Consider the following 56,782-nt stretch of genomic DNA (forward strand, 5'->3'; position numbering starts at 1 on the left):
ATGACCGACTTGGTGTTGGCCACGCCCGCGGCAACCGCGTTCTCGTAGTTGTTCATGTTCGCGGGGTAGGCGATGTAGACGGCGGCGTATGAGCCCGGATCGACGGCGCCGCCCGGTGCGTTGACCACCGGGTCGACCCAGCGGCTCGTGTAGTCACTCGAGAGGGCGGCCGGGAGTTCCTTGCCGTTGGGGTCGACGAGCATCTTCGTGGTTCCCGCGACCGGCGTGTCGTGGCGGCCGGCCACCGAGACGGTCACCATGTCGTGGCACTCGGTCGTCGATGCCGTGAGTTCGGTGTCGACGGTGCGTGGGGCCGGGGACAGTGCCCAGGTCAGCGTGACCACTGCCGTCACCCCCACGACGGCGGGCGCGATCAGGCCCGAGGCGATTCGATGGCGCGCGAAGAATCCGCGAAGTGTCATGCCCGCTCCCTACATCGACATCGGGCACACGGCGTCCTACCCCCGCGCGGTGTGTGCCCCATCTTCGGGATACATCGTCACACGGGGGGAGATCGCTACGTCGCAACCTCCCGGATTCGCCGAAACTCGAGTAGGGGGTGCGGCCCCGGTGCCGGACCCGCACGGTGGAGGTGTGCGGGACCGGCGGATGGCTCCGGTGACCTACGAGCCGGTGGCCGCGAGAAGGCCGAGGCCGATGATCGCACCGACTCCGCCGAGCAGTCCGGCGCCGATGCCTGCGAGGTTGGCGACGTTGCCGAGGGCAGCCATGTCAGCTTCGGAAGATCCCATGTGTGTGCTCCTTTTTCGGGGTTGTGTTGTACGTCTCAGTACCCCGCTATTGGTATCGCGGGTCACATGCCTCGAAAGAGGGCCGCGTCCGCTGAGCGGAAAAAGAGCCGATCGGTCTGTGCCGCACCGGCATGCTCCGCCGTGGTGCTACAACGTCAGCTGCATGAACGTCAGGTCCAGCCAGCGCCCGAACTTGATACCCACCTCCGGCATCTGGCCGACGATCCGGAAGCCGAACCGCTCGTGCAGGGCGATCGACGTGACGTTGCTGGACTCGATGCTGGCCACCATCGCGTGGATGCCCGCGGCCCGCGCCCGCTCGACGAGCTCGGTCATCAGGGCGCTGGCGATCCCCTTGCGGTGGTGGTCCACGTGCACGTACACCGAGTTCTCCACGGTGTGCCGGTAGCCGCTCTTCGCCCGCCACACCCCGTACGAGGCGTACCCGGCGACCCGGCCGGCCGAGCCGCTGTCGTCCGCGGAGGTGACCGCGACGAGCACGGGAAAACCGGCCCGCCGCCGGTCCTCGAGCCAGGTGCGACGGTCGTCGACGTCGACGGGCTCCTCGTCCCAGATCGCGGTGGTGTTGGCGACCGCCTCGTTGTGAATCGCCAGGATGCCGGGCAGGTCGTCGTGGTCGGCATCGCGGATCAGCATGGCAACCCCTCTATAGTGAACGAATGTCTCACATAGTAGACGATCCGACCGCTCGGATCGGCGCGCGGATCCGGCTCGAGCGCGAGGGCCGCGGGTGGTCGCTGAGCGAGCTCGCCGACCGATCCGGGGTCTCGCGGGCGATGATCAACAAGGTCGAGCGCGGGGAGTCCAGTCCGACGGCGACCCTGCTCGGCCGGCTCTCCGGCGCCTTCGCGCTGACGATCTCGCAGCTGATCTCGCGGGCCGAGCCGCAGGCGGGGCGGGTGAGCCGGGCCGACGATCAGCCCCGGTGGACCGATCCCGCGACCGGGTATGTGCGCCGGCAGGTCTCGCCGCGCGCGGGCGGTCCCACCGAGCTCACCGAGGTCGAGCTGCCGCCGGGCGTCGAGGTGGCATATCCGGCCGCCGCCTACGCGTTCAGTCGCCGGCTCATCTGGGTGATGGCGGGAGTCCTGACGTACATCGAGGGCGAGGCCGTACACGTGCTCGAGGCGGGGGATTGCCTCGAACTGGGTGAGCCGGTGGACGGCGCCTACCGCAACGACGGGCCGAATCCGGCGCGCTACGCCGTCGTGGTGCTCACGCCCGAGCGCTGACCGCGGCTCAGCGCTTCAGGGCGTCCGCCGGGAAGTGCACACCGGTCAGTTGCTCGGACGTGGTCCACAACTGCTTGGCCAGCTCGACGTCGGAGGCCTCGGGGGTGCGGCCGACCAGCGTCGGGTAGCCCCGGACCTCGTAGAACCCGTCGGGTCCGACGTAGCTTCCGCCCGGCAGGTCCTGGCTCGCCGCGAACAGGGTCGGACGGGCGCCCGCGTCGGCGTCCTGGGCGATCACCTTGTTGCCGACCGACATCACGGCGCCGGCGAAGCGGTTGCCCGAGTGGCTCTGCAGGTTCGTCGCTGCCCAGCCTGGATGCGCGTTCAGCGCTCGCACCGTCGATCCGGCCTCACGCAGCCGGCGCTGCAGCTCGAGGGAGAACAGTAGGTTGGCGAGCTTGGACTGGCCGTAGGCGCCGGTCCGGTCGTAGGTGCGCGACTCCCAGTTCAGGTCGCCGATGTCGATCGTGCCGCGGCGGTGCGCCTGCGAGGCGAGCGTCACCACTCGGTCGGTGATGTGGGGCAAGAGCAGATTGGTCAGCGCGAAGTGGCCGAGGTGATTGGTGCCGATCTGGCTTTCGAAGCCGTCCTTGGTTCGCGCCTCGGGGACCATCATGATCCCGGCGTTGTTCACCAGGACGTCGATGTCGCCGCTCCACTCGTCGGCGAAGCGCCGCACCGAGGAGAGGTCGGCGAGGTCGAGGGCGCGCACCTCGGTGGTGCCCCCGATGCCGCCGGCCACGTCGGTTCCGCGGGCGACATCGCGTACGGCCAGCACCACGCGGGCGCCGACGCGGGCGAGCTCGCGGGTGGTCGCCAGGCCGAGGCCGCTGTTGGCGCCCGTGACGACGACGGTGCGCCCCTCGAAGGAAGGCAGGTCTGCGGAGGTCCATTTGTGGGTTGTCATGGGGTCCAATGTAGGCACCGACTACAAAGTAGTCAACGACAACATTTGAGCTCGATGTCGGCTATCCTGCTCAGACCATGAACTTCACGCGCGCGCGTTCCTACCACCACGGCGACCTGCGCGGCGAGCTGATCCAGCGGGGAGAGGCGACGCTGCGCGAGGCAGGCGTCGACGGTCTGTCGCTGCGCCAGCTCGCCCGGGACATCGGGGTCAGCCACGGCGCGCCCAGCCGGCACTTCCGCGACAAGCAGGCGCTGCTCGACGCGATCGCGCTCTCGGGATTCGAGCGGCTCGGCGGGGTGTTCACCGCCTCGATCTCCGAGGGCACGTTCGAGGCCCGGCTGGGGGCCGTGGCGCGCGCCTACCTCCGATTCGCGACCGAGAACCCGGCGCTGCTGGAGCTGATGTTCGCCCGCAAGCACAGCCCCACCGGTGGAACCGAGCTCCCCGCGGCTGCCGAGCGGGCATTCCGCGTGCCGATCGCGCTCATCGCGGAGGGCCAGGCGAGCGGGGACGTGATCGAGGGCGACGCGGCGCAGATCGGACTCGCGGCGTTCGCGGCGATGCAGGGCCTGGTGACCTTCGTCAGCTCAGGTTTCGTGCCCGCGGAGTCGGCGGAGGGCCTCCTCGGCGATCTTGTCGCGCAAATGATGAACGGCCTGCGCCCCCGAACGTAGCGGGGCGCAAGCCGTCAGGAGTGGGATGCGGGGCGGTCAGCCGTCGAGGCCGCGGCGGGTCTTCTCCAGCGCGGCCAGCATGCGCAGGATCGAGGCCTTCTGGTTGCCGAGATCGGTGAGCCGGGCCCGGGCGGCCAGGCCCTGGCCCGCCTCGGCGACGGTGATCTGCTCGTCGACCGACGCGAGCTGGTCGAGCAGGCCGGTGACGCGGGCCTCGAGGGTTGCCATGTCGACGGACGTGGTCGGTGCCGAGGCCGCCGGTGCCGAGGCCGCGGGCGTCGACTTCGGTGCTGCCGCGCGACGAGGGGCGGGGGCGGTCTCCGCGACGACCGCGGCCGCCCGCGGGCGCAGGGCCTTGCGGACCATCGCCGGGTCCGGCGGGGTCTCGAGCTTGATCTGGTTCAGCACCGCGCGAGCGTCGCGGGCGGTGACGCGCCACTCGCGCTCTTCCTCGTCGTCGGACTGCAGCGTGCCGCCGAGCGGGCGCAGTCCGTACATGCCCAGGAACCGTCGGGCGCCGTCGATGATCTCTTCGTTCTCGCGGCACGTCGCACAGCGCGGCTCGTTGCGATAGGCCTCCACCGCGTCGGTGTCTCCGCACCAGACGCAGGCCCCGGGAACCCAACGCCTGGCCGTCCGCATCGTCGTCGTTCCGGCCTGGCCATCGAGTGTCTGCGCGTCAATCACGACGCATGACAATAGGGCAGAGCGAAGTGGCCCTCGACACCGGCTGGCAACCAACCTGCGGTTCTGCATTCCGGCGTGATCAATCTCATGTTCATGTCCCGGCGCGGCGCGCCGCGACCCGGTCAAACGCTTGCCGCGCAAGAGGTTCCGGCACCCGTCGGGCCGTCGATCGGAGTCGGTCGACGGGTCGCGGGTTACCGCTGCGGCGGGGGCGGAGGAGCGTCGCCCGGGGCGAGCTGGGCACCGATCTTCCGGAAGATCGATTCGGCCGCGTTCTTGTACAGGCCGGCGTCGTCGAAGGCCTCCTGGTCGTAGGTGACGGCGACGGCGATCGCGACCTTCTTCGACGGCAGGTAGGCCTCCGCGGCCGCGTACCCGGAGAACAACGGGTTCTGCATCAGCCAGTCGCCGGTGATGATGATCCCGAGCCCGTAGGTGTAGCTCTCCGACATCGTGGTGCAGGTCGGGCACCCGGGCAGGGTCGTCGTCTTACCGCGCAGGTCCGTCGACACCATCTTCTGGTACGACTCCGCGGACAGGAGCTTGCCGGTGCCGATCGCGACCGCGGTGTCGTGCATGTCGGAGATGTCGGTGGTCTGGACGGCCCCGCGGGTGATGGTCCAGGACGGGTTCCAGTAGGTGGATTCCTCGTAGAACGGGGCGCCGGCCGGGATCTTGAGGGCCTCGCGACGCTCGGAACTGAAGGCGTGCAGGGCGGGTTCGGCGATGGCGGCGGTGCCGGGGTCGGTGGTGTTGTCCAGCCCGAGCGGGCCGAGCACCCTGTCCTGCATCAGGTCCGTCATCCGCTTGCCGGTGATCTTCTCCAGCGCCAGCCCGAGGATGACGTAGTTGGTGTGCGCGTAGTTCCAGTTCGTCCCCGGCTCGTAGAGCAGCGGCTTGGCGGTCGCGGGCGCGATGAGTTCCTCGGGCGTCCACCTGCGGAAGGGGTCGGCGTAGATGGCCGCGTCGAACTCGGTGGCGCCCAGGACGTAGTCGGGGTAGCCCGAGGTCATCTGGGCCAGCTGGCCGAGCGTCACGAGGTCGCTGTGGGGGATGTAGGGCAGCCAGGTCGACACCTTGTCGTCGAGGCTCACCTTCCCCTCGTCGACGAGCTGGAGCAGCAGGGTGGAGACGTAGGAGATGGCCACGGCGCCGTTGCGGAAGTGCATGTCGGTGGTGGCGGGCACACCCGTCATCGATTCCCCGACGGCCTCGGTCAGGATCTCCCTACCGTCGACGGTGGCGCGCACGATCACCGCCTTCAGGTGGCTCTCGGCCATGGCCTCGCGGACGATCGTCTTGATGGCCTCGGTTTGCGCTGGATCGGCGGGTGATGGGGGTGGCGACGAGGTGTCCGTCGAGGTGCAGGCGGCCACAAGGGCGGCGAGGACCACGAGCACGAGCACGCGCCGAATCGGGGCCATAGCTGATCATGGCAGACCGGGCGGTTCTGCTGGGGGTTTTAGGCCGGGGCCCCGATCACGTCGGTCGCCCACTCGACCAGCGGCCGCAACGATTCCCACGCCTTGCGGACCTCGGTCGCCGTGCGCCTGGTGTCGAGCCACTTCGGTGAGGCGTAGAGGCGACTGGCCGTCAGCGACTTGTGACGGAGCAGCTCGATCCGCGGATGCTCGACGGTGAAGCCGCGCGGCGTCGTCTTGAGCCGGTCGCCGCCGATCTCGAATTTCGCGGCCTCGAGGTCCCGGGTGATCGTCTCGAGCTGTCCGCCGCGGAGGTCGCTGTCGACCGCGGCACGAAAGCGTGCGACCCGATCCGGGTCGGCCTGATAGAAGCCGCCCGCCACGAAGAGCCCGCGGGCGTCGAGCTGCACGTAGTAGCCCAGGGCGGGCCCCACCGCGCAGAAGCCGCCCTGATGCGTCTTGTACGGCGACTTGTCCTTGGCGAACCGGACGTCGCGATACGGGCGGAACACCTTGCCCGGCCCGAAGTCTGGCTCGAGCTCGGCGAGCAACGCAGCCATGGGTGCGTGCACGGACTCGTCGTAGACGGCCTTGTGCGCCGTCCACCAACTCTTGCTGTTGTCCGCCTCGAGGTCCTCGTAGAAGTCCAGCGCGGCGACAGGGAATCCGGAGAACGCGGCCATGCGAAAAGGCTAGCGCCTGTGCGCGGTTGACGGGTCCAGGGACTCGTCAACCGCGCACAGGCGCGAAGCGCCTACGCGCTGCCGTTGAAGAGCGAGGTCACCGATCCGTTCTCGAAGACCTCCTTGATGGTGCGCGCGAGGAGCGGCGCGATGGAGAGCACCGTCAGCGTCGGGAACTGCTTCTCCTCGGGGATCGGCAGCGTGTTGGTCGCGATGACCTCCTTGGCGCCGCAGCTCGCGAGCCGTTCGGCGGCGGGGTGCGAGAAGATGCCGTGGGTGGTGGCGATGATGACGTCACCGGCACCCGCGTCCTTGAGCACCTTGACCGCGCCCGCGATGGTGCCGCCGGTGTCGATCATGTCGTCGATCAGCACGCAGGTACGGCCGCTGACGTCACCGACCACGCGGTTGGACTTGACCTGGTTCGGGACGAGCGGGTCGCGGGTCTTGTGCACGAACGCCAGCGGCGCACCGTCGAGGGCGTCGGCCCACTTCTCGGCGACCTTGACGCGGCCGGCGTCGGGGGAGACGACGCAGATGTTGTCGGTGCCGTAGTTCTCCCGCACGTACTCGGCGAGCTGACCCTGGGCGTGCATGTGATCGACCGGGCCGTCGAAGAAGCCCTGGATCTGATCGGTGTGCAGGTCGACGGTGATGATCCGGTCGGCACCCGCGGTCTTGAGCAGGTCGGCGATCAGGCGGGCCGAAATGGGCTCGCGGCCGCGGTGCTTCTTGTCCTGGCGGGCGTACGGGTAGAACGGCAGCACCGCGGTGATGCGCTTGGCGGACCCGCGCTTGAGCGCATCGATCATGATCAGCTGCTCCATGACCCACTGGTTGAGCGGGGCCGGGTGGCTCTGCAGCACGAAGGCGTCGGAGCCACGCACCGACTCCTCGAACCGGACGAAGATCTCACCGTTGGCGAAGTCGCGGGCGGTCTGCGGGGTGACCTGGATGTCCAGTTCCTTCGCGACCTGCTCGGCCAGCTCGGGATGGGCGCGACCAGAGAAGAGCATCAGGTTCTTCTGGTTGTCGATCCAATTCGCGCTACTCACTGATCTTCGCCATCCTTGTTCGTGTTTTCGGCTTGTTGCTGCTGTGCCCGCGCCGCCGCCTCGGCCGCCGCGGTGCCGGGTCGGTTTCGCTCGACCCAACCCTCAATATTGCGCTGCTTTCCCCCGGACACGGCCAGCGCCCCCGGCGGAACGTCGAACCGCAGCACTGTGCCCGCACCCGTGTAGGCACCGTCGCCCACCTGGACCGGGGCGACGAACATCGTGTCGGACCCGGTGCGCACGTGCGACCCCACCACCGTACGGCTCTTGGTGACGCCGTCGTAGTTGACGAAGACACTGGAGGCCCCGATGTTGCTGTACTCACCGATGGTGGCGTCCCCGACATAGGTCAGGTGCGGCACCTTCGAGTGGGCGCCGATGTCGGAGTTCTTCACCTCGACGAAGGCGCCCAGCTTGCCGGCCTCACCGAGCACGGTGCCGGGCCGCAGGTAGGTGTACGGCCCTACCGTGGCGCCCGCGCCGATCGCCGCGCGATCGGCATGGGTGCGGATCACGGTGGCGCCTTCGCCGACCGTGACGTCGCTGAGGGTGGAGTCCGGGCCGATGACCGCGTCCTCGCCGATTCTGGTGCGGCCGAGTAGCTGGACGCCGGGCTTGATGGTCGCGTCATGGCCGATGGCCACGTCGACATCGATCCAGGTGCTGGCCGGGTCGATCACGGTGACGCCGGCGCGCATGTGGCCCTCCAGGATGCGGCGGTTCATCGCAGCGGCCAATTGGGACAGCTGAACCCGGTCGTTCGCGCCGGCGACCTTCTCCTCGTCCGCCAGCAGCGCCGCGTACACATCCCGCCCGGCCTCCCGCGCGATCTTCAACACATCGGTGAGGTACAGCTCCCGCTGCGCGTTGTGGGTGTCGAGGTGGCCGAGCGCGTCCCGGAGGACCACGGCGTCGAACGCATAGACGCCCGAGTTGACCTCGGTGATCGCAACTTGTTCCGGCGTGGCATCGGCATGCTCGACGATCTCCATGACGCCGCCGTCCGCGTCACGGACGATGCGACCATAACCATTGGCATCGGCGGGCACGAAGGTGAGCACGGTGACTGCGGCCGGGTTCGGCGCCGAGAGATGCTCGTCGATGAGGGCGTGCAGGGTGTGCCCGTCGAGCAGGGGGACGTCCGCGGAGGTCACCAGCACGGTCCCTTCGAAGTCGTCGGGCAGTGCCCGCAACCCGCAGGCGACCGCGTGGCCGGTCCCCAGCTGCTCCTCCTGCACTGCGGTGGCGACCTCACGCCCGAGTTCGGCGGCCGCGTCCTTGACTCCAGCACCCACGGCCTCGCGCTCGTGTCCGACCACGGTGACCAGGTAGGTGGGATCGAGCTCGGCGGCGGCGTACAGCGAATGGGCGAGCATCGTCCGACCCGCCAGCGAATGCAGCACCTTGGGGGTCTTGGACCGCATCCGAGTTCCTGCTCCTGCGGCGAGGACGACCACGGCGGTCTCGGCTGGCATGACGCTCCCTCGAAATCGAACCGGTGTGTACAGCTACTGGGTCATCCAGCACATCCGCCACTGAGCCAATGGACGCTCAGAAGTACTCGCTCCGCCGCCAGGACTCGAACCTGAACTATCTGAACCAAAATCAGAGGTGCTGCCATTACACTACGGCGGATTGCCGCACCTGCGGATTCGTGTCAGAAAGCCGGAGGCTCGACCCGGGCCCGCTGTGCGCCCACGATCCTCGCATGTGGGCGCGGATTTGGTCGAACCGCGTCGACTGAATCGATTCGCGCGCCCGATAGGCTGGCCGCATGTCCCGACCCCCGCAGGCCCCCGGCGAACGACCTCCGCGGACGCGGATGACCGGCACCCAGCGTCGTGAGCAGCTGATCGAGATCGCCCGCAGCCTGTTCGCCGAACGCGGGTACGAGGCCACCTCCATCGAGGAGATCTCCGCGCGCGCGAGCGTGTCCAAGCCCGTGGTCTACGAGCACTTCGGCGGCAAGGAGGGCCTCTACGCCGTGGTCGTGGACCGCGAGATGTCGACGCTGCTGAACATGATCACCGCCTCGCTGTCGCAGAACCGGTCCCGCGTCCGGGTCGAGCGGGTGGCATTGGCCCTGCTCACCTACGTCGAGGAGCGTACCGACGGGTTTCGCATCCTGGTGCGTGACTCCTCGGTCACGGCCGCCGACGGTACCTATTCGTCCCTGCTGAACGACGCGGTCAGTCAGGTCGGACACATCCTGGCCTCGGATTTCTCCAAACGCGGCTTCGATCCGGAGCTCGCGCCGCTCTACGCCCAGGCGTTGGTGGGGATGGTCTCGATGACCGCGCAGTGGTGGCTCGACGAACGGACGCCTCCCAAGGAGGTGGTGGCCGCGCACGTGGTGAACCTGTGCTGGAACGGCCTGACCAACCTGGAAGCCGACCCGAAGCTCGGCGGTGAATAGGCGCCCCTGACGGGGATCAGGGCGTAAGGCGACTCGCGGTCTCAATACGGGGAAGTTCACCCTCCCGGTGTAAAATTCTGCTTGGTTTGTTGTGGTGACAGGTCTGGTATCTGTGCAGGTGCACGCCGGTCAGCACCGGCCGGATGTCTCGGTCTCCGAAGGCGGTCGAATGGTCAGGCAGGAGCGCGCCGAGGCAACGAGGAATGCGGTTCTCGTTGCGGCGGCGAACGTGTTCGCGAAATTCGGGTATGCGAACGCGAACCTCAGCGAGATCATCGCCCAGTCGGGGGTCACGAAGGGGTCGCTGTACTTCCATTTCGCCTCCAAGGAAGAACTGGCCAGGGGCGTCATCGACGAGGGCAACAGCCGCGTGGTCGTGGCCTGCGCACCGCTGCAAGACCTGCGCGATCCCGCGTTGGAGACGATGATCGGGCTCTCGTTCCTGGTGACGGACGTGGCGGCGGCCGATCCGATCGTGGCGGCGATGCTGCGCCTGCAGCACGAGATCGGCGATCACCGCGGGACCGGCGAGAATCTCGTCGAGCTCTGGCAGCAGGGGAATTCGGATCTGGTCGAGCGGGCGATCGCCGAGGGTGACATCACCGCGGAGGCGGACACACAGGCGATCGCGACCTTCATCTTCGATGCGTTGTTCGGAGGCCGGGTCGCCGCCGATGCGACCGGGAGCGTGGACCAGTTGCCCGCCAGGATAGAAAGCACCTGGTATTTCCTTCTCTCGGCGTTGGTTCCCGCGGCGAAGGTCGGCTACTTCCGGGAGTTCACTCTCCGGCGTTCACGTCGTTGACCCCATCGGAGGACGTCGGTGCTCGCGCCTAGACTCTTCTGTGGTCGCCCCCACCGGCGGCTTCACCCGTTCGGCGAGCCCAGGAGCATCGACTTTGTCTTCCCGTTCTTCGAACCCGGTGGCCGTCGACCCCGCTGCGTTTCCCCTCGCCGGAGTGTTCGGGGTGGCGCTGGCCGACCCCGCGTTCACCGGGGTGCGCGAGGCCGTCGGCTCGGCCACGCTCGACATCGTCGCCCCCGGCCCGGCCCGGGCGTTCGTCGCCTCGGCCATCGCGGAGAAGGCGCAGCTGCTGCTCGTCACCGCCACCGGCCGGGAGGCCGACGACCTGACGACCGAGCTGCGGGAGGTGCTCGGCGATGCGGTCGCCCAGTTCCCGTCCTGGGAGACGCTGCCGCACGAGCGGCTCTCGCCCGGTGCGGACACGGTCGGCCGTCGGCTCGAGGTACTGCGCAGGTTGGCGCGCCCGGACGACGCCGACTACGGCTCGCCGCTGCGCGTCATCGTCACGACGGTCCGCTCCCTGGTGCAACCGATGGCCCCCGGGCTCGGCGAGATCGAACCGATCACGCTGCGGGTCGGTGCCGAGCACGACTTCGACGCGTTGACACACCGCCTCGTCGAGCTGGCCTATTCCCGGGTCGACATGGTCGGCAAGCGTGGGGAGTTCGCGGTGCGAGGCGGCATCCTCGACATCTTCTCGCCGACCGCCGACCATCCTGTGCGCGTGGAGTTCTGGGGCGACGAGGTCACCGAGTTGCGGGCCTTCTCGGTGGCCGACCAGCGGTCGCTACCTGAGGTGGAGGTCGCCACCCTGATCGCGCCGCCGTGCCGCGAGCTGCTGCTCACCGCGAAGGTGCGCGATCGGGCGGCGGCGCTGGCCGCGGACAACGAGGCCGACGCGGCGCTGGTGGAGATGCTGGACAAGCTGTCCGCGGGCATCCCGGTCGAGGGCATGGAGGCGCTGCTGCCCGTGCTGCAGAACGGCGAGCTGGTGCTGCTGACCGACGCGCTCCCCGCGGACACGCACGTGCTGCTGTGTGATCCGGAGAAGATCCGCACCCGCGCGACGGACCTGGTCCGCACCGGCCAGGAGTTCCTCGAGGCGTCGTGGACGGCGGCCTCGCTGGGCGGCGCGGCGCCGCTCGACGCCTCGGCGATCGACACCTCGAGTGTCGGCGGCAAGGGGCTCGACCTCGCGGCCTCCGCATACCGATCGCTCCGGCAGGTGCGGGAGAGCGTCGGGGCATCCGGCCGGCCCTGGTGGACGGTCAGCCCGCTCGCCTCGGGCAGCGGGGCGGAGCTGGCCCTCGACCTGCGCCCGGTGCCGGAGATCCGTGGCTCCGACGAGCTGCTGGCCGAGCTGTTCGTGACCCTGCGGGCGCACGTGAGCGCGGGTGGCCGGGCCGCGATCGTCGTGGCGGGCTCCGGCACCGCGCACCGGGTGCTCGAGCGGCTCGCCGAGGCGGAGGTCCCCGCGACCGAACTGGGGCCGGGCGTGGCGCCGGAGCCGGGCGTGGTCGGCGTGCTCTGCGGCAGTCTGCATGACGGCCTGATGTTCCCGGGCGACACCGATGCCGGCCTGGTCGTGATCACGGAGTCCGATCTCACCGGCAACCGTGTCGCGGCGGTCGGGGACGGCAAGCGGCTGCCCGCCAAGCGGCGTAACCAGGTCGATCCGCTCGCCCTGACCGCGGGTGACATGGTGGTGCACGACCAGCACGGCATCGGCAGGTTCGTCGAGATGGTCGAGCGGACCGTCGGCGGAGCCCGCCGCGAGTACCTGGTGATCGAGTACGCGGCCAGCAAGCGGGGCCACCCCGGTGACCGGCTGTTCGTGCCGATGGAGTCCCTCGACCAGCTCTCCCGCTATGTCGGCGGCGAGCTGCCCGCCCTGTCGAAGCTCGGCGGCTCCGACTGGACGAACACGAAGCGTAAGGCCCGCAAGGCGGTTCGTGAGATCGCGGGCGAGCTGGTGCAGCTGTACGCCGCCCGGCAGGCCGCGCCGGGGCACGCGTTCGGCCAGGACACCCCCTGGCAGAAGGAGATGGAGGACGCGTTCGCGTTCACCGAGACCCACGACCAGCTGACGGTCATCGACGAGGTCAAGGCCGACATGGAGAAGCCGGTCCCGATGGACCGCGTCGTGATCGGCGACGTCGGCTACGGCAAGACGGAGGTCGCGGTGCGGGCCGCCTTCAAGGCCGTCCAGGACGGCAAGCAGGTGGCGGTCCTGGTGCCGACCACCCTTCTCGCGCAACAGCATCTGCAGACCTTCACCGAGCGAATGGCGTCCTTCCCGGTCAAGGTCCGCGGCCTGTCCCGGTTCACCGACCCGGGGGAGTCCAGGGAGATCATCCAGGGCATGGCCGACGGCGAGGTCGACATCGTCGTCGGCACCCACCGGCTGTTGCAGACCGCGGTCCGCTGGAAGGACCTCGGCCTGGTCATCGTCGACGAGGAGCAGCGCTTCGGCGTCGAGCACAAGGAACACATCAAGGCGTTGCGTACCCACGTCGACGTGCTCACCATGTCCGCGACCCCGATCCCGCGCACGCTCGAGATGAGCATGGCGGGCATCCGCGAGATGTCGACGATCCTCACCCCGCCGGAGGAGCGGCACCCGGTGCTCACCTATGTCGGTGCGTACGCCGACAAGCAGGTGGCCGCCGCGATCCGGCGTGAGCTGCTGCGCGACGGCCAGGTGTTCTACGTGCACAACAGGGTCAGCTCGATCGACAAGGCCGCCAAGCGACTTCGCGACCTGGTGCCCGAGGCGCGGGTGGTGGTCGCGCACGGCCAGATGAACGAGGAGACCCTCGAGAAGACGGTGCAGGGGTTCTGGGAGCGCGAGTTCGACGTCCTCGTGTGCACCACCATCATCGAGACCGGCCTGGACATCTCCAACGCCAACACCCTGCTCGTGGAGCGGGCCGATTCGCTCGGCCTGTCCCAGCTGCACCAGCTCCGTGGGCGCGTCGGCCGCAGCCGCGAGCGCGGCTACGCGTACTTCCTGTACCCGCCGGAGAAGCCACTCACCGAGACCGCGTACGACCGCCTCGCCACGATCTCGCAGAACTCCGATCTCGGCGCGGGCATGGCCGTCGCGATGAAGGACCTCGAGATCCGTGGCGCGGGAAACGTGCTGGGGGCGGAGCAGTCCGGGCACGTCGCCGGCGTCGGGTTCGACCTGTACGTGCGGCTGGTCGGCGAGGCCGTGGAGGCCTTCCGCGCGGTCGCCGACGGCAGGCCGGTCACCACCGAGGAGGCGCAGAAGGAGGTCCGCATCGACCTGCCCGTGGACGCGCACATCCCGCCCGACTACGTGACCAGCGACCGGCTCCGGCTGGAGGCCTACCGGAAGCTGGCCGCCGCCACCGACTCCGAGGCCATCGCCGCGGTGATCGAGGAGCTCGTCGACCGGTACGGCCCGGTGCCCGAGGAGGTCGGCCGGCTGGTCTCGGTCGCGAAGCTGCGCCTGCTCTGCCGTGAGTTCGGCCTCGAGGAGGTCTCCGTGGCGGGCACCCAGCTCAAGATCGCACCGATGCAGCTCCCGGACTCGAAACAGCTCCGGCTCAAGCGCCTGTACCCGAGTGCGCAATACCGTGCGACGACCGGGCTGGTGCAGCTTCCGTTGCCGCGCACCGGTTCCGGTGGGGTGGGCGCGGACCGGGTGCGGGATGTCGAGCTGCTGCAGTACATCGCGGACTTCCTGCTCGCCCTCGACGGACGGGCGGCGGGGGCAGTGGACGTCAGGGTGCAGACGGGGGCGTGAGGCGATGACGGTGGTGTTGCTCTACCCGCACGGCCCCGCCCGGGTTCCGGCGGCGGCGGTGCGGCTGCTGCGTGGGCAGGTCGAATATGCCTCGGATGTGCCGGTCGCGGTGCGTGAGGAGCTGGGTCTGCCGCACGCACCGGGTGCCGCCGTGCTGGTGGCAGTAGACCCCGAGGGGGTGCAGGTGCGGCACCGGGTGTCCGCGGGCGAGGAGGTTGTCGCGGCGACGCCGGTGCCCGGGCAGCGGCTGCTGGCGGCCGTCGAGGTGATGGACCGGCTATGGCAGTTCGGCGGGTGGGAGGTCACGCAGACCCACGACTCGCTGCGCCGCTACCTGCTCGAGGAGACCTACGAACTGCTCGACGCGATCGAGGAGGGCGACCCGGAGGGCCTGCGGGAGGAGTTGGGCGACCTGCTGCTGCAGGTGCTGTTCCACTCGCGGATCGCGCAGGAGTCGGCGACAGATCCCTTCACGGTCGACGATGTGGCGCAAACCCTGGTCGCGAAGCTGGCGTTACGCAGCCCTCACCTCACCAACGGCCACACCGGGCCGATCGACGTTGCCGAGCAGGAGGCCGCGTGGGAGGTCGCGAAGGCCACGGAGAAGTCTCGGGCCTCCTGTATGGACGGCATCGCGATGGCGCAGCCGGCGCTCGCGTTGGCGGAGAAGGTGATCGAGCGGGCGAGCCGGGCGGGGTTGCCGGCGGAGTTCGTCCCGGAGGAGCTGCGCGTCGTGCGGATCGGCGGGCCCGACAACTCTGAGGATGCACTGCGCAAGGCGGTGCTGACCTTCGTGGCGCGGATCCGGGCCGCGGAGGCGGGAGCACGGGAGGCCGGGGTCGAGCCGGGCCGACTGACCGCGCAGGCGTGGACCCGCTGGTGGTGACGCCGGCCGACACCAGCACACCGGGCACGCCGAGGTCCGACTCAAAACCAACTTGAGGTTGGAATCTGGGCGAGTAACCTGGGCGTAGTCAGGTTTGCTGTCGCGTCCGCCTGTGAGGCGGCCGGGAATCAGCGCAGGCGTGATCGGTGCCGCTGGTGCGAGCGAGCCCGCGCCCGCCGCCCGATCGAGTAGTGCCCGCACAACCTGCCGCTCCGAGTGCAACCACGTCATGTGCACGGAAGGCCGTGATGTCAATGATGTCGCCCACTGCCCGCCGCGTGATCCCGCGGCGGCTCGTGGCCCTCGTCGTCGCGCTGGGCATGTGCGGCGCCTGCGGCGTCCAGAGCGGTGGTCTAGATCATGCGGCCACGCGGGTACCGACTCCGCCCGGTTCCGGAAAGGACTGGAGGATCGTCTTCGCGGAGGAGTTCGACGGCACCGACTACGACCACGGCAAACTCACCCCGTGCTTCGACTGGAACTACGGTGACTGCACCAGCAGCTTCAACGAGGGCAGGGAGACCTACCGGCCCGAGCAGGTGCGGGTGGATGCGGGTGCCGCCGCGCTCGTTGCGGAGCCGTTGTATCCGCCGAAACCCGACTACGCGTGCTTTCAGGGGGCCTGCACGTACAGGTCCGGATTGCTTTCTACGGCAAGGCCGAACGCGCTCGATGGTCGGTACCTCTTTCCCTTCACCTATGGCTACGTCGAGTCACGGATGAAGCTCCCGGGGCAGTCCGGGTTCTTCACCGCGTTCTGGATGCTGCCCACCGATCCGACCTATCGATACCGCTCTGAGATCGACATCGTCGAAGTCCTCGGGGGTGATCCGGACACCGTGTACATGACCTATGCGTACGACGACCGACGCAGGTCATACGAGGTCAACAGGGGTGGGTCCGGCAATGGTGACTGTGCGGTGCGGGACCATTCGCGCGACTGGGTCCGATTCGGGGTGGATTGGCAGCCCGATCACATCGCCTGGTACATCGACGGGGTCAAGTGTGGTGAGTTCACCGATGCCTCCCAGATCGAAGACGGCCCGATGCAGCTCATCGCCAACGTGATGGTCGACAACGAATGGGAACGTGAGGCGGGTTCGGTTCTGGCCGCCCCGACCCTGGTGGATCAGCTCGAGATCGACTATATCCGCGTATACCAGCAACAATGAAACGGAGCGCGTTTCGGGTGATCGGCTTCGACGCTGGTGACGAACAACACCGCGCGGCAGAGGGGATGGGCCGATGTACGACTTCTGCGTCATCGGCGCGGGCATCGTCGGGGTGGCGGTCGCCAGGGAAATCCTTCACCGGCAGCCGGGTTCGAGTCTGCTCGTGGTGGACAAGGCGGATGCGCTCGCCGCCCACCAGACCGGGCACAACAGCGGTGTCATCCATTCGGGGATCTACTACGGGCCCGGCAGTCTGAAGGCAGAGCTGAGCCGGCGTGGGGCCGAGATGACCACCGGGTTCGCACTCGACCACGGCGTCGCCGTCGATGTGCGTGGCAAGCTGCTGGTTGCCACGGACGACGCCGAACTCGCCCGGATGCGGGCGCTGCACGAGCGATCTGAGGCGAACGGGCTCGACGTCGAGGTGCTCGACGCGGTCGAGCTCCGCCGCCGCGAACCGGCGATCACGGGTGTCGGCGCACTGTTCGTCCCGACCACGGGCATCGTCGACTATCGGCGGATCACCGAGGTGATGGCCGATCAGGTCCGTTCCGCGGGCGGCGAGATTCGACTCGGCACCGCCGTGACCGCCATCGCGGAATCGGCCGCCGGTGTCACGGTCAGTGGTCCGTCCGGCTCGTGGTCCGCCCGGCGACTCGTCGTGTGCGCGGGACTGCAGGCCGACCGGCTGGCCCGAATGGCCGGGATACGCACGGAATTCCAGATCATTCCCTTCCGAGGCGAGTACTACGAGCTTCCCGCGTCGCGTTCGGAGTTGGTGCACCATCTGATCTACCCGATACCCGACCCGGCTCTGCCCTTTCTCGGTGTGCACCTCAGCCCGACCATCGAGGGCGGGCTGACGGTGGGCCCGAACGCGGTGCTGGGCATGGCGCGCGAGGGCTACCGAAAGTTCAGCGTCGACCGTCGGGACGTGTGGGAGTACCTGCGGTTTCCAGGCTTCTACAGGGTGGTGCGCGCGCACCTTCGTACCGGCGTCGGTGAGCTTCGCGATTCGTTGCTCAAGTCCGGCTACCTGGCCCGCTGTCGAAAGTACTGTCCCGAGTTGACCATCGACGACCTGCTGCCGCGGGAGTCCGGGATCCGGGCGCAGGCGGTGCTCCGCGACGGAACCCTCGTCCACGACTTCCTGATCGAGCGGACGCCCCGCTCCCTGCACGTCCTGAACGCTCCGTCGCCGGCGGCGACCGCCGCCCTGCCGATCGCGGAAACCGTCGCACGCCGGCTGTTGGCCGAGTGCTGAGCCGAACCCCGCCCACCGCCGACTGATCGTCACGGGCTCGCAGGCGGGGGAACAGGGCCAGGGCGTGCCGGCGATCGCAGGATGGTCGTCGGTGGCAGGGGTGGCGATCCGGTCGCGGGATCGTGGGCCGACCCGTCGACATCGTATTCCGGGGGAGTGTGGACTACGACGAAGGCGATCGCGGCGACGATCGTGGGAACGGCCCAACGATGCCGCGAGGCGGCGTGCCGCCCTTCAGGATGGCGAGTCGGCCCCGGCGGCGCTGCGTCTCACCGAGGTCGCAGTCGGTCAGGCACTGCTGAATCGGCCGGCGCTGAAGTGCGGTCGGGGAGTGCGCCGGCGGTGACGGCACGTCCAGCACGCAGGCCATTGTTCGGCGGCCTCTCGGTTGTCGAAGTTCCGCAGCGCGGGCCGCTTGTGCAAGCACCCCACGGCCCGGCAAGCGCAACCTTACTCGCGAACACCGACCTGACGCAGCTGCTGCGACCTGTGACCTGCCGGCGACCGGAAAGGCCCGTATTCAGGGCCACTGTTCGCGTGGGCTGGGAGCTCCACGTCAGCGCAGAAAGACCAGATCAGACATCCCGTCGGCCGCTCCAGGGTGCGGTAGCGATGTAGTCTTTGACGAGGAATCCGACGCGGATCGACCCCACTGCAGTGTGGTTTGGTTTGGCAGGTTGCCTAGTGGGAGGAGCTGTGAGTCGCCTGTCGATCTGAGGTCATCGCCACGGGCTGCTGCAGGCCGGATGGTTCGCAAGATGGTCGCGGCCGGATACACAAGGGGCACCTGATGGCGCAGACGTCGAGTAGCCGATCCCTCGGAGCGATACGCAGGCGTGCAATGCAACTCACTTCGATCGCACAATCGGGTGGGCCTCGGGAGGTGCTCCAGCGATTCGCGCGGCGCGCATACGAGATCTCAGGCGCTGTCGAACTCGATTTTCCGCTTCTCCACGGGGATATTGCCGACTCCGCCAGTGTGCGGTGGAAGGTTCCATCGCGCGATCCCGAGCGGGGTCGGCCTCTGACCGTCGGATGGGCAATGACTCCACCGATGCCCGGGTCCGGCGGCCACACCACAAACTTCCGCATGGTGGAGGCGCTCGAAGAGGCCGGCCACCGCTGCGTCGTCCACCTCTACGACCGCCACGGGTCACCCGTGGACTTTCACGCCAAGGTGATTCGTGAGCACTGGCCCACGATGAAGGCTCGGATCATCGACGCACGTGGCCAGTTTGACCCCGCTGACGCTTACGTCGCCACAAGCTGGCAAAGCGCACACGTGATCGGAAAGCAGGTGTCGGCACCGGGTCGCCGCCTCTATTTCGTCCAGGACTACGAGCCGTATTTCTACCCGCGCGGCTCGGAATATGCTCTTGCCGATGACACCTACCGATTCGGGTTCCGCACGATCGCGCTCGGTGGAATGGTTGCGGAGATGCTGCGATCCGCTCATGGGATACAGGTGGACCGAATTCCGTTCGGTACGGACTTGTCGGTCTACCGCCTGACCAACCACGGTTCCCGCAGTGGCGTCGTCTTCTACGCCAAGCCGCGCATCGCGCGCCGCGGGTACAGCCTGGCGATGGCAGCCCTCGGCGAGTTTAATCAACGCCACCCGGACCAGGAGATACACCTGTTCGGCGACCCGCACGTCCGACCGCCCTTCCCGGCGCGTGTTCACGGCACGGTCTCGTCGGGTGCACTCGCCGAGCTGTACAACAAGTGTGTGGCCGGGATCGCCATTTCCTTCACGAACATTTCGCTCGTCCCCTACGAGATGCTGGCGTGCGGAGCAATTCCTGTCGTCAACGAGGACGCCTTCGCGCGTGCGGAATTGGGCAACCCAGCGGTTCGCTGGGCCGCGGCCACGCCCTCCGCGCTCGCACACGAATTGTCGGCCGCCGTGGCAACCAGCGATGTCGCCGCGGCGGCGGAACGCGCGGCGAGTGCGGCAGAGAGTCTTGACTGGGGGGAGGCGAAGAAAGCGTTTGTGCGAATTGTTGAGAACGAAATATTCCGCGACGGCGACGAGTCCACGCGTTCCGCGAATCGACAAGAGGATCGGCTATGAGCACTTCGAGCGGGGTGATCCGCGAGATCGATCGCGGTCTGCTGCGGCAGCAGGCGCGAACCGCGACGCCATTCCCACACGTCCTTATCGACGACTTCCTGGATACGGGCTTTGCTCGTGAAGCACTGAGCTGCTGGCCCAGCTATTCGGATGCCGCGAAGATGGGGAGGGAGTTTCGTACGATCAATGAGCGACGCAAGGTGCAGGTAACCGATAGTGATCGATTTCCCCCGACGCTGCGCGAGCTCACTGCGGTACTGGCGTCGCCCGAGTTCATCGATACTGCATCTGCGATCTTCGACATCCCGAGTTTGCTCCCGGACCCCGAGCTCGTAGGGGGCGGACTGCATCAAACCGGCCCTCGAGGGCGCCTCGATGTCCACGTCGACTTCAACTACCTCGAGGACCGAAAGCTCCACCGCAGGCTGAACATTCTGATCTATTTCAACGAGGGATGGATGCCGGAGTGGGGGGGACAACTGGAACTGTGGAACAGCGATGTTTCCGAGTGCGTGCACTCGTTCGATCCGATCTTCAATCGATGTGTGATATTCGAAACGAGTGAGATCAGCTACCACGGCGTAACCGAGGTCAGGTGCCCGGACGACGCTGTCCGTCGTTCCTTTGCGGGGTACTACTACACCAAATCCGCCCCGACGAATTGGGCCGGGGAGTCGTATTCCACCATCTTCAAGGCGCGGCCGGACGAGTCGGTAAAGAACCGACTAATGGCCCTCAAGCGCACGTCGGACGTTGTGAAGGGAAGGGTGAAGAAGGTTGTCCGCCGATCTGAGGGTTCATGAGCGTGTGCGATGAGGCGCAACCTCGGCCAGTCGATTCGCCACGGGCTCGCGTGGTCCCTGGCCGGCACGATAATTGTGCGGCTGGGTGGTCTCGTCGTGGGAATCGTGCTGGCGAGGCTCCTCACACCCGAACAATTCGGTGTATACGCGGTGGCGTTGACCGTCACCACGATTCTCATCACACTTGCGGACCTGGGCTTGGGTGCAGTCCTACTTCGTGCCGACGACCCGGAGCGACTGGCGCCCACGGTCGCGACGCTGGGACTGCTGGCCGGAACACTGCTTGCAGGCGGGATGGCACTCAGCTCGGGGATTGTCGCCGCCGCGTTCGGTATACCCGACGCCGCCCCGGTGATCGCGGTGCTGTCGCTCAGCTTGCTGCTCGGAGGCATTGCAGTCGTTCCGTACAGCCTACTGCTACGGAACTTTGAGCAGAACAAACTATTCGCGACCAGTGTCGTCGAATTCGCGGTCGGCACGGTCGTGTCGATCGGCCTCGTGCTGCTCGGTCTCGGTCCGATGGCTCTCGCCCTCGCGCGAATCGCCGCGCAGTGCACGTCCACCGCGATGCAATTCGTCCTGGCGAGGTGGCGTCCGCGAGTCGGGTTCGATCGTGCGGTAGCCGGTCCGGCTTTGCGCTTCGGGCTGCAGGCCTCGTCGGCGGCCGTCCTCTCCGTGGTGCTGATGAACATCGACAACATGGTGATTGCGCGCATTGCGGGCGACGTATCGCTGGGCTTCTATGCCCTGGCATTCAATATCGCAAGTTGGCCGATGACCGCCATCGGTCAGGCCGTACGGTCCGTGTCAATTCAAGCGTTCGCGGAGTCGGAGCGCCAGCGAGTCGTGAGGGGAAACGCCGGCCGCGATCCAAGCCTTGCAGTTGGAACCACGTTTGCCTGGGCCGCTGCGGTACCCGTGGGAACCCTGCTTGCCGTCCTGTCGGTTCCGCTCATCGGAGTGCTATACGGAGGCCGATGGATTCCCGCTTCCGCGGCACTCGCCGCACTGGGGGCCTTCGGTGCCCTACGAGTGCTCTTGACCGTGATCGACTATTACCTGCTGGCGCGTGGGGCCGCAGGGACCGTGGCATGGATACAGGTCTTGTGGATCGTCGCGTTGACGCCCGCGATGGTTGCCGGCACGTATCTGTTCGGTATCACGGGAGGGGGGTGGTCCCACATGATCATCGGCGTATGCGTCATGCTGCCGGTATATCTCGTCGCGGCGCAAAGGGCTGGGGCAGATGTCTCGGCGGTGGTGCGCGGGTTGATCCCACCGGTTCTGGCGGCCGTCCCCTGTTGGTACGCGGCGCGCTGGGTGGCGAGCAGTTTCGAGACACCGCTGCTCGGCCTCACGTGCGGTGGGATCACCGGGGTCGTTGTTTACCTCGGGCTGATTCACCGATGGATCATGCGGGTGTGGCAGTCCATCCATCGGCCGAGTGCCGCCGCGCTGTCGACCCGGGGAAAGCGATGATGAACTGCCCGGCACTCCTGCGCACCCTTTCCGTGCGGCCGCACGGTAAGGGCAGTGGCCACACCGAATCCATTCCAGTGCAAGGTGTTCGGCGAAGGCGATAGGTACCCCGGGCCGCAATCGGGGCGTTGGAGTAGGCGCATCATGTGCGCGGATGCAATCGGGTCGTGACGTCGGATGGCCTTCGCTCTGGGCAGTGGTTCGGACCCATAAGGTGTAGACTGACCGCGACGCTGGCTCATCTGCTTGAGGCGTTGCGTACCGCTCGATGCGCGCCGAGTTGCGGCCGAGGCGGGTGGAGGAACGATGACCTATCGAGTCGGCGACTGGGTGGAAGTCCGGGGTGCCGGAGAGATACTGCGGACCTTGGATGGCGAGGGTGCCATCGACGGGATGCCGTTCATGCCCGAGATGCTCCAGTTCGCAGGCAAGCGCCTCCGAGTCTCGGCTTCGGCCCACAAGGCCTGCGACACCATCGACTCCCACAAGAACCGCAGGATCAACGACTCGGTCCATCTGGGTGTTCGTTGCGACGGCAGCGCCCATGGGGGCTGTCAGGCAGCCTGCCTGCTGTACTGGAAGACCGCGTGGCTGAAGCCGGCCGATAGCCCTGCGCCGCAGGCCGAATCGACGTTCGCCCGGGATGGCCGGGTCGACACGTCAGTCATCGACAGGGCAACCCGAGCTCACCTGTCCGATGCAGGTGATCGACAGGTCAGATACTCGTGCCAGGCGACGCGATTGATCGATGCGAGCACTCCGATGCGCCAGCGCGATGTCCGGCAATACTGGAAGGATTGGACCACCGGCAACGTCAGCCTGTGGAGGATGATCCGGTTCATGCCGCTCGCGGCGTACAACACTATTGTCTGGAAGATCGGTCGGGGCAGGACAATTCCCTCCATCGAGGGCTTGGCGGGTACGCGGACGCCGACCCAGGTGCTCGATCTGCAGCCGGGCGAGATGGTGGAGGTGAAATCCAGGGACGAGATCGCGAAGACGCTCGACTCCTCAGGGTGCAACCGCGGCATGCACTTCGACACCGAGATGACACCATACTGCGGCAAGCGGTATCGCGTGCGCGGCCAGGTCGAGCGGCTCATAAACGAGAACACTGGGTTGATGATGGAGATGAAGACCCGCGGGGTCATTCTCGAGGATGTCGTCTGCAAGGGTTGCTTCCACCCTGAACGGCTGTTCTGCCCTCGCGACATTTACCCGTACTGGCGTGAGATTTGGCTCAAACGCGTCGAGTGAATGGACCAGTGGTCATGGTCGCAAGAAGTGTTCCTCCGTCACTTTCGGGGAAGGATTCCACGTGGTAGCGCGAATCCGCCCCGTCACGTCTCCTACTCGTCCGTCGGTTTCCGTCGTGATTCCTTGCTATGAGTACGGGCATTTTCTCCCGGATGCGGTGGAGTCTGCGCTCTCGCAGACCGGTGTGGATGTCGACGTTCTGATCATTGATAATGCGTCGTCTGACAACAGCCCGGAGGTCGCGAAATCGCTGGCAGCATCCGATTCGCAGGTGAAGTGCATCCTGCGTGAGAGCAATCAGGGTCACATTGCGTCATTCAACGAGGGTCTCTCCCGTGCGAGCGGCGACTATGTGGTCCTGTTGTGCGCCGATGACATGCTCGCGCCCGGCTCGCTCCGGCGGTCGACGGCGCTCCTGGATGCCCGGCCAGAGGTTGCATTTGCCTACGGCCACGCTCCGAGTTTCGTCGGCAGGGTGCCCGCAGCACGGACCGAGGTGCGGAGTTGGTCGGTCTGGTCCGGTCCCGAATGGATCGATCACATATGTCATCAAGGACATTCGGTTGTGACGAGTCCGGAAGTCGTGATGCGCGGATCGGTCATGAGCGGCCTCAGGTATGACACCACCAATGGGCATGCCGCAGACTTGAAGCTCTGGTTGGATGCAGCGCGATGTGGCAGTGTGGGCCGCGTAAACGGTCCGGATCAGGCTTACTATCGAGTTCACGGCGCGAACCTGCACCTGAATGAATACGGTGGATGGTTGATCGACCTTCGGGCCCGCGCGCGGGCATTCGAAGCCTTCTCCGAAGAGCTCGGCAACGAACAGGAAATCGAGCCGTTCGAGGGAGTTGAACGGGGCGCCGGCATGGCAAGGATGCGGGAGACCTGGAGGCGCGCGCTCGCTGAAGAGGCGCTCGACGAGGCGTGCCGGTCGTACGACCGAGGGCGCGTGGTGCCCAGCGATGTTCGAGATTTGGAGGAGTTCGCCATCTCGACGTACCCGGCCGCGCGACAATTGCCCCAGTGGCGTGGTCTGGCCCGCCGCAAGGCAGTCGGAGAGCGACTTTCTCGATTCGTTCCCATCTTCTTCGTAAGCGCGATCCGGCGAAGACTCGGCGAGGAGGTGGCGCATCGGCGTTGGGTTCGAACAGGATTGTACGAGAGTGGCTAAGGCTGAATTGACGGCTACGGCAAGGGGACGCCGACGAACCGAAGGTAGGCCGCAGCCGCCGTTCCCATAGATTCGATAGAGATGGACTGCGTTGCCATCGGTGAAGGTATTGCTGAATGCGTGGTCGGTGGTCGGTGATCCGGCCGCGTGCAGGACACACAGAGCAGGAGTGCCACCGCGAAGAGCGATCCCGCCAGCACCGGTACCTTTCCGCGATCAAGGAACACCGTCGGCCATCTCACGGCGCACAGGGGTTCCGACGGTTGCGATATCCGACCTGCGTCCGTGCCAGTCGGGCACGGGAACGGTGAAGCCGGACCACAGCAGGCCGAACACAATGAAGAACGTCAATGTTGCCTGCTGATAGCTGAACAGGTCAAAGGTGAAGCTGGAAGCCAGAATCCCGACCAACACCGATCCCATCATGTAGGCCTGATCGCGTTCTCGCGGTGAAGTGGCGCGGCGCAATCCAGCGGAGATTCCGAAGATTCCACCGCCTGCCAGCAGAATCATCGCGGTAAGTCCGACGGACCCACCCTGCACAGCCGCCTGCAGCCATTCGTTGTCAAGGAACCGATAGGCGCGAGGAGGCGATGCGCCGAGGCCGAGACCGAACACTGGATTGTCGCGAAACGTCTGCGACACTGCTGCGTAGTCGGCGGTCCGGTCCAAGACGCTCTCGTCCTCCGCCGAGCCGAGGATCGTCGCCCACAGCGCACTTGCCGTGCGCGGAAAGGCGACGATGTAGCCGAGAACCGCGGCGGACCCAGCGACCACGGCGACGGCGAGCTGACGAATCGTGAAGGCCCACATGTACACCAGTAGCGCCGCGACGAGCGTGAGCACGCCAGTCCTCGAGATTGCAGCCGGCATCGCCAGCAACGCCACCACACAGGCAACTGCGGCAAGCCAGCGGACCCCTCGTGTCGAGGCGTGGCGTGCAAAGTGAAGCGTCAGTGGAACCGTCACGGCGGCCAACACCGAGAACTCGATCGCGTGCAGGGAGGTGCCGACGACTCGCTTGGCGCCCATACGTTCGGACAGGTCGAGATGCTCGGTGTTGACGACAAATCCCGGCGGCCGAAAGAGAAAGCGCAAGTCGAGTGAGGTGGAACTCTGCAATAAACCGACCATGCATGCAAAACTCAGGCCCGTTGCAAGGCAGCCGAGCATGACGGCGCGCTGACGTGCGGTTTCGACCCGCTCGAGGATGTAGAGCACCACACCGACGTTCGCGAGCAAGGTGATGATCGCTCGAGTCTTGTTCGACTCGACGAGCGCGTTCCCCGGGTGGAGGAGCCCGACTCCGTATGTCGCGAGCACGAGCAGGAAGTAGAGAAGAATGAGGATCACTCCTGGGCTCACGGTTCGGGTTGTCGCGGTTCGCCGGAGCAACACGAATCCGAGGAACGCCAGGACGAACAGCAACACCGCGATCATTCGCGCGGGCGAGCCGTTGCTTTTCAGCGGTCCAAGGGGAACCAGGTAGGTCGGCAGGGCGGGAATCAGAACGCAGAGGAACCCCAGCAGCCACAGGGTCCGTTCCCGCGGTTCTGTGCCATCTGGTTCGTTGGGGTGGGATTGAGTCGGTACGAGTTCTGTGGCCGACGGCATGGTGTTCATGTGGCATCCATCGTGTCCTCGCTGACTCGTGCGATCTCATTCGGCTCGTCAACATGGCTCGATGATTGCCCCGGGCTCGCGCGGTCCGCTGCCGGTGCGGACGCTCGAATTGTGGGCCCTCGGCTCTTGCGGCGTGTCAACAAGACGTCGACCACCACGGTGAACAGGACGGATAGTCCGAGGCCGGCAAGGAATATCGACATTGTCGAGCGTGTGCGGGTCGGCATCGCCGCCCCGGGGGCGCTCGGCGGCGACACGGGGAAGGGAACCACCATCAGATCGTCCGGTACACGCGCTTGCTGCTGCAGGGTCCGCAGCGTCACCTCGGCTTGCGCAGAAACCAGTTCGAGTGTCTTGGAAACGGCAGTGGGGTCCGCGGATGTGGATTCGATCATGATGAGTGGCAGCTGTTGAGGCGCGGGGACCGGGAACATCTTGGACTCATAATCGGGCAGGCCGCCGGCCGCGACAACCCGGTCCACGACCGATGGTTCTCGCAGCCCGAGGGCGGCCATGTTCGCGATCAGAGTTGCTCCGCCGACATCGAGCAGTGCGTTTCGGCGAACCTCGCCGGGGGCGGACTGCCCGCCGGCGGACTCGACTCTCACGCTCGGTGGCGCCAAGCCCAGCACGGTATTTGCGTAGTAGACAGGCCGGACCGAGCCGTAGGCGTCGAGACTGACCCAGCACGTGAGTAGCAGCAGCGGAAAGAGGAGATACCAGCGTCTGAGGCATGAACGCGCGACATCGAACAGATCCACGTCACTGCCCCCTCGTCATCGGATGAGATGACGTCTGCGGCGTACTCGAACGTCGAGCTTACCTGGCGACATGTCCATCCGCTGGGTCCAGACCACGTCAATGCTACCGATCTGCCCTCGCCGACAGAACAATCATTTGCAATTCAACAACCTGGTGGCAGGACGGCCTTGAGGTAGCCCGCGGTCTGGTACAGGTACTCGAAAACCCACCTCGGAGGTGATATGTCGCCTGGGCTCGACACCATGGTCAGGTCTCCGTCGAAGCAGCGGTGGAGGATGAACCGGGCGCGGGAAATGTGCGGTGTGAACGTCACGACAATGAGATGGCGCCACCCGTTCTGCTGGGCCAAGCGGCCCAATTCCCGAGCTTCGCCTCGGGTTGTCGGCGGATCCGGAACGATGCAGTCCAATTCGATCCCCTTTTGTGGGGTCGCGCAGACATGTGTCAGCCAGTCGTTTTCCGCCCCCTCCGGATTCGAAAGGACCACCGTCGGCGCCCACCCGTCCAGGCCGAGCTCGATGCCGAACGGATACCGACGCCAATCGGCCCCACCCAGGACGACTATCGCATCGGCAGGCCGCAGCGGATCGACTTGCGGTCGCACGTAGGCGGGCACCCCGCCGATCGTGGCTGTGGTCAGCAGAAGGCAGACCGCGGCCGCCAATCGTCTGCGGCCGTTCCGGCGCCTGCTCACCGCTGTCACGGCGCGCACCAAACCATCAACGGATTCTAATATTGACCGAGGACCGAGCGCCGTTTCGGAAAACCGAGGTCGCGGAGTCACCTCGGAGCGACGTCGGCGTGCCGTTCCCGGTGCCACTCGACCGTCTTCGCTAGGCCATCCTCCAGCGGTGTCTGCGCCTGCCACCCCAACACCTCGCGGGTTCGCCGAACATCGGCGAGCAGAGAATCTTCCCGTTGTCGGTCGGGCACCGCCCCGAACTGCGGCTGAGCCGTTCGGCCGGTGAGTCGCCCGATCCGCTCGACGATCGAACGAACTGAAACCAGCTCGCCGGATCCGACATCGAGGGTGTGTCCCGCGAGGTCGGCGGCAGCCGCTGCCGATATGAAGGCCCCCAGGACATCGTCGACGTACACCCAGTCGAACTCGTGAACGCCGCTGCTCAACCGGGGGACGTCACCGCGCAGGAGGGACCGGGTCACGTACGGGATGAGCTTGTCGTAGTCCTCCTGACCGGGCCCGTAGACCATTGAGAGCCTGAGGTTCGTGACAGGAAGCCCGTAGCACGCGTGAAATGTGCGCGCGTACATCGAGCTCGCCGCCTTGGCGGCCGCATACGGAGATGCCGGAACCCCGTCGGGCCCGGGTTCCGACGCCGAGCCGGCCAGGATCATCCGGGGGCTTCCCAGCCAGCACGCCGACGTCAGCAGGTTGACCGTCGACAACAGAGTGTTCCGGACCGTCGGCCGGATCATCGCCACGTCGCGCACGCCACTGACCTCACCCGCCAGATGGAAGACGACATCGGGCCGGACCTCCGCCATCACGTGGTCGGCGGCCGGATACTCGGCGAGATCGGCTTTCCACCAGTGAACGCCGTCGGCCTCGTGGCGGCGCCGAGAGACGCCGTGCACCTCGGTGCCTGCTTCGAGCAGTCGCGAGCACAGGCGGGATCCGATGAACCCGGCCGCCCCGGTGACCAGAACCCGTCGCGACGCGAGTGTCTTTGCTGCCTCAGGCATGGGTTGCCCACGCTATCAGGCCCGACCAGTCCGTGCCACGGGGCGCCGTCCAGGATCGGCCTGCGGCAGGAGATGATCCTGTTGTGTCGCAAGGTATCTCGGACCGATCGCGACCGCCCTTTCGTGCACGGAGCGCACAGTGGGAGTCGTCTCGCCGCAGTCGCGTCACAGGACAGCGATGAGCGACTTCGGAACTCCGAGCACGCGCTCGCGCACGATCGCCGAGGTGGGGAAGTAGTCCCGCATTTCGGTGATCCCCACCAACTCCGTCCAGAGAACGGCGTCCACGGCGTCGTCGTAGCTTTCCGGTCTCGTGTGCACCAGGGGCCAGTGTCTCGCGATTGCCACTCGCGCCGCGGCCGGCATGAACTGCATTCCCGGAAACAGCCAGTGTGGCTCCACGGGAAAGTAACGGTAGGGCGTTTGCACCCAGTGCCTCGGAGCCAACTGGTGGATCTGCCTGGCCAAATCCGCCCGGCGGGCGTGTCCACCGACGTGCTCGATCAGTGAATTGGAGAACACCAGATCGAAATGGGCGTCCAGGTCCGCGCCGGCCAGCGCCTCGCCGGCTGCGCACGCGTCACCGACCACGGGGGTGATCCAGTCGTCCTGCGCCTCGCCCGGTTCGAAGAGATTGAGCACGGTGACGTGTCGTGGCCTGACCGGGGCCCGGCGCCAGGACTCGACAGTGCCACCGAGATCCAGGACGCGAAGGTTCTCGATTTCGGGGAAGGTTTCGCGGAACACCTGCCAGCGGCGTGCGCGTGCCCTGGCGCCCAACGACGCCGGCGAGTCCACGAGAAGGCGCCGCAGGCGACTCCCGGACGGCTGCCACCGGCCGAATGAGGTCGTTTCGCTCATATGCCTACCCCGAGATCGAGGGCGGGTTCCGCGGCCCATCCTACGACCGGCCGGAACCTTAGCGCGGTCGATCGCACGGATGCGCCGCGCCGACCAGGTCGCTACCCCGAGGTCACTCGATATGACTCACCCAAACGGCACCCGGCCGGAGTCACCTGCCGATTACGCTCGATACTGTGACCGGTCACCGGCTCAGACTTGCAATCCTCGGGATCAACTACGCACCCGAGTCGATCGGTATCGCCCCGTACACGACCGGACTCGCGACCGGGCTGGCGTCGCGCGGACACGATGTCGAGGTGCTGACCGGGTTTCCGCATTACCCGCAGTGGAAGCGGGCGGAGGACTACACCGGATTTCGGTCTATGGACGTCACGGCGGGCGTTCGCGTACGCCGGTTCAGACACCCTGTGCCACAGGGATGCTCCGCCAGCGGGCGGACAATGATGGAACTGGCGTTCGGGCTGCAGCTGCTGACAACCAGATGGAATCACCCCGAGGTCGTCGTGTGCGTGAGCCCTCCACTGCTGGCCGCGGGGCTGGCCCTCACCCGCGCCCGGATGACCCGTCATCGACCGGCGCTCGGGGTCGTCATCCACGATGTCTACACCCGCGGCGTCATCGAGACGGGAAGCATGTCGGTGCCCGCTGCCCGTGCTGTTCGAGTGCTGGAATCGGCGGTTGCGCGTCACGCTGACGGCGTTGCGGTCATTCACGACGGCTTCATGACGGATTTGGTGGAATGTCTCGGAGTCGACCGGGGCAGAATTCGTGCGATCCGAAACTGGGCTCACATCGCTCCGCCGGATCCGTCGGCCAGCGCCGCGTACCGCGCTGCGCGGGGCTGGCGGGATGGCGAGGTGGTGGTCCTCCACGCCGGGAACATGGGTGCCAAACAGGGGCTGGAGAACGTGATCGCCGCCGCCAGACTGGCCGATCGACAGGGGTGCCGGGTCCGGTTCGTCCTGCTCGGGGACGGACACCAGCGCGCGCACCTGGAGGCAGAAGGCGCAGGGGTGGCAGCCCTCGAATTCGTCCCGCCGATCCCCGACGACGAGTTTCCCGCGGCGCTCGGAGCCGCCGACGTGCTGCTGGTGAATGAGCGCCCCGGGGTGGCGCAGATGGCCGTGCCGAGCAAGCTGACGTCCTATTTCATGTCGGGCAGGCCGGTCCTTGCCGCGTGTGACTCAAGCGGGTTCACCGCTCTCGAGGTCGCCGCGTCCGGTGCCGGGATCTGTGTGCCTGGGGGCCGACCCGATCTGTTGCTCCGCGAAGCTGTTCGGCTCGGCACAGATCACGCGCTGGCCGAGCGACTCGGTGACGCGGGCCGGCACTACGTGGCCAGCACATTGGCCGCCGACGCGGCCCTCGACTGCTACGAGGAGTGGATTGCGGACCTTGCCGCGACCCGCAGGGACCGCGAGCGAGAGGTGCACCGATGAACCGCCGCGCTCTGATCACCGGAATCACCGGTCAGGATGGTTCGTACCTGGCGGAGTTCCTGCTGAACAAGGGTTATGAGGTCCACGGAATCATTCGCCGCGCATCATCTTTCAACACCGGCCGGATAGACCACCTGTACATCGATCCGCACACTCCCGGGGCACGGCTCTTCCTGCACTACGGAGACCTCCTGGACGGCACCCGATTGATGAGTCTGTTGTCCCAGATCGCGCCCGACGAGGTGTACAACCTGGCGGCCCAGACACATGTCCGCGTCAGTTTCGACGAGCCCGAGCACACGTCGGAGACCACCGGACTCGGCACGATCCGACTCCTCGAGGCCATCCGACAGCTCGGCTTGGACTGCCGCTTCTACCAGGCCTCGAGTTCAGAGATGTTCGGATCCTCGCCGCCGCCGCAGAACGAGGACACGCCGTTTCATCCCCGGTCGCCGTACGGCATCGCCAAGTTGTACGCGTACTGGTCGACCCGCAACTATCGCGAGGCGTATGGGCTGTTCACCGTCAACGGCATTCTGTTCAACCACGAATCACCCCGGCGGGGAGAGACCTTCGTGACCCGCAAGATCACCCGCGCCGCCGCACGCATCCACGCCGGCCTGGATCAGCACGTGTACATGGGCAATATCGAGGCAGTCCGGGACTGGGGATACGCTCCCGAGTACGTAGAAGGTATGTGGCGCATGCTCCAAGCGGATGCCCCGGACGACTACGTGCTCGCGACAGGGATCGGCTACTCGGTGCGCGAGTTCCTGGCCCTGGCCTTCACGCATGTCGGCCTCGACTGGGAGCGATACGTTCGGTTCGACGAGCGGTATCTGCGACCGGCCGAGGTGAATACGGTCATCGGCGACGCGTCGAAGGCAAAAGTGTCGTTGGGGTGGAAGCCGCAGGTGCAGGCGCCACAGTTGGTGCGGATCATGGTCGAGGCGGACGTTCGGGCGCTCGAACTCGGCGGATCCGGACCTGTCGACCGACCGGAACTCCCTGGCTGGCCGAAGACGTCGGGCTGACCCGAGGAGAGGTCAGCGTCGATAGTCGTCCTGGTGCCCGAGAAACCAGTCATAGGTGGCCCGGACCCCTTCCGCCAGAGGGATTCCCGCTGCCCACCCGAGGCCGCTCAACCGCCGCACGTCGAGCAGCTTGCGGGGCGTTCCGTCTGGCTGCGAAGTGTCCCACTGAATCTCGCCCCGAAAACCCACCACGTCCGCAACCAGGTCCGCCAACTCCGCGATCGTCAGATCGGTTCCGGTCCCGACGTTGATCGGCCGGTCGTCGTCGTAGGCGTCGAGCAGGAAGTGGCAGGCCGCGGCGAGGTCGTCCACGTGTAGGAACTCTCGCCGAGCCAGCCCTGTGCCCCAACAGGTTACGGCCTTCGACCCGTCTCCGACCGCGGCGTGGAATCGCCGGATCATGGCAGGCAGCACATGACCGTCGTATGTGTTGAAATTGTCACCGGGGCCGTAGATGTTGGTCGGCATCGCAGCGATGTAGGGCAGGCCGTACTGTCTGCGGATCGCCGCCACCTGCAGAACGCCGGCGATCTTGGCGATCGCATAGCCCGCGTTGGTTTCCTCGAGAGGGCCACCGAGCAGCGCGTCCTCGCCGATCGGTTGATCGGCGAACTTGGGGTAGATGCAACTCGAGCCCAGAAACAGGAGCCTCCCGACACCCGCCGCAACCGCGCTGTCGAGCACATTGACCTGGATCCGGACATTGTCCGACAGGAACTCCACAGGCCGATCCCTGTTCGCGGCGATACCACCCACTCTGGCCGCCGCGAGGATGACCACCTCCGGCCGCGTCTCGTCGAAGAATGCACGAGTGGCATACGGATCGCGTAGATCCAGCTCCGTGGACGTGCGGCCGATCAGATTCCCGAAGCCCTGATCGGTGAAGTGCCGCCACAGCGCCGAGCCGACGAGACCCCGATGGCCGGCTATGAATATCCGGGCATCTCGGGTCATCGGGCCAGGAGCCATGGTGGACATTGTTTCAGCAACCCGGTCACCGGCCACACTAGAATCGTGTAATGACCCACGGTGCCAGGCGGGCGAGACTTCTGCGCCTTGCGCGGGTGTGGGCCTATCCGCTGTGGTGGGCGGTCAGACACTCGGAGGAGTCGGACGCGGTCGCCGTGGACGTCGACTGGTGGATCGAGTGCATCGGTGCGCAGGACCTGATCGAACTCGACCACTACTCCCGGTTCTCCTATCTGGCGGGTGCCCTGCCGGAGTTCCGCACCCTCGTGCACTACCGGCTCCGATCGGATCCCCTGCTGCGGCGGTGTCTGCTCCGTGTGCTGTACCGGCCGGCCGCCACGCTGGCGCTCGAGGCCGACCGGATCGGCTCGGGGCTCTTCATCCAGCACGGAGTGGGCACGATCGTCACCGCCGAAACGATCGGAAGCCATTGTTGGATAAACCAATTGGTCACCATCGGGCACGATGCGAGGGGCCGCCCGACCCTGGGTGACCGCGTCCGCGTCGGGGTCGGTGCCGTCGTGTTGGGCCCGATCACGTTGCACGACGACGTGACCGTGGGAGCAAACGCGACGGTCATACATGATGTGGCACCGGGTGTCGCCGTCGTCGCGCCGCTCGCCCAACCGCTCCCGCGCGGTGATCGATCGGGCTAGGCAGGCAGATGCTGGACCGGCGGGCGCCGACGGACGAGAGTCGGCACCCACAGCAGGCTCGGGACCGCCTGAGCTGCAGCGACCCCGAGAACCGACGCCCACACCACGCCGATCGCCCCGTATGGGTCGGCCACGGCCATGCCCAATCCCAGACTGATCGCGGCCATCACTGCGATCCAGCACGCCTGCCAGCGTGCCTCCGTCGGTCGGGTCAGCAGGACGCTGGTGGGTAGGTACACGGCCTGCGCCACGAGCAATGCGCCGAACGCAAGCGCCAGCGACGTGGACACCTCGATTCGTCCGCCCGACAACACCGACGCGACCCACGGCCCGAGCGCCGCCAACGCAAGTGCGGCAACCGCGGCGAGTGCCGCGAACGCGCCGGTGAGTCGCCACCACATCCGAACCGTTTCGTCGGTCGCGCCGCGCCTCTTGACGAAGACCGGCCAATAGGCCAGGCCCGCGGTCGAGAGTATGGACCAGCCCGCGCCGTACATCTGTGCCATGAGGGCGTACTCGGACACGTCGGCGGCGGTGGACCGATGCGAGAGCAGGATTCGCCCGGTCTGCAGGCCGACCGGCAACCCGACCCCGACCACGAACAGCCAACCGTTTCCCTCGAGCAGCCGAGTTCCGCCCGACCGCTGACCGACAGGGGCGAATGCCGACCACCCGAGTCCGGACAGGCGCAGCGCGAGCACCGTGCCGAGCACGTGCCCGGCGAGCAGACCACCCAACGGCGGGATCGCGTACCAGATTCCGCCCACGCCGACCGAGTACAGGAGCAGCGTGAGGATCAGGGAAAAGGCGGCGCTGCTCATCAGCACGAGAGTGGCGAGCTGGTTCCTGTCGATCCCGATCAGGATGCGTACGCCCAGTCCGCCCGGGATGGTGAGCGCGAAGACCACCGCGGCGACGGTGATCGCCCACCGATCGTCCGGACCACTCGACATGCCGATGAGAAATCCCCAGCCGTCCGTCGCCATGACCGCGAGCGAGGCGACCACCAGCGCAGCGGCCACGGAGAACAGCACCCGATACGCACGCCGGATCACGTCGATCGCGGTCGCGTCGCGAGCAGGCCCGTTGAGCTGGGCGCTCGCGCTCAGCACGACCGCGCCGATCCCGAGGTCAGCGAACGGGAACAGCAGGGTGACCGTGGCGACGAGGGACACCAGCCCGAACACGGCCTCGCCGGTCTCCCGCACGACGATGGCCGTGTTCACCAGGCCGAGCAGCGCCACGGCTGGGGTGCCCACGATGCGGTAGACGGTCCCGCGAACCAGGGCGCGCCGCTCCTCGGGTTCCAGCCGCTCCTGCCCCGAGGTCATGAGGGCCACTTTCTTCCAGGGCTCGGTGCCGGGGCGCTGACCGCCGACCGCATCCTCAGCAGCAGGATCCTGACCGCGCTGAGGACGGCGTAGCCGAGCGCCCAGGGCCCGGGTCTGCCGTGCCGCAGGCCTGTCAGGATCGCGCGACGCACGCCCGCCAGGGATCGCGCCGACACGGCCGCACTGACCGGGCTCGTGCAGAGATAGTCACCACGCACCCGCGGCGACTCGCCACTCAGGTGTCGCAGGCCCCAGTCGAGGTACTCGTCGGTGCGGTCGAGGCTGCTGCGCGAGAGCGATTCGCCACCGACGTGATAGATCCCGAGCACCTCAGGCAACTGGATGACGCGCAGCTCAGGCATCGCCGCCTGCACGCGGATCAGCCAGCTCGGCTCGTCGTGCGGTTTGTCCCCGTCGTCGTCCCACCGCACCTTCCGCGCGATTTCGGCGGGGAAGCAGAGCGTCGATGTCTGGAGCATGGCGCCGCCGAATCTCAGGTCCGTGAAGCGGAACAGGTACTCCGCGACCGACTCGTGCGGCCCGACCAGCCGGCGCGGCCACACCCGTCGCCGGCGGCCGGGACCGATGACCGACGTGCGGGACGACGCGATCCACTGGTCGCCGGAGTAGGACGCGACCCTGTCCAGTTGCCGCCGCAGCTTGTCGGGGTGCCATTCGTCGTCGTCGTCGAGCAGAGCGATCACCGACCCGGTCGATGCCTCGATACCGCGCTGCCGGTGCGGTCCGGATCCGGCCCCCGGTGGCGTCCGGAGCAGCACGATCCGCTCGTCCACCGGCAACTGCAGGGGGGTGTCGGTGTCGGCCACCACGAGGATCTCGGCGACCCGGTAGGTCTGGTCCAGGACGGATTGCACGGCGCGAGCGAGCGTGTGTCGACCCACCGTGGGAATCACGACGCTGACCCGTGGGGACATGGCCCTCGCAACCCGTCCGGTCATGGCGGACGAGTGTCGCGGGAAGCAGGGCGGTTGAAATGAGCGGCCGAGAAGAACAAGGCGATGCACGCGAACACCGGGATGGCGTTGTATGTCCACGCCTCGTACATCAGGTCCCACATCCCCTGCACGGCAAGCACCACCACCAACGGTCCCCACACCCCGTATCGCTCGCTGTTCCACACGAGGCCGACGCAGCAGGCGAACAGCCACAGCGGCAGGAGAGCCGCGAGTACTCCTCCTTCCGCCCACGACCCCAGCACGAGGGAATGCATCGCGGAAGGGTCCGTGGCGGGCAGGCGCCAATAGAGCTCGAATGGAAAGGTCGGAGCGAATCCGAGTCGGACCGCGAGATGCTCGGCCGCCGTGTAGACCTCCGGCGTCAGCTTCTGTGCGCTTCCCCAACCGAGGACGGGTCGTTCGAGGATCGCCGTGATCGACATCGGCGGTTCGGTTCGGCCGACCAGGAACAGCGGCAGGTCCGTCGCCTGCTGCTCGAGGGTCTTCTGCCGCAGCGCCGGACCGAACAATCCCACCCGCGCCGCGATGGGCATCAGATACGCGAAGGCCAATCCGAAGGCGGCGATCCCGAAGAACTGCCACCCGCGCCCGATCCGCGATCCCAGCACCCGGCGTGTCAGCAATATCGCACCGGAGAGCAGGCAGACCAACGCGTGCGCGCGGAAATTCAGGGCGAGGCTGGCCAGTCCGAACACCACGAGCGTCACCGGGATGACGAACCATCGCACTCGCGTGCTGCGGATCAATCCGTACAGCACGAGGGTCGTGGCGGCCTGGGCGATCCCGTACTTCCAGAGATCGAGGAAGTTTCCGGTCTGGGTCAGCTCGATCCCCTGGGACAGGAAGAAGATCATGGACCCGGCGGCGATGCCGGCGACGACCGTGGCAGTCCTCGCCACCTCCCGACCGGTGATCACCGTCAGGCCGAGCAGATACAGCGAGAATGCCGCGGGCGCAACCGCGTTCGGCCACAGCACGCTGACGTCGTTGATCAGGCACGACGTCAGATAGGAGAGCCATCCGAGTGCGGCGAGCACCAGGGGGACCAGCTCTGCGCCCCGGTGTCTCATCAGCAGGAAGGCGGGGACGAGGAGCAGACACACAACCGACAAGCCGGTGACCGTGAAGTTGGCGACCTGGATGCCCGACGTCGCGCCGACGCCGAACACCACGATCTGTGCCAGGACCACCCTGTGCGCCCGCTGCTGTTCCGCGAACGTCCGGACCGGCCCGAACCCGACAGAGGCCATGGCACCATCCCCTCACGGCTGCGCCGAGGCTGAGTACAAACAATAGTTGTTCTTGACACAACCCAGGCGTGATCTCGTAGCGTTTGTGAGAACTGACCGTTGTCCGGCGGTGGGAGGCACGAATGCCCGGCGCACGAGCGACACGACCGTTGGGCCCGCTGCGTGGCCGCTCCTACGACAAGGGGCGCGGATATCTCGCGCAGGCGCTCTGGGTCGCGACCTCCACCCTGTTGTTCACCCAGGTTTGGTGCCCCAACCGGCTGCGGTGTGCGACCTTGCGCTGGTTCGGCGCCGAAGTCGGCACCGGCGTCCTGATCAAGCACAAAGTGACCGTTCAGTGGCCGTGGAAGCTGTCGATCGGAAACGACTCGTGGATCGGGACGGGGACCGAACTCTACGACGTCGACCGCATCGTCATCGGCTCCGACGTGTGTATCTCTCCGCACTCCTACCTGTGCACGGGCAGCCACGACCGCCGGTCGCCGATCTTCGAGTACGACAACGGCCCCATCGTGATCGAGGACGGTGCGTGGCTGTGCGCGCGATCGATGATCCTGCGCGGAGTCACCGTCGGCGCCAACTCCGTGGTCGGCGCGATGTCGCTGGTATCGGCCGATGTGCCGCCCGACTCCTGCGTTCGGCCGCCTTCGTCGACCATCACATCGGGCTGAATCGCGTGCGGGTGCTGCAGGTGGTGACGATGATCAGCCCCGACGGTGCGTACGGGGGACCCGCCCGTGTCGCGCTGAACCAGAGCGCGGAGCTGATCCGTCGCGGCATCACCGTCACCCTCGCGGCCGCAACTCGCGGGTATGCCGCCGCCCCGACGGTGATGGACGGCGTGCCGGTCCGCTTGTTCACCGCCCGGACAGTGCTGCCCGGGACCGGATTCGCCGGCCTCGGCGCACCCGGTCTCGGTCGCTGGTTTCGCCGCCACCGCACCGATTTCGACCTGGTGCACGTCCACCTCGGGCGTGACCTGGTCGTGCTTCCGCTGGCGGTGGCCGCGCGGCGATACGGCATCCCCTACGCCCTGCAGACGCACGGGATGGTGGTCCCCTCCGGTCACCTCCTTGCACCCGCGGTCGACGGCGTGTGGGTGCGCAAGGTACTCAGGAGTGCCGGTGCCGTGTTCTACCTGACCCCGCGCGAACGCGAACAGCTCATCGGGGTCGCGGGGGAGTCGCTGCGGCTGATGCAGCTGGGGAACGGCGTGCCCGCCTACCCGGCCGGTGCGGAAGCGGGCACCCCGGAGGTCCTGTTCGCCGCTCGCCTGCATCGTCGCAAGCGGCCGATCGCCTTTATCGAGATGGCGCGCATCCTGCTCGACAGCGGCGCCGACGCGCGATTCACGCTGATCGGGCCCGACGACGGCGAGGGCGGGGCGGTGCGCGTGGCGATCGCAGGCGATGATCGCATCGCGTGGGAGGGGGCGCTCACCCCCGCATCCGTCCCCCGACGGATCGCTGCGGCCGCGGTGTACGTGCTGCCGTCCGTCCGCGAGCCGTATCCGATGTCGGTGCTCGAGGCGATGTCCGTCGGACTTCCGGTCGTCGTGTCGAACGACTGCGGGCTCGCCCCGATGATCACGCGGACCGGCAGCGGCATCGTGGTCGACTCGTCCGTACCCGCCCTTGCCGATGCGGTCGCAAGCCTGCTCGCGGACCGGTCGCTGGCACGGGACATGGGACGGCGCGGCCGGGCGACGGCGCAGCGCGAGTTCGGCATGGATGTTGTCGGTGACCGTCTTGTGGCGGCGTACACGAGCATGGCCGGGTGATCGGTCGTGACCCGCCCGCTCCGCGTGCCCCGACGACGGGTGGCGGTGATCGCCGGGGTGCTGGCGGTGACCGCGGCCGCGCTGGCCTCCGCGATCGCGCTGCGGGGCGACGCGGACGCCCCCGAGCCATTGCGGATCGCGGTTGTCGGCGACGACTACACCGCCGGCACCCAGAATCGGGTGGTGTGGCCGACGCTGCTGGCGCAGCGCACCGGTTGGTCCGTGTCGAACTTCGCGCTGCCCGGCGCCGGATATGCGTCCGACGGCAGGGGCGGCTACGCCTTCACCTATCAGGTGGACCGGGCGCACGGCGCCGACCCGGACATCATCCTGGTGGTCGGCGGGTTGCAGGACACCGGATTCCCCGATTCCGGCCCGATCACGGTGGGTGCCGCCGCCGTGGTCGACAAGGCGGTTCTCGGCGGCGGCCGGCTCCTCGTCGTCGGCCCGACCTGGTACGAGACCCCGGTGCCCGACTCGGTCAGGCGGGTATCCGAGGCTGTCCGCGGGGTCGCGGATTCGGCGGGCATCCCGTTCCGCGAGGCCATCGATCCCCCGTGGCTGACCGCGGATGTGATGCTGCCCGACCTCGTGGGACCGTCGGATGCCGGGCAATCCGTGCTCGCGGACACGATTGCGGCGTGGGTCCAGGCGGAGGTGGGCCGGTGAGGAAGATCCGGTGGTGCGATGCGGCCCTGCTGGCGTTCGCCGCGGTGACCGTGATCGGCCTGGCGGTGGTCGCCCGGCCCCCCGGTGGGGAATCGTCGGCGGGGCCCCGGCCCACCATGACCGCGCAGCGCCCGTCCACCGATCCACACCCTTCGCCGTCGGCACTGTTCATCGGCGACTCCTACACGCAGGGAAGTGAATCGGAGGAGTTGACGTACGCGTGCATGGCCGCGGCCCGGGTCCGGTGGCACTGCACCGTGGCGGCGTTTCCCGGGACCGGCTATATCAGCGGTGGCCCCGCCAACAGGTTCGACTTCGAGTACTTCGGGGAATCGGATTCCTTCGTCGAGCGCATCCAGAAGCTGGGATTGATCTATCAGCCCGACATCGTGGTTCTCGACGGTGGCCGCAACGACCGCTTCCCGCCCGCCGCCGACGTCTTCACGGCGATGCTCTTCACCATCGGGGAAGCGAAGCGCATCTGGCCCGAGGCGGAGATCGTCTTCATCAGACCGAGATTCCTCGCCGACCCGCGCGGCGACGTGGGTTTCGATGACGACTTCATGCGCCGTCTCGAGTCCGACCCGGCTGCCGCGGGCGTCCGCTTCGTGGACCCGATCGCCGAGGCCCCGTTTGCCGGGGGTGACACGTCCGCGCTGCTGGGCGCCGACGGAGTGCACCCGAATCTCACGGGCGACCGGCAGATCGGCGCGGCGCTCGCGGCGGCTCTTGCTGCCTCCGGAGCGGAGGGTGCACGATGAGCACCTCGGTGCATCAACCCGTGCGCGCGTACGCTCGCGTCCTGCGTCAGCGATGGCGCTGGGTGGCCTGGGGGGCGCTGCTGGCGCTGGGCGCGGCAGTCGTGGGACTGCTCGTCGTCCCGCCGCTGTATCGGTCGACGGCGACCGTCTTCATTCGGACCCCGGGCGACGTCAGCCGTGTTGTCGACGGGGGCGACAGGTACGCGCAGCAGCGCGCCGGCACCTACGCCGCACTGGCAGGCAGCACGGACCTTGCGGCGCGGGTGATCTCGGACCTCGGCATCGACGTGAGCCCGGAGATGTTCGCCGATCACATCACCGCCACCGCCGTGCCGGGCACCGTGCTGATCGATGTCGCGGTCGACGCCTCGTCCGCCGGGCAGGCCCAACGCACCGCGACCGTGTTCCTGTCCGAATTCGCGGAGACGGTGCGGGTGCTCGAATCGGTCGATGGTTCCGTGCTGCCCCGAGCCCAACTCGTGGTCGTGGATGCCCCAGGGCCGCCGAGTCGGGCACGATTCTGGGGTGTACCAGCGCTCGTGGTGCTGCCGGCGGCAATCCTGATCGGGACCGTCCTCGGCGCGGCGGGTGCCGTCGTGCGGTCGATCTTCGATCGCGCGGTCCGCGACCCGCGTGACGCCGCCCGCATCGCCGGAGCACCGGTGCTCGGTTCGATCGACCTCCGGTCAACGGGGGCCGTCACCGAGGACGCCCGGCTCGTTCGGCGCCGGTTGCACTCGGTGATGGGTGATCCCGATCGAGGGGTCATCGCGGTCACCGAGCCGCACGAGGGTTCGGCGGCCGCCGCGGCAAGCCGGGCATTCGCGGCGTTGCTGCGCGAGCGACACGAGTCGTTGATTCTGGTGGACCTGGATCTGCGTTCCCGCCGGTTGACGGAACTGCTTGGGGTAGATGAGATCCCGGGGGTATCGGATGTTCTCCGCGGTCGCACCGCACTCGTCGCGGCGGTGACCGACAGCGAGGACGGAGCGTTCCTGAGCGCGGGCAGCGTGGTCGACGTGCCCTCGTCGCTCATCGACTCCGCCGCGCTGCCCCCCATGATCGGCGAGCTCCGCGAGCGGTACGACTGGCTGCTGCTCGCCTGCCCGCCCGCGTTGTCGGCCGCCGATGTCGATGTGATCGCCGCGGCCGCGGACGTGGTGGTGATCGTGGTGCGCCGCGGTGTCACCACGGACACCGAACTGCTCGAGACCGCCGCCGCCCTACCCGGGCCGACAGTGACCGCGGCGGTTCTCGACCGCGAATCCGATCCGGGCACCTTCGGATTGCTTCGGTCCGGGAAAGGGCAGGTGCAGTGATGAATGGTTCCGAGTTCCTCTCCGCCGTTCGCCGGCGGTGGAGGTTGTTCGTGGCGGTGGTGGTGGCCTGCGCCGCAATCGGTGTCGGCTGCGCGCTCGTGGTACCGGCCGGGTACGTCTCGACCGTTCAGCTGCTGGTCGCCATCGACGGCACCACGACCGCGTCCGCATACGAGAATGACCAGGTGGTGTCGGGTCGCGTCAATTCCTACGTCGCCTTGCTGACGAGTGAGGCCGTCGCTCAGCGAGTGGTCGACGAACTGGGTCTGACGACATCGGCGCGGGAACTCGCCGGCGACGTCAACGCCACCATCGTGCCGCCCAGGACGGCGGTGATCGACGTCGCGGTGACCGGCGAGTCACCGGATCAGGCGCGACTGCTCGCCGACACGGTCGCGCGCGAGTTCATCACGTACACGGACGCGCTCGAGTCCCCGACCGGAACGGACGATCAGAAGATTCGCACGAGCATCGTCACCACGGCGAGCGTACCGCGGGCGGGTCTGCCCAGGCCGCTGACGTTCGGCGTGCTCGGTGCGCTGGTGGGGCTGGTGTTGGGATCGGTGGCCGTGTGGCTGCGCTCGAGCACGGACCCCGTGATCCGGACGTCGGAGCGGGCGGCCGCCGCGACGGGGCTACCGGTGATCGGCTCGGTCACCCACGCGGATCCGGCCGGCGGTGAGGACCTCGAGGGCTATCGCCGACTACGCACCCGATTGCGGGCGTTGGCCGGGGGGGCGGGCGAGCCCGCCGAGCGGGCCCGGGTGTGGGTACTGACGTGCGCGGCCGGGGAGTCGGGCGGCGCCGCGGTCGCGCCGAACCTCGGCCGCGCACTCGCGGTGCGCGGCGGGCGGGTGATCGTCGTCGACGCGAATCCGGCCGGTCCGGCGATCGCCGACGAATCCGACCCGGGGCTGCTTCAGGTCCTCGCCGGGTCGGCGACGGCGGACCAGGCGATCCGGTGCCACCTGGACGGACTGCCGGATGTATTACCCGTGGGCTCCTGCGCTGATGACCCCGGCGACCTGATGGCGGCGGCCGGCATGCGCAGGCTGGTGCACCGGCTGCGCCTCGAGTACTCGCACGTTGTCATCGCGGCCCCACCCGTCCTGCCCACAGTCGGGGCCTCGGTGGTGAGCGAGTACGCCGACGGCGTGCTGCTCGTCGTGGTGCCCGGCACCACCCGGCGGCGCGAGCTCACCCGCGCCGTCGAGAGGCTGGGCACGACGGATGCCCCCGTCATCGGAACGGTGATGTGCGTGGAGCCCAGCGGGCCCGCGGTGCCCGAGCGAGCTGCGGTGCCCCGATCCGGTTCGGCCGTTGACGTCGAATCCGATGAGTTGCCACCCGTGGCTCGGTAGGCTGCTGGCCGGGTCCAGGCAGCACGCCCCGACCGATGCGACCTTCACGCTCACGTGCGGGAACGGGTCGACCGCCGAGGTCGTTGACGAGAACAGATCGATCCCGATCACGAACGGCTCCTTCAGCGACCGGTTCGCCGACGGCAACGCGGTCCACATCTACCGGATCCAAGCGGTGACACGTGCGGCTTGACCGGGGTGACATCGCCTGGATCTCAGGCCAACTGGAATCGCGACGCATCCGTACGACTGCTGTCGTCTCGCTCCCACGCCCCCGAGGTCGAACGTCTCGCGCCCCACCGCGCGGCCAGCGCCATCGCCGCGTACACGACGGCGTCGGTGGCCGACCGCGGTCCACGGACCGAACGCCACAGTGCGCGGGCGGTAGCCGCGCCCTGTCGTCCGGCGCCGCGAGCGGGCCCGTGATCGCCCGGTCGAGCCATCTCGACGACTCCCCGGTGGCTACGGCGAAGGATTGCCAGCAGGCTCCGTACGTTCGCGGGCGTGGTCACTATTGCGGGGTCGGTCGCCTCCACGGCCTTCTCGTGGGCGTCGAACTGGGCGTCGACGTACAGATCGTCGGCCGTGCAATCGCGAAATGTGCCGATGCGCTCGTGTCCGGAGGCGCTGAGCCCGTACACGCCGGCACCCCACATGGCCTGTCCGTGCTGCGGAATACGTTGTCGTGCGCGGTAATAGCTCCGCACCATGGCGTTGGCGCCGTCGTAGTCGTAGCGCGCCGCCGGCCGTGCCGCCAGCACGCTGCCGTCGGCGAGCCGATCGAGAACCGAGAGCACCGCCGCTGTCGAGATCTGGATGTCGGCGTCCAGGTAGAGCCTCGGCCACAGGGCCGCCGCCTCGTCGCCTGCGTTGAGGGCGGCCGTCTTCGATCCGTCGACCAGTTCCAGCACGGTGACGCCCGGTACCGTGCGGGCAATGTCCGCGGTGTCATCGCGACAGCCGTTGCACACGACGATCAGTTCGATGTAGCCCTCGACCGCCGCCCGACTCAGGGGTGCGAGAGTGCGTTCGATCACCGTCGCCTCGTTGTAGGCGGGAACGACCACCGACCCTCGGCGCAGTTTCCCCGAGATCTGTGTGGCGGGTCTGTCCGCGCGGGGGAGTTCCAGCCAGCGCCTCCGGCAGAGCACGGCACCCAGGGTTCTTCGGTGATCGGGATCGTATGACCGCAGACCCTCCGCCAACGCAACCGCGCAGCGGAACAGCGTCGTGTAGATGACGCCGTGGTATCGCTGCACGTAGCGAACCCGGTTGACCGCCATGAGCGTCGCCAGGGCAGGCGATGTCCCCGAGCCGCGACCGTGATGAGACATGACCGACGACGGTTCGTATCGCACCCGATTCGCAGAATCCCTGATCCTGCGACAGTATTCCGTCTCCTCCGAGAACAGGAAGAACTCCTCGTTCCACGGTCCCAACTGGCGAGCCAGAGTGGAGCGCACGAGAACCGCTGCGCCGGTCGCCCAGTCCACATCCAGAGCCATAGCGTAGTCCGCTGGGCGATAGTCGATCTCGGATAGGAACCCGGGTCGAGACGGGAAGCGGCTGCCCAGAAACGCGTCACCGATCGCGCGGGTCAGCGACGGCTCACGCCGCAGGGAAGGGTAGATTGTCCCATCGTCGTCGAGGAGCGTCGGGACAACGGCCCCGACCTCAGGATCATCGAGCGCGGACAGCAAGTTGCCGACCGCGTGGGGGTGCACCTCGATATCCGGATTGAGGATCAGCACCGCATCACACGGATCGACGACCGGAAGCGCCGCGTTGATACCCCCCGAGTAGCCGAGGTTGCCACCCGTTCGGATGAGGTGGATGTCGGATTGGCACTGAACAAGCTCGACTGTGGTGTCGGACGAATTGTTGTCGACGATGATCAGCCGAATTCGGTGTTCCCGTGCTGCACCACGGAGTCCATCGATCAGGGTCGGCAGGAAGGCGGCGCTGTTGTACGTCACCACGACGATCGTCACCGCCGCGCGACTGCCCAATGGAACGAACAACCCGCGCGCGCCGTCGGCGCGCGCGGGGACCGTCGAGCCTGCCGCGACTGCTCGTGACATCCGCTCGAGGCTCAGTAGCGCCGGTGGACCCTCGATCAGGTAACGGTGTCCCAGCCGCCGGGGTTCCCGGGCCAGTCGCCACGCCCATTCGAGCCCGTTGTTCGTCGCCCACTGCGGTGCCCGCGGGATTCGGCCCGCCAGGAAGTCCACGACCGCACCGAAGGCCAGCAGTACCCGTGCGCCCGTGCCGACACCGAACTGGGCAATCCAATTCTCCTGAAGCGGTTTTCCCAGTGCGACCACCAGAATCTCGACGTCCGCCGCGCGGATCTCGTGGGCCAGGCGCGCAGATGCCGCGACATCGGTCAGCTCGGACCGATCGGGTGCCCACGTCCCGACGATCTCGAGCGTCGGGTACCGGGCATCCATCGCCTCGTTCAATCGCCCATGTGTTTCGACGGACCCGCCGAGGAACCCGATACGGGCACCGTCTCTCGCCGCGCGCTCGAGAATCGGTTCGATGAGGTCGCTGCCGGACAGCTTCGGCCAGTCACGACCGGTCAGCGTTTTCGCCCTGCGTACCAGCGGGACGCCGTCGAGCAGCGTGAGCCACCTCAGATCGGCTGTCGGCCCGTCCACGGATACGGCCGGCGGACGGTCCACCCACGAGTCGCCTGCGCCGAAGTGGTGAATGTGGTCCAGGTTCGCGGAAGCGACGGCGAGCGGTCCGGGGGCGGTCAGCGCGTCGAAGATCAGTGAGATCGCGGACTCGCGATCGATCAGATCGACCGCGACCTGATCGACGACCAGTCGTGGCCATGGCGGCGGATGCACACTCATCCAGTCTGCCTCACGTGCCGCGTGAAGCCAACGACGTCCGCTTCGTCAGCCCACCGGCCCGGCCGGATTGCTGAGCACATGGCTCCCGGGTCCTCGGCTTGTCGCCGCCGGCCCAGTTGACCACCCACCGGCCGCCCAATCCGGGGAGCTGGCGCTGCACCTCGGGCAGGAGGTCGGGGAGGGTGAGCAGCACCCAGTCGGGATCGGCCGCGAGGAGCTGCTCGGGGGAGATGATGGGCACGTCGGTCCCCGGCATCCGCCGGCCCTGTTTCGATGCCGAGGCGTCGGCGACGGCCGAGATGAGCCTGCTGTCGATCCCGGCTCGACTGAACAGCGCGATGGCCCGGGAAGCCGCCCCGTACGCGAACACGCGCCGGTCGTGGTAAGCCATCGATTCGAGCAGGACGCGCAACCAGTCGGAGTGCCGGTCCGCTGCATGTTGCAGTCGGCTGACCGTATGGGGCCGGTCGACCCCGAGAACGCCTTCCGCATCCAAGATCCTGTGGACGGTGGCGCCGGTGTCGGCCCCGCGACCGTGCCGAGCCGCGATCAGGACGGTGCCGCCGTACAGGTCGAACTCCCAAGCATCCGTGACGGCCATTCCGACGTCGGCGAGCAGCCGACACAGCACGGTCAGCGAGTAGTACGCGAAGTGCCCGTGGCGCAGCGCGTTCCACTGTTCGTGTTCGATGATCGTGCGCAGCGAATGGAACTGGATCAGCAGCACTCCGTCATCGTCCGTGGATGCCGCCCGGCGAAGGAATGCGGCCCGTTGATCGGGCTCGTGCATGATGCCGAAGCAGTCGAGAACCACGGACGCCCGTGCGCCGATCGGCGGCCGCCTGAATCCCCGGTCCGCCAGCAGGGGCAGCCAGCTGCCGCCGTGTGGGCTGCCGAATTCGATCACCGTGTCGCCGATCAGTCGACCGGCCTCGCCGACGGTTCGAATGGCGTCGACCGCCTGGTCTTTCAGAGCCTGCGGTTCGACCCCGCGGGGTTCATCGGCAATCGTGTCATCGTCTGCCAGTTGTGCGAGTCCACAGCGCTTGCACAGATCCATCGCCAGGGGATGGGCCGATTCGTCCGGCGATACCGGAGTCGACGCGAGCGGAAAGAAATCAGCGGCCGGCACGTTCCCCAGGTCGAGAAGGCGGTCGGTTTCGGTGCCCGGGCAGGCCCTACAGGTCATCGTGTCCTCCTCGGGTCGGGAACCGGTGGTCACGACCGACCGAATGCGGCAGGATGGCCACATGCGCGTCGAAACCGCGGATCTGGCAGACGTTTTGGTGTTCCGTCCCGAGCCGTTCCGGGACGAGCGCGGGCTGTTCACCAGAACATTCGATGCGCGGACCTTCGACGACGAGCTGTCTGCTCGGACCGCCGCCGGTGGTGGCGCGGTCAGGGCAGCGGACTTCATCCAGGACTCGCAGTCGAGATCGGCACTCGGCGTCGTACGTGGTCTGCACGGTAGGTCGGGGCGAGGTGAGGCGAAGCTGGTCCGCTGTGCACACGGCGCCGTGCACGACGTGCTGGTGGACATCCGGCGTGGTTCGTCCACCTTCGGGATGCAGCAGTCGTTCACCCTTGACGACGTCGATTTCGCACACCTGTATGTCCCGCGGGGATTCCTGCACGGCTTCCAGGCGCTCACGCCGACCGCCGACGTCTGCTATCGGATCGATCGTGAACACGACCCGGCCGAGGACATCGCTGTGGCTTACGACGACCCGGACCTGGGGATCGTGTGGCCGTTGCCGGTGTCGCTGGTCAGTGTCAGGGACGCCGCTGCGCGCGGATGGGCCCAACTCCTGGAGTCGCTCTGAGCGAGTCGACCGGCGGCGCTCAGCCATGTCGGGCTTCGATCCGTTGGAACCGAAGTGAGGAATCGAGTAACCCTGCCGTCCTGAGCTTCTCGAGATTTGCCAGCCGCGTGTATCGCCCGGTCAGATCCGCTTCGGACAGGCCCCATCTGGTGTAGTGCCGGTACAACTCGACCGCGCCATCCGCGACGCTCCACCGCGGCGTGTACCCGTCGAAAGCGGCCCGCACGGCCGAGAAGTCCACGCGGTAGGAGCGGGCGTCGGGCCCGGTCTCCCCGGTGATGGTCACGGTGGAACCGGGCACCGCGTCAGCGGCCGCGTCGGCGATCTGTGCGACCGTCACGTTGTTGGTCTCGGTGCCGACGTTGTATGCGGCGCAGTGGATCCTCTCGATCGGTGCCTCGAGCGCGCGGGCAAATGCGGTCGCGATGTCCTGCGCGTGCACCAGTGGACGCCACGGTGTCCCGTCGGACAGCACCCGGACCTCGCCGGTCAACACCGCGACCCCGACGAGGTTGTTCAGCACGATGTCGGCGCGCAGTCGCGGGGAGAATCCGAACGCAGTGGCATTGCGGAGGAACACAGGGGAGAAGCCGGAATCTGCGATTGCCGCTACGTCGTCCTCCACCCGGACCTTGCTCTGTGCGTATGGGGTCAGCGGGCGCAGCGGTGCGCTCTCGGTCACCAGACCCTCGTCGGCCGAGCCGTACACCGAGCAGGTGGAGGCGTACAGGAATCGCCGGACGCCGGCAGCCTTCGCCAGTCTGGCCAACCGCACGGACGCATGGTGATTGATGTCGTAGGTGATCTGGGGCGCAAGAGATCCCAGCGGATCGTTCGACAGCGCGGCAAGGTGAACCACCGCGTCGAAACCCACCAGGTCCGCCTCGGTGACGTCGCGTATGTCCACCCTGATCGAGGGCGGATCCACGGGGGTCGGTCCGAGGACACAGTCCGCGAACAGCCCGGAATCGAGACCGGCGACGTCGTGGCCCGCCGCCTGCAGCACCGGAACCATGACCGTGCCCAGGTAGCCCTGATGTCCGGTGACGAGGACCCGCATCGTCATTTCCTTCCGAACCGGATGGTCGACTTCTCCAGTACGAAGGCCTCGGCATGGGGTCGATGGCATTGCACCCCACGCAATCGCGACAGCCCCAGGAAGGCCTGCTCGTCGAACCAGTCGTGCGCTTTCTGCGACGGGTAGTGCTTGAGCACTATCCGCGCCTTTTCCTCGGCGACCCTGGCCGTGAGCGGGTGAAACACTGTCGGTTGGGGCGTGTCCGCCTCCCATTTGAGGATCTCGTAGCCCAACACGAGGTGGTCCCGGAACACCGTCGGCACCAGTTCGGCCAGCAGCCGGTGGTCCTGGTGCGCGTCGCCGCGCTGGGGTGCGAACACCACCTCGGGCCGGATGCCGCGCCCGAATGCCTCGAGCGCGGTCTTGATCGGATCCCAGTACCCGGGCGCGTGGCCGTCAGGAATGTCGAGAACGGTGAGTTCGAGGTCCGCGCCGGGGCACAGGGCGGCCAGCGCGTGCCGTTCCTCGATCTCACGGCGCGAATCTGTGCCGGACATGACGAAGGCGCGGACGCGGAGATCCGGCATGACGGTCGTGAGGGTGAGCAGGGTGCCGCCGACTCCGATGGCGATGTCGTCGCAGTGTGCGCCGAGCAATGCCACCTCGCCGATGCTGAGTGCGTGTAGGTCGATCATGAGCTTTGTACCGGTTGTGGGGTCTCCCAGACGGTCCATGGGTGGATGCCGTGGGTATAGCTGTCGTCGAGCTCGGCGCGTTCCTTGAAGGTGTCCGCGGGTTTCCAGAACCCCTCATGTCGGTAGCCGAAGAGCCTGCCCTGGCCGGCGAGGGGTTGGCAGACGTCCGCGACGAGATCGCCGCCAGGGGGGAGCAGGTCGAAGATCTCCTGACTGAGAACGAAGTAGCCGCCGTTCTCCCAGATCGGGAACTGACTGATCGGTGTTATCTCCTTGATCTCGCCGTTCTCGGCCACGTCGACACAATGGAACGACGATTGCGGTGGCACGACAAGGATGGAGGCAGCAGCGCCCGACTCGTGGAACCGCTCGATCACGCGGTCGAGCGGGGCGTCGGTGAGGACGTCCGCGTAGTTCGCGAGGAAGTAGGGATCACCGTTCAGATACTTGCGGACACGACGCAACCGCTCGCCGATGGCGGATTCGAGGCCGGTGTCGACGAAGGTGATCGACCAGTCGCTGATGTCGGTGCGCAGCAGATCGATTCGGTCGTGGTGGAGCACGAAGTCGTTTGACTGCTCCTCGTGGTAGTCGAGGAAGAATTCCTTGATCTTCGCGGCCCCGTAGCCGAGGCACAGGATGAACTCGGTGTGGCCGAAGTGAGCGTAGTACCGCATGATGTGCCACAGCAGCGGGCGCGGGCCGACCATCTGCATCGGCTTGGGGATCTCGTCGCTTCGGTCGTTGCGCATGCGCATCCCGTATCCACCGCAGAACAGGACGACTTTCATGCTGTTCACCTCCTGAGGTGTCCGTGAATCTCAGCGGTCGTGCCGGCTACGCCGCGGCTGGGTGCAGTCGGGGGAGCGGAAACATCAGCTCGCCGCCCCACTCGGTGATGTATCGGAGTTGTTCGGTGATCTCCGGTTCCAGGTTCCACGGCAACGCGAGGACCACGTCGGGTCGGTCCTTGGCGATCTGGCGGGGGTCGAGGATCGGTATCCGCGTGCCCGGGGTGAAACGGCCCTGCTTGTAGGGGTTTCGGTCCACGGTGTACTCGAGCAGGTCACTTCGGATGCCGCAGTAGTTGAGCAATGTGTTGCCTTTGCCCGGTGCCCCGTACCCGACGACGGTCTTGCCCTGGTCGCGGCAATCGAGGAGGAATCGGAGCAGTTCGTGCCGGACGCTTTGCGCGAGCCCAGCAAGGTGGAGGTAGCCGGCGGTGTCGTGGAGTCCCGCTTGCTCCTCGGCCGACAGCAGCGCCCGCACCCGCGGGCTGGGCTGATCGGCCGCCACATCCGGCCGCGCCCAGATGCGAATCGATCCGCCGTGCGTCGGCAGCGACTCGACATCGACGACGGCGAGACCCGCTGTGGCGAGTGCCCGAGCGGCGGACAACAGCGTGTAGTACTGGAAGTGCTCGTGATAGACGGTGTCGAACTGGCCGAGTGCGACAAGGTTCATTGCGTGATGGACCTCGATGCTGACCCAGCCGTCGTCCGCCACGAGCGCACGGAGTGCTCGGGTGAAACCGATCAGGTCCGGGATGTGCGCATACACGTTGTTGGCGACCACGAGGGTGGCCGCCCCGTACTCGGCACAGGTGGAGGCCGCGAGTTGCTCGTCGAGGAACTCGGTCATCGTCGGTACCCCACGAGCGCGTGCCGCTGCGCCGACGTTGTGCGACGGCTCGATTCCCAGACACGGGATTCCTGCGGCGACCACGTGCTGCAGGAGGTAACCGTCGTTGCTGGCGACCTCGATCACCAGCGTGTGTTCGTCGAGTCCGAGTCGGGCGACCGCGTCGTCCACGAAGCGACGGGCGTGTTCGACCCAGGTGTCCGAGAACGAGGAGTAGTAGGCGTACTCGGTGAAGGTGTCCTCGGGTGTGATCAGTGCCGGGATCTGCAGCAGCAGGCAGTCCTCGCACAGCCGCAGATGCAGCGGGTAGGTCGGCTCGGGGCAATCGAGTTCGTCGGCCGTGAGGAACTTCTCGCACGGCGGAGTCGCGCCGAGATCGAGGATGCCCAGGAGGCGGTTCGAAGAGCAGAGTCGACAGCGCACGCCATGTCCTTCCGATCAACCCGACCTAGGGACGAGTTCGCAAGGCGGACGTCTTACAGATGGATCAGTTCGGCCCCGATGGGTTCGATCTCTTCAACTAACCACACCTAAAGTCGTCAATCAAGAGAAAAACAGACCCTGGGTCGGTTATTTGGAGATGGCCGCTCGGGCGTCTGGCGGGGGCGCTGGAATCGGTGCTGTCGGTCCGAAACAGGAGGGCCCGCTCGGCGTGCTGGGGCCGCTTCTCATCTGCTTGATAGCGGGGGCGCGGCGTTGCGACGGCGGTATGGTGGATCTGCGTTACGGAGTCGGCCGCCACCGTCACGGGTGGCCCGTTCCAGGGAGGATCCGCGTCATGAACAGGCGGACGACTGATGAGATCGAGTTCGTCGAACTCGGGGAAACCTTCGTGGCGGGCCTCCCCGTACGCAGTCCCAAGCGTCCGCTCGGGGACCTGCGGGATCGCAATGTCGAACGGGCGTGGTCGAGCGTTCTGCAGGAGGACCTGCCCGGGCCGTTGGCGTCGATCTACACCGATCACGCACCCGAAAACGACTCGTATTACACGCAAGTCGTCGGATATCAGTGCTCGGGGATCGATCAGGTGCTGCGTGGGCACGTGCTCGCCCGGGTGCCCCCGGGGCGGTACGCGAGGTTCGTCTCGCTGGGTGAATTCCCGGACGTGGTGGCCGACTTGTGGGAGCAAATCCATGGTGCCGAGGGATCTGGACGGATCAGCCGCACCTTCACCGGCGATTTCGAGGTCTATCCGAATGCCTTTCGCATCGAGCTGTACGTATCGGTCGGACCTGCGACGGGGAAGGCCCCGGCATGAGCTTTGAAATTGTCAAGCGAGGCGTCCAAGATTTCGCGGGTCTGGTCCTGCCGGATATCGAGATCGGCTCGGGCGAAAGGTCCGGCGGGCTAATCGAGTTCACCCGCGAACGCATCCTCGCGCGCGGGGTCACGGCGATCGTCACCGTGTTTGTCCCGAATCGAACCGGCGTGGTGGCGGTGATCGGATACCCGTGTGACGGCACCGACGGGCTCGCGGTCGGTGACGTCGTGGTGCGCGTCCCGGCCGGCTACTTCGCGCTGTTCACCTCGGACGGACTTGTCGGTGATCCCGTCGAGGACGTGTGGAGGCAGGCCGAGCTGGCTGCCAAGGAGGGAAAGATCGACCGCGCATTCACCGAGGAGATCGAGATCACTCGCGCGCCGAGAGCTGTCGAACTCTACATTTCCCTCGCATAGCGGATTCGGTCCTCTTGTCGACCGGGCATCGGCCGCGTGATGACAAAGGGGCCACAAGCGAGAAGAGTTGCTAGTCGGAAGCGAAATCCGGGGTGCCGAGTGCGATAGTCGGCCGAAATCGCTGAACGGCTGGTCGTACATACCTCAGTCGGCAGACCGACTCCGGAATGGAGCGATGGGTATGGCAACTCAGGCTGTCTGCACGGCAACGGCGGTGGTCAGTCATCAAATCGAAACAAGCAGTCTGTGGGATCCGTGGTCGCAATGCCGATTCATTGCCGCATGCCCGGCTGCGGAGCCCGAGCTCTGGTCGACATATCTTCACGGTGCACGAGTCGGCTACCGCAAGTACGGCGCCGAGAGGGCGCTGGAGTACGAGCGGATTCGCGATGGCCTGTCGACGGCGTTGTTCTTCGTCGCCATCGCATCCGACGGGTCCGCGGCGGGTGGGCTACGGGCGCAGGGACCGTATCGCTGTGCGGACGAGGCGCACGCCATCGTGGAGTGGGAGGGGCAACCGGGGGCCGGCGCCGTTCGGACGATGATCTCCGATCGCATTCCGTTCGGCGTCGTCGAGATGAAGGGTGCGTGGGTGGCGGACAGCGCCGCCCATCGTCCCGCGCTCACCCGTTCTCTCGCCGGAATCGGTTGTTGCACCATGGAAATACTGGACGTCCAGTTTCTCTTGGCGACCGCGGCCGAGCACGTACTGCAGTTGTGGGCGTCGTCCGGGGGTGAGGTGGCGCAAGACATTCCGCCGTCCCGGTATCCCGACGACCGGTACCGCACTCGCATGATGTGGTGGGATCGGCGCCGCCGTATCCAAGGGCGGCGCGCGAACGAATTCGTCCGGTTGCGTTCACCGCGGCGGGCGGACGACCATTATGAGTCAATCAGGCTGCACCGGTCGATCTGAGGCTCGGAGCGTGTCATGGAAGTGCCCCGTGAGCAGTACGCGGCGACCGTGCTCGTTGACGGGTGCGACGAGGACGCACGCCTGCTCGCCACCCTCCGCGCGAGGACGGCCACCACATTCCACGATGAACTCGAGGCACAGCAGGAGGGCCTTCGTGCGATCCTCCCGCCGGTGGACTCGGATGAGTCCCCGGCTTGGGCCTACTACCCATGGCGGAGGGCGGCCGTCCGGGTTCTCGGCCCAACCGAGTTCCAGTTGCTGCGACTCGACCGGAACCGAAACAAGATCACTCGTGCGGAGCAGCAGCGGCTGACGGAGCTCGCCGTGGGGATCGTCGGCCTCAGCGTCGGCCACGCGGTCGCGTTGGCGCTGGCCCTCGAAGGCACCTGCGGTGCGATCAGGCTCGCCGACTTCGACGCCGTCGAGCTGTCGAATCTGAACCGGGTACCAGCCTCGGTTCTCGACCTCGGCGTCAACAAGGCCATCGTCGCCGCCCGACGGATCGCCGAGATCGACCCGTACCTCGCGTTGTCGGTGCAGCCCAACGGTGTCGACGCCGACACGATCGATGAGTTCCTCCTGGGACTCGATCTCGTGATCGAGGAATGCGACTCGCTGGACATGAAGGTCGCGGTGCGGGTAGGGGCCCGCGCGCGCCGGATCCCGGTGCTGATGCACACCAGCGACCGAGGCCTGGTCGATGTCGAACGGTTCGACCTCGAGCCCGACCGGCCCCTGTTCCACGGACTGCTCGGTGATGTCGACGTGGAATCGCTGGCCGGATTGTCGGCAAGGGGGAAGGTGGCGCCGGCGTTGCGGATCCTCGGAGCCGCGGACATCTCATCCCGGATGGCCGCATCCCTGGTCGAGCTCGGCACCACTGTGTCGACATGGCCGCAGCTCGGCGGTGACGTGCTGCTCGGCGGTGCTGCCTTGGCCGCGGCCGTGCGACGGTTCGGATTGGGTCAGTCGCTGCCGTCCGGGCGCGTCCGGATCGATCTGGACGAGCGCCTCGACGCGTTGCGGGCACCGATGGTCGGCCGCGACCTCGGGTGCGGCGAGGCCACGCCCGCGGCTGGTCCGCCGGACGACGCCATCGGTGCGATGGTTCACGCGGTGAGCAGGGCGCCTTCGGGGGGCAACGCACAGCCCTGGGCGGTGCACGCCGACGACGGTGGGCTCCGGCTGTATCTGGATCCCGGCCGGACGACGACGATGGACGTACAGCTCCGTGCCAGTTACGTGGCGCTCGGCGCGGCGCTCTTCAACGCCAGGGTGGCTGCCGCGGCACACGGCAAGCTCGGGCCGGTCGAGTTGTTCGGCGGCGGCGACGGGCCGACTCTGGTGGCCACCATGACCTTCGGCGACGGGTCCGACGACCGACTCGCCCGACGCTACGAGGGCATGCTTCGTCGTACGACGAACCGCCATGTCGGGGTGCCCGCGCCCATCGCCCCCGAGACCGAACTGGCACTGGCGGGCGCGGCGCGGGCCGAGGGCGCGCGCCTGTCCATGGTCACCGATCTGCGTGACATCGTCGCGGCCGCCGAGGTGTTCGCGGACTCGGAGCGTGTGCGACTTCTCGACCCTCGACTGCACCGCGAGATGTTCGGCGAGCTGCGTTGGCCCGAGGACCCATTGGACACGGGTATCGACATCCGGTCGCTCGAGCTCGATGACGCCGAACTGTCGACGATCGGAATCGTGAGCAGGCCCGATGTGATGACACACCTGGCTGAATGGGACCTGGGTGGGGCTCTCGGCGCCGTCACCCGGGACCGGGTCGTGTCCAGTTCCGCGCTCGCGGCGGTTGTCGTGAGCGGGTGCGAACCCCGTGACTTCGTCTGCGGTGGGTCCGCGGTGGAAAGCGTCTGGATCAGCGCCGAGGACCATGGATTGGCAGTGCAGCCGATCGCGCCGGTTTTCCTCTACGGAGTGGACGGGGCCGACCTGGATGAACTGGCTCCGGCCTATGCCGGGCAGCTGTCCGAGGGGCGACGGGTATTGCGGGAGTTGTTCGGCATGACGTCGGGCGAGGTGTTCGCCCTGATCGTGCGGCTGAGCCACGCTCCCCGCGCAACGGTTCGCAGTCGCCGCCGTCCGTCTGTGTTGGGCCCGGCCACCGGGCGCACAAAGGGCTGAGGGAGCGCGCGTGTCAGTACACAGTCTGGAGGAACTGGTCACCGCCGTCGCCTCGCGGTTGACCGCCACCGACGCCGGGACGTGGGTGGCCTCGGCCGAGCAGGTACTTCACGATCTGGTCGACTACTTCGAACTCGATGTCTGCTTCCTGAGGCGCAACGACCACGAGATCCGCGCGACGATCCTCGTCGCCGAGTGGCCGAAGCGGCCGTTCGTTCCCGATCCCGATCCGCTCGCCATCGTCTACTTCGCCGACGCCGACCCGGACTTCGCCAGGGCGGAGCATCTGAAAGAGGTTGGATTCGTACACCCGGGCCAGGACAGCGACGAGTATCAGGACCTGGTGGCCAAGGGTACGGGGGTGCCCCAGGTCACCCTCGCCGCGGTGCCGCTTCTGTCGGGGGAGGTCACAACCGGAACGTTGGGGTTCGTCAAGTTCGGGGACCGTGAGTGGAGTACCGCGGAAGTGAACGTGCTCAAGGCGATCGCGGCGCTGCTGACACAGGTTCAGGAACGGGTTCGGGCCGAGGAGCAGATCCGGCACACGGCCGACCACGACGAGCTGACCGGCCTGGCGAACCGGCGCGTTCTAGTGGAGTGCCTGGAGCGCCGGATGGCGCGCGGGATGCCGGGACCGGTCGCGATCCTGTTCTTCGACCTGGATCGGCTCAAATCTCTCAATGACTTCCTGGGCCATACCGCGGGCGACGCCTTCATCGTCGAGATGAGCGGTCGGTTACGCGGGTACGTCGATGATCGGGACCTCGTAGCCCGGCTGGGCGGGGACGAGTTCGTCATCGTGTTCGGTGGGGAAGTCGACCTCGCGGCGGCCCGCGTCAAGGCGGCGCAGATCAACGACATCGTCAACGAGGGTGTCCGACTCGGAAGCGTGTCGGTGAGCCGTGGTGCGAGTTTCGGAATCGCGGTCGGGACGCCGGGGCAATGCTCGGGCGCGGATCTGCTGTGGCAGGCC

General features: G+C 67.2%; 52 protein-coding genes and 1 tRNA gene (2 of these 53 cut by a window edge). 28 read left to right on the plus strand and 25 right to left on the minus strand.

Features of this window, described 5'->3' with window-relative positions:
* The 3 genes from ACFQS9_RS12710 to ACFQS9_RS12720 all read right to left on the minus strand — a co-directional run.
* A protein-coding gene (locus ACFQS9_RS12710) for a cutinase family protein (RefSeq protein WP_378405132.1) crosses the window boundary here: on the minus strand, window positions 1-422 show its 5' portion. 1,222 nt of this gene lie to the left of the window's left edge; only the first 422 of its 1,644 coding nucleotides appear in the window; it begins with the start codon at window positions 420-422; its stop codon lies beyond the left edge, outside the window.
* A 201-nt stretch (window positions 423-623) separates the two neighbouring features.
* Window positions 624-752, minus strand: a complete 129-nt coding sequence (locus ACFQS9_RS12715; protein ID WP_378405134.1) for a hypothetical protein — start codon at window positions 750-752, stop codon at window positions 624-626.
* Window positions 753-899: 147 nt separating this feature from the next.
* Window positions 900-1,409: a GNAT family N-acetyltransferase gene (locus ACFQS9_RS12720; RefSeq protein WP_378405137.1), complete on the minus strand. Its 510-nt coding sequence runs from the start codon at window positions 1,407-1,409 to the stop codon at window positions 900-902.
* A gap of 23 nt (window positions 1,410-1,432) precedes the next feature.
* Here ACFQS9_RS12720 and ACFQS9_RS12725 point away from each other — a divergent pair, with 23 nt between their 5' ends.
* Window positions 1,433-2,005: a helix-turn-helix domain-containing protein gene (locus ACFQS9_RS12725; protein ID WP_378405139.1), complete on the plus strand. Its 573-nt coding sequence runs from the start codon at window positions 1,433-1,435 to the stop codon at window positions 2,003-2,005.
* A gap of 7 nt (window positions 2,006-2,012) precedes the next feature.
* Here ACFQS9_RS12725 and ACFQS9_RS12730 read toward each other — a convergent pair whose 3' ends face one another.
* Window positions 2,013-2,912 (minus strand): oxidoreductase, encoded by a 900-nt coding sequence (locus tag ACFQS9_RS12730; RefSeq protein WP_378405141.1) that lies wholly within the window; start codon window positions 2,910-2,912, stop codon window positions 2,013-2,015.
* Window positions 2,913-2,989: 77 nt separating this feature from the next.
* Between ACFQS9_RS12730 and ACFQS9_RS12735 the strand changes: the two genes are divergently transcribed.
* Entirely contained in the window at window positions 2,990-3,589 is a 600-nt protein-coding gene (locus ACFQS9_RS12735) for a TetR/AcrR family transcriptional regulator (protein ID WP_378405143.1), read from the plus strand.
* A gap of 36 nt (window positions 3,590-3,625) precedes the next feature.
* Here the strand turns inward: ACFQS9_RS12735 and ACFQS9_RS12740 are convergent, their stop codons facing one another.
* From ACFQS9_RS12740 to ACFQS9_RS12765, 6 genes are all read right to left on the minus strand, one after another.
* On the minus strand, window positions 3,626-4,276 hold the full coding sequence (locus tag ACFQS9_RS12740) for a hypothetical protein (protein ID WP_378405145.1): 651 nt from the start codon (window positions 4,274-4,276) through the stop codon (window positions 3,626-3,628).
* Window positions 4,277-4,470: 194 nt separating this feature from the next.
* Window positions 4,471-5,700, minus strand: a complete 1,230-nt coding sequence (locus ACFQS9_RS12745; RefSeq protein ID WP_378405147.1) for a serine hydrolase domain-containing protein — start codon at window positions 5,698-5,700, stop codon at window positions 4,471-4,473.
* A 38-nt stretch (window positions 5,701-5,738) separates the two neighbouring features.
* Window positions 5,739-6,380 (minus strand): DUF2461 domain-containing protein, encoded by a 642-nt coding sequence (locus ACFQS9_RS12750; RefSeq protein WP_378405149.1) that lies wholly within the window; start codon window positions 6,378-6,380, stop codon window positions 5,739-5,741.
* A 71-nt stretch (window positions 6,381-6,451) separates the two neighbouring features.
* Window positions 6,452-7,435: a ribose-phosphate diphosphokinase gene (locus tag ACFQS9_RS12755; protein ID WP_378405150.1), complete on the minus strand. Its 984-nt coding sequence runs from the start codon at window positions 7,433-7,435 to the stop codon at window positions 6,452-6,454.
* Window positions 7,432-8,910 carry a bifunctional UDP-N-acetylglucosamine diphosphorylase/glucosamine-1-phosphate N-acetyltransferase GlmU gene (gene glmU / locus ACFQS9_RS12760; RefSeq protein WP_378405152.1) on the minus strand — a complete coding sequence of 493 codons (1,479 nt, stop codon included), beginning with the start codon at window positions 8,908-8,910 and terminating at the stop codon, window positions 7,432-7,434. Before glmU ends, ACFQS9_RS12755 begins: the two co-directional genes overlap by 4 nt.
* 89 nt (window positions 8,911-8,999) lie before the next feature.
* A tRNA-Gln gene (locus ACFQS9_RS12765) sits at window positions 9,000-9,070 on the minus strand.
* A 139-nt stretch (window positions 9,071-9,209) separates the two neighbouring features.
* Here ACFQS9_RS12765 and ACFQS9_RS12770 point away from each other — a divergent pair.
* The 11 genes from ACFQS9_RS12770 to ACFQS9_RS12820 all read left to right on the plus strand — a co-directional run bounded on the left by ACFQS9_RS12770 (window position 9,210) and on the right by ACFQS9_RS12820 (window position 24,537).
* Window positions 9,210-9,851: a TetR/AcrR family transcriptional regulator gene (locus tag ACFQS9_RS12770; protein ID WP_378405154.1), complete on the plus strand. Its 642-nt coding sequence runs from the start codon at window positions 9,210-9,212 to the stop codon at window positions 9,849-9,851.
* A gap of 169 nt (window positions 9,852-10,020) precedes the next feature.
* Window positions 10,021-10,656 (plus strand): ScbR family autoregulator-binding transcription factor, encoded by a 636-nt coding sequence (locus ACFQS9_RS12775; protein WP_378405156.1) that lies wholly within the window; start codon window positions 10,021-10,023, stop codon window positions 10,654-10,656.
* Window positions 10,657-10,774: 118 nt separating this feature from the next.
* Window positions 10,775-14,428, plus strand: a complete 3,654-nt coding sequence (mfd, locus tag ACFQS9_RS12780) for a transcription-repair coupling factor (RefSeq protein WP_378405376.1) — start codon at window positions 10,775-10,777, stop codon at window positions 14,426-14,428.
* Between the two features lie 4 nt (window positions 14,429-14,432).
* Window positions 14,433-15,314, plus strand: a complete 882-nt coding sequence (locus ACFQS9_RS12785; protein WP_378405158.1) for a nucleoside triphosphate pyrophosphohydrolase — start codon at window positions 14,433-14,435, stop codon at window positions 15,312-15,314.
* A gap of 254 nt (window positions 15,315-15,568) precedes the next feature.
* Window positions 15,569-16,486, plus strand: a complete 918-nt coding sequence (locus tag ACFQS9_RS12790) for a glycoside hydrolase family 16 protein (RefSeq protein ID WP_378405160.1) — start codon at window positions 15,569-15,571, stop codon at window positions 16,484-16,486.
* A gap of 73 nt (window positions 16,487-16,559) precedes the next feature.
* A complete protein-coding gene (gene lhgO, locus ACFQS9_RS12795; RefSeq protein ID WP_378405162.1) occupies window positions 16,560-17,750 on the plus strand; it encodes an L-2-hydroxyglutarate oxidase in 1,191 nt (396 codons plus the stop codon).
* A 1,090-nt stretch (window positions 17,751-18,840) separates the two neighbouring features.
* Entirely contained in the window at window positions 18,841-19,824 is a 984-nt protein-coding gene (locus ACFQS9_RS12800; protein WP_378405164.1) for a rhamnosyltransferase WsaF family glycosyltransferase, read from the plus strand.
* Entirely contained in the window at window positions 19,821-20,627 is an 807-nt protein-coding gene (locus ACFQS9_RS12805) for a 2OG-Fe(II) oxygenase (protein ID WP_378405166.1), read from the plus strand. Before ACFQS9_RS12800 ends, ACFQS9_RS12805 begins: the two co-directional genes overlap by 4 nt.
* Before the next feature lie 9 nt (window positions 20,628-20,636).
* The gene (locus ACFQS9_RS12810) at window positions 20,637-22,106 is read left to right on the plus strand and encodes an oligosaccharide flippase family protein (protein ID WP_378405168.1); all 1,470 of its coding nucleotides are present in this window, start codon (window positions 20,637-20,639) and stop codon (window positions 22,104-22,106) included.
* A gap of 306 nt (window positions 22,107-22,412) precedes the next feature.
* Window positions 22,413-23,363 (plus strand): hypothetical protein, encoded by a 951-nt coding sequence (locus ACFQS9_RS12815; protein WP_378405170.1) that lies wholly within the window; start codon window positions 22,413-22,415, stop codon window positions 23,361-23,363.
* Window positions 23,364-23,424: 61 nt separating this feature from the next.
* The gene (locus ACFQS9_RS12820) at window positions 23,425-24,537 is read left to right on the plus strand and encodes a glycosyltransferase family 2 protein (protein ID WP_378405172.1); all 1,113 of its coding nucleotides are present in this window, start codon (window positions 23,425-23,427) and stop codon (window positions 24,535-24,537) included.
* A 216-nt stretch (window positions 24,538-24,753) separates the two neighbouring features.
* Here ACFQS9_RS12820 and ACFQS9_RS12825 read toward each other — a convergent pair whose 3' ends face one another.
* The 5 genes from ACFQS9_RS12825 to ACFQS9_RS12845 form a co-directional block, all read right to left on the minus strand.
* Entirely contained in the window at window positions 24,754-26,160 is a 1,407-nt protein-coding gene (locus ACFQS9_RS12825) for an O-antigen ligase family protein (RefSeq protein WP_378405174.1), read from the minus strand.
* The gene (locus ACFQS9_RS12830) at window positions 26,157-26,921 is read right to left on the minus strand and encodes a hypothetical protein (RefSeq protein ID WP_378405176.1); all 765 of its coding nucleotides are present in this window, start codon (window positions 26,919-26,921) and stop codon (window positions 26,157-26,159) included. Before ACFQS9_RS12830 ends, ACFQS9_RS12825 begins: the two co-directional genes overlap by 4 nt.
* Before the next feature lie 143 nt (window positions 26,922-27,064).
* On the minus strand, window positions 27,065-27,625 hold the full coding sequence (locus ACFQS9_RS12835; RefSeq protein WP_378405178.1) for a YdcF family protein: 561 nt from the start codon (window positions 27,623-27,625) through the stop codon (window positions 27,065-27,067).
* Window positions 27,626-27,702: 77 nt separating this feature from the next.
* Complete coding sequence (locus ACFQS9_RS12840; RefSeq protein ID WP_378405180.1) at window positions 27,703-28,626, minus strand: NAD-dependent epimerase/dehydratase family protein; 924 nt, start codon at window positions 28,624-28,626, stop codon at window positions 27,703-27,705.
* 165 nt (window positions 28,627-28,791) lie between these two features.
* Window positions 28,792-29,487, minus strand: a complete 696-nt coding sequence (locus ACFQS9_RS12845) for a methyltransferase type 11 (RefSeq protein ID WP_378405182.1) — start codon at window positions 29,485-29,487, stop codon at window positions 28,792-28,794.
* 176 nt (window positions 29,488-29,663) lie between these two features.
* Here ACFQS9_RS12845 and ACFQS9_RS12850 point away from each other — a divergent pair, with 176 nt between their 5' ends.
* Both ACFQS9_RS12850 and gmd read left to right on the plus strand, forming a co-directional pair.
* Window positions 29,664-30,929, plus strand: a complete 1,266-nt coding sequence (locus tag ACFQS9_RS12850) for a glycosyltransferase family 4 protein (protein WP_378405184.1) — start codon at window positions 29,664-29,666, stop codon at window positions 30,927-30,929.
* Window positions 30,926-31,963: a GDP-mannose 4,6-dehydratase gene (gene gmd / locus ACFQS9_RS12855; protein ID WP_378405186.1), complete on the plus strand. Its 1,038-nt coding sequence runs from the start codon at window positions 30,926-30,928 to the stop codon at window positions 31,961-31,963. The genes ACFQS9_RS12850 and gmd overlap by 4 nt, the downstream gene beginning before the upstream one ends.
* A 12-nt stretch (window positions 31,964-31,975) precedes the next feature.
* On the opposite strand, the gene ACFQS9_RS12860 is transcribed toward gmd, so the two are convergent.
* Window positions 31,976-32,941, minus strand: a complete 966-nt coding sequence (locus tag ACFQS9_RS12860; RefSeq protein WP_378405188.1) for a GDP-L-fucose synthase family protein — start codon at window positions 32,939-32,941, stop codon at window positions 31,976-31,978.
* A 41-nt stretch (window positions 32,942-32,982) separates the two neighbouring features.
* Between ACFQS9_RS12860 and ACFQS9_RS12865 the strand changes: the two genes are divergently transcribed.
* Complete coding sequence (locus ACFQS9_RS12865) at window positions 32,983-33,588, plus strand: LbetaH domain-containing protein (RefSeq protein ID WP_378405189.1); 606 nt, start codon at window positions 32,983-32,985, stop codon at window positions 33,586-33,588.
* On the opposite strand, the gene ACFQS9_RS12870 is transcribed toward ACFQS9_RS12865, so the two are convergent.
* The 3 genes from ACFQS9_RS12870 to ACFQS9_RS12880 are packed head-to-tail and all read right to left on the minus strand — an operon-like array spanning window position 33,585 to window position 37,146.
* Window positions 33,585-34,919: a lipopolysaccharide biosynthesis protein gene (locus ACFQS9_RS12870; protein ID WP_378405192.1), complete on the minus strand. Its 1,335-nt coding sequence runs from the start codon at window positions 34,917-34,919 to the stop codon at window positions 33,585-33,587. The genes ACFQS9_RS12865 and ACFQS9_RS12870 overlap by 4 nt on opposite strands.
* Window positions 34,916-35,878, minus strand: coding sequence for a glycosyltransferase family 2 protein (locus tag ACFQS9_RS12875; RefSeq protein WP_378405194.1), 963 nt, complete (start codon window positions 35,876-35,878; stop codon window positions 34,916-34,918). Before ACFQS9_RS12875 ends, ACFQS9_RS12870 begins: the two co-directional genes overlap by 4 nt.
* Window positions 35,875-37,146, minus strand: a complete 1,272-nt coding sequence (locus ACFQS9_RS12880; RefSeq protein ID WP_378405196.1) for a hypothetical protein — start codon at window positions 37,144-37,146, stop codon at window positions 35,875-35,877. Before ACFQS9_RS12880 ends, ACFQS9_RS12875 begins: the two co-directional genes overlap by 4 nt.
* A gap of 122 nt (window positions 37,147-37,268) precedes the next feature.
* On the opposite strand from ACFQS9_RS12880, the gene ACFQS9_RS12885 reads away from it, so the two are divergent.
* The 6 genes from ACFQS9_RS12885 to ACFQS9_RS12910 are packed head-to-tail and all read left to right on the plus strand — an operon-like array spanning window position 37,269 to window position 43,036.
* Entirely contained in the window at window positions 37,269-37,817 is a 549-nt protein-coding gene (locus ACFQS9_RS12885; protein WP_378405198.1) for a DapH/DapD/GlmU-related protein, read from the plus strand.
* A 29-nt stretch (window positions 37,818-37,846) separates the two neighbouring features.
* Window positions 37,847-38,926 (plus strand): glycosyltransferase, encoded by a 1,080-nt coding sequence (locus ACFQS9_RS12890; protein ID WP_378405200.1) that lies wholly within the window; start codon window positions 37,847-37,849, stop codon window positions 38,924-38,926.
* A 6-nt stretch (window positions 38,927-38,932) separates the two neighbouring features.
* Window positions 38,933-39,595: an SGNH/GDSL hydrolase family protein gene (locus ACFQS9_RS12895; RefSeq protein WP_378405202.1), complete on the plus strand. Its 663-nt coding sequence runs from the start codon at window positions 38,933-38,935 to the stop codon at window positions 39,593-39,595.
* Window positions 39,592-40,356, plus strand: coding sequence for an SGNH/GDSL hydrolase family protein (locus tag ACFQS9_RS12900; protein WP_378405204.1), 765 nt, complete (start codon window positions 39,592-39,594; stop codon window positions 40,354-40,356). Before ACFQS9_RS12895 ends, ACFQS9_RS12900 begins: the two co-directional genes overlap by 4 nt.
* Entirely contained in the window at window positions 40,353-41,675 is a 1,323-nt protein-coding gene (locus tag ACFQS9_RS12905; RefSeq protein ID WP_378405207.1) for a hypothetical protein, read from the plus strand. The genes ACFQS9_RS12900 and ACFQS9_RS12905 overlap by 4 nt, the downstream gene beginning before the upstream one ends.
* Window positions 41,675-43,036, plus strand: coding sequence for a Wzz/FepE/Etk N-terminal domain-containing protein (locus tag ACFQS9_RS12910; protein ID WP_378405209.1), 1,362 nt, complete (start codon window positions 41,675-41,677; stop codon window positions 43,034-43,036). Before ACFQS9_RS12905 ends, ACFQS9_RS12910 begins: the two co-directional genes overlap by 1 nt.
* Window positions 43,037-43,251: 215 nt before the next feature.
* On the opposite strand, the gene ACFQS9_RS12915 is transcribed toward ACFQS9_RS12910, so the two are convergent.
* Both ACFQS9_RS12915 and ACFQS9_RS12920 read right to left on the minus strand, forming a co-directional pair.
* The gene (locus ACFQS9_RS12915; RefSeq protein WP_378405211.1) at window positions 43,252-45,897 is read right to left on the minus strand and encodes a WecB/TagA/CpsF family glycosyltransferase; all 2,646 of its coding nucleotides are present in this window, start codon (window positions 45,895-45,897) and stop codon (window positions 43,252-43,254) included.
* Between the two features lie 10 nt (window positions 45,898-45,907).
* Window positions 45,908-47,086, minus strand: a complete 1,179-nt coding sequence (locus tag ACFQS9_RS12920) for a transferase (protein ID WP_378405213.1) — start codon at window positions 47,084-47,086, stop codon at window positions 45,908-45,910.
* A gap of 61 nt (window positions 47,087-47,147) precedes the next feature.
* On the opposite strand from ACFQS9_RS12920, the gene ACFQS9_RS12925 reads away from it, so the two are divergent.
* Window positions 47,148-47,720, plus strand: coding sequence for a dTDP-4-dehydrorhamnose 3,5-epimerase family protein (locus ACFQS9_RS12925; RefSeq protein ID WP_378405215.1), 573 nt, complete (start codon window positions 47,148-47,150; stop codon window positions 47,718-47,720).
* 19 nt (window positions 47,721-47,739) lie between these two features.
* Here the strand turns inward: ACFQS9_RS12925 and ACFQS9_RS12930 are convergent, their stop codons facing one another.
* From ACFQS9_RS12930 to ACFQS9_RS12945, 4 genes are read right to left on the minus strand one after another with little or no spacing between them, the layout of a single operon-like run.
* Window positions 47,740-48,780, minus strand: a complete 1,041-nt coding sequence (locus ACFQS9_RS12930) for an NAD-dependent epimerase/dehydratase family protein (protein WP_378405217.1) — start codon at window positions 48,778-48,780, stop codon at window positions 47,740-47,742.
* 2 nt (window positions 48,781-48,782) lie between these two features.
* Complete coding sequence (locus tag ACFQS9_RS12935; protein ID WP_378405219.1) at window positions 48,783-49,433, minus strand: PIG-L deacetylase family protein; 651 nt, start codon at window positions 49,431-49,433, stop codon at window positions 48,783-48,785.
* The gene (locus ACFQS9_RS12940; protein WP_378405221.1) at window positions 49,430-50,224 is read right to left on the minus strand and encodes a glycosyltransferase family protein; all 795 of its coding nucleotides are present in this window, start codon (window positions 50,222-50,224) and stop codon (window positions 49,430-49,432) included. The genes ACFQS9_RS12935 and ACFQS9_RS12940 overlap by 4 nt, the downstream gene beginning before the upstream one ends.
* 46 nt (window positions 50,225-50,270) lie before the next feature.
* Entirely contained in the window at window positions 50,271-51,497 is a 1,227-nt protein-coding gene (locus ACFQS9_RS12945; RefSeq protein ID WP_378405223.1) for a class I SAM-dependent methyltransferase, read from the minus strand.
* A gap of 355 nt (window positions 51,498-51,852) precedes the next feature.
* On the opposite strand from ACFQS9_RS12945, the gene ACFQS9_RS12950 reads away from it, so the two are divergent.
* The 5 genes from ACFQS9_RS12950 to ACFQS9_RS12970 form a co-directional block, all read left to right on the plus strand.
* Window positions 51,853-52,332: a GyrI-like domain-containing protein gene (locus ACFQS9_RS12950; RefSeq protein WP_378405225.1), complete on the plus strand. Its 480-nt coding sequence runs from the start codon at window positions 51,853-51,855 to the stop codon at window positions 52,330-52,332.
* Window positions 52,329-52,751: a hypothetical protein gene (locus ACFQS9_RS12955; protein WP_378405227.1), complete on the plus strand. Its 423-nt coding sequence runs from the start codon at window positions 52,329-52,331 to the stop codon at window positions 52,749-52,751. Before ACFQS9_RS12950 ends, ACFQS9_RS12955 begins: the two co-directional genes overlap by 4 nt.
* Before the next feature lie 541 nt (window positions 52,752-53,292).
* Complete coding sequence (locus tag ACFQS9_RS12960; protein ID WP_378405229.1) at window positions 53,293-53,667, plus strand: hypothetical protein; 375 nt, start codon at window positions 53,293-53,295, stop codon at window positions 53,665-53,667.
* Between the two features lie 15 nt (window positions 53,668-53,682).
* Window positions 53,683-55,809, plus strand: coding sequence for an Rv1355c family protein (locus ACFQS9_RS12965; RefSeq protein ID WP_378405231.1), 2,127 nt, complete (start codon window positions 53,683-53,685; stop codon window positions 55,807-55,809).
* A gap of 10 nt (window positions 55,810-55,819) precedes the next feature.
* On the plus strand, window positions 55,820-56,782 hold the 5' portion of the coding sequence (locus tag ACFQS9_RS12970; RefSeq protein ID WP_378405233.1) for a putative bifunctional diguanylate cyclase/phosphodiesterase. 897 nt of this gene lie beyond the right edge of the window; the window shows 963 of its 1,860 coding nt (coding positions 1-963); its start codon is at window positions 55,820-55,822; its stop codon lies off the right edge, out of view.

Origin of the sequence: Rhodococcus daqingensis (assembly GCF_042665615.1) — a bacterium.
Classification (GTDB): domain Bacteria; phylum Actinomycetota; class Actinomycetes; order Mycobacteriales; family Mycobacteriaceae; genus Rhodococcus_G; species Rhodococcus_G daqingensis.

Coding starts and splice junctions, on each gene's coding strand:
- ACFQS9_RS12800 (WP_378405164.1), top strand. CDS start 18,841: ATGGTGGAGGCGCTCGAAGAGGCCGGCCACCGCTGCGTCGTCCACCTC.
- ACFQS9_RS12725 (WP_378405139.1), top strand. CDS start 1,433: ATGTCTCACATAGTAGACGATCCGACCGCTCGGATCGGCGCGCGGATC.
- ACFQS9_RS12815 (WP_378405170.1), top strand. CDS start 22,413: ATGACCTATCGAGTCGGCGACTGGGTGGAAGTCCGGGGTGCCGGAGAG.
- ACFQS9_RS12860 (WP_378405188.1), bottom strand. CDS start 32,941: ATGTCCACCATGGCTCCTGGCCCGATGACCCGAGATGCCCGGATATTC.
- ACFQS9_RS12770 (WP_378405154.1), top strand. CDS start 9,210: ATGTCCCGACCCCCGCAGGCCCCCGGCGAACGACCTCCGCGGACGCGG.
- ACFQS9_RS12745 (WP_378405147.1), bottom strand. CDS start 5,700: ATGGCCCCGATTCGGCGCGTGCTCGTGCTCGTGGTCCTCGCCGCCCTT.
- ACFQS9_RS12915 (WP_378405211.1), bottom strand. CDS start 45,897: ATGAGTGTGCATCCGCCGCCATGGCCACGACTGGTCGTCGATCAGGTC.
- ACFQS9_RS12750 (WP_378405149.1), bottom strand. CDS start 6,380: ATGGCCGCGTTCTCCGGATTCCCTGTCGCCGCGCTGGACTTCTACGAG.
- ACFQS9_RS12825 (WP_378405174.1), bottom strand. CDS start 26,160: ATGAACACCATGCCGTCGGCCACAGAACTCGTACCGACTCAATCCCAC.
- ACFQS9_RS12845 (WP_378405182.1), bottom strand. CDS start 29,487: ATGAGCGAAACGACCTCATTCGGCCGGTGGCAGCCGTCCGGGAGTCGC.
- ACFQS9_RS12950 (WP_378405225.1), top strand. CDS start 51,853: ATGAACAGGCGGACGACTGATGAGATCGAGTTCGTCGAACTCGGGGAA.
- ACFQS9_RS12885 (WP_378405198.1), top strand. CDS start 37,269: ATGCCCGGCGCACGAGCGACACGACCGTTGGGCCCGCTGCGTGGCCGC.
- ACFQS9_RS12925 (WP_378405215.1), top strand. CDS start 47,148: ATGCGCGTCGAAACCGCGGATCTGGCAGACGTTTTGGTGTTCCGTCCC.
- ACFQS9_RS12790 (WP_378405160.1), top strand. CDS start 15,569: ATGATGTCGCCCACTGCCCGCCGCGTGATCCCGCGGCGGCTCGTGGCC.
- ACFQS9_RS12840 (WP_378405180.1), bottom strand. CDS start 28,626: ATGCCTGAGGCAGCAAAGACACTCGCGTCGCGACGGGTTCTGGTCACC.
- ACFQS9_RS12955 (WP_378405227.1), top strand. CDS start 52,329: ATGAGCTTTGAAATTGTCAAGCGAGGCGTCCAAGATTTCGCGGGTCTG.
- ACFQS9_RS12880 (WP_378405196.1), bottom strand. CDS start 37,146: ATGGCCTCTGTCGGGTTCGGGCCGGTCCGGACGTTCGCGGAACAGCAG.
- ACFQS9_RS12865 (WP_378405189.1), top strand. CDS start 32,983: ATGACCCACGGTGCCAGGCGGGCGAGACTTCTGCGCCTTGCGCGGGTG.
- ACFQS9_RS12715 (WP_378405134.1), bottom strand. CDS start 752: ATGGGATCTTCCGAAGCTGACATGGCTGCCCTCGGCAACGTCGCCAAC.
- ACFQS9_RS12930 (WP_378405217.1), bottom strand. CDS start 48,780: ATGCGGGTCCTCGTCACCGGACATCAGGGCTACCTGGGCACGGTCATG.
- ACFQS9_RS12910 (WP_378405209.1), top strand. CDS start 41,675: ATGAATGGTTCCGAGTTCCTCTCCGCCGTTCGCCGGCGGTGGAGGTTG.
- ACFQS9_RS12960 (WP_378405229.1), top strand. CDS start 53,293: ATGATCTCCGATCGCATTCCGTTCGGCGTCGTCGAGATGAAGGGTGCG.
- ACFQS9_RS12720 (WP_378405137.1), bottom strand. CDS start 1,409: ATGCTGATCCGCGATGCCGACCACGACGACCTGCCCGGCATCCTGGCG.
- ACFQS9_RS12810 (WP_378405168.1), top strand. CDS start 20,637: ATGAGGCGCAACCTCGGCCAGTCGATTCGCCACGGGCTCGCGTGGTCC.
- ACFQS9_RS12775 (WP_378405156.1), top strand. CDS start 10,021: ATGGTCAGGCAGGAGCGCGCCGAGGCAACGAGGAATGCGGTTCTCGTT.
- ACFQS9_RS12920 (WP_378405213.1), bottom strand. CDS start 47,086: ATGACCTGTAGGGCCTGCCCGGGCACCGAAACCGACCGCCTTCTCGAC.
- ACFQS9_RS12875 (WP_378405194.1), bottom strand. CDS start 35,878: ATGACCGGACGGGTTGCGAGGGCCATGTCCCCACGGGTCAGCGTCGTG.
- ACFQS9_RS12730 (WP_378405141.1), bottom strand. CDS start 2,912: ATGACAACCCACAAATGGACCTCCGCAGACCTGCCTTCCTTCGAGGGG.
- ACFQS9_RS12805 (WP_378405166.1), top strand. CDS start 19,821: ATGAGCACTTCGAGCGGGGTGATCCGCGAGATCGATCGCGGTCTGCTG.
- ACFQS9_RS12905 (WP_378405207.1), top strand. CDS start 40,353: ATGAGCACCTCGGTGCATCAACCCGTGCGCGCGTACGCTCGCGTCCTG.
- gmd (WP_378405186.1), top strand. CDS start 30,926: ATGAACCGCCGCGCTCTGATCACCGGAATCACCGGTCAGGATGGTTCG.
- ACFQS9_RS12785 (WP_378405158.1), top strand. CDS start 14,433: ATGACGGTGGTGTTGCTCTACCCGCACGGCCCCGCCCGGGTTCCGGCG.
- glmU (WP_378405152.1), bottom strand. CDS start 8,910: ATGCCAGCCGAGACCGCCGTGGTCGTCCTCGCCGCAGGAGCAGGAACT.
- ACFQS9_RS12890 (WP_378405200.1), top strand. CDS start 37,847: ATGATCAGCCCCGACGGTGCGTACGGGGGACCCGCCCGTGTCGCGCTG.
- lhgO (WP_378405162.1), top strand. CDS start 16,560: ATGTACGACTTCTGCGTCATCGGCGCGGGCATCGTCGGGGTGGCGGTC.
- ACFQS9_RS12935 (WP_378405219.1), bottom strand. CDS start 49,433: ATGATCGACCTACACGCACTCAGCATCGGCGAGGTGGCATTGCTCGGC.
- ACFQS9_RS12965 (WP_378405231.1), top strand. CDS start 53,683: ATGGAAGTGCCCCGTGAGCAGTACGCGGCGACCGTGCTCGTTGACGGG.
- ACFQS9_RS12870 (WP_378405192.1), bottom strand. CDS start 34,919: ATGACCTCGGGGCAGGAGCGGCTGGAACCCGAGGAGCGGCGCGCCCTG.
- ACFQS9_RS12735 (WP_378405143.1), top strand. CDS start 2,990: ATGAACTTCACGCGCGCGCGTTCCTACCACCACGGCGACCTGCGCGGC.
- ACFQS9_RS12940 (WP_378405221.1), bottom strand. CDS start 50,224: ATGAAAGTCGTCCTGTTCTGCGGTGGATACGGGATGCGCATGCGCAAC.